The organism is Dickeya oryzae (assembly GCF_020406815.2).
GTDB lineage: Bacteria > Pseudomonadota > Gammaproteobacteria > Enterobacterales > Enterobacteriaceae > Dickeya > Dickeya oryzae.
Genome location: NZ_CP162670.1, coordinates 1 through 57,671 on the forward strand (window position 1 = coordinate 1; position 57,671 = coordinate 57,671).

Below are 57,671 nucleotides of genomic sequence, written 5' to 3' on the forward strand. Positions count from 1 at the left end.
GTGTCACTTTCGCTTTGGCAGCAGTGTCTTGCCCGTTTGCAGGATGAGTTACCTGCCACAGAATTCAGTATGTGGATACGCCCGTTGCAGGCGGAACTGAGTGACAACACTCTGGCGCTTTACGCCCCGAATCGCTTTGTGCTGGATTGGGTGCGCGATAAATACATCAATAATATCAATGGACTGTTGAATGATTTCTGCGGCATGGATGCGCCGTTGCTACGTTTTGAAGTCGGCAGTAAGCCTGCCGCGCCGGTTGTCGTCCCCGTCGGCAATCATAATGCTACCGTAGCCGCTCCTCAGGTGCGTACGGCGTCACCGGTGCGCCCGAGTTGGGAAACCCCGTCGGCACAGGCTGAACACACCTATCGTTCCAACGTGAACCCCAAGCATACCTTCGATAATTTCGTGGAAGGTAAATCCAACCAGTTGGCCCGCGCGGCGGCGCGCCAGGTGGCGGATAACCCTGGTGGCGCGTATAACCCACTGTTTCTGTATGGCGGTACTGGTCTGGGTAAAACCCATCTACTGCACGCGGTGGGTAATGGCATCATGGCGCGTAAGCCGAATGCCAAGGTGGTGTATATGCATTCCGAGCGTTTTGTGCAGGATATGGTGAAGGCACTGCAGAACAACGCGATTGAAGAGTTCAAACGCTACTACCGTTCTGTGGACGCGCTGCTGATCGATGACATTCAGTTTTTTGCCAATAAAGAGCGCTCGCAGGAAGAGTTTTTCCACACATTTAATGCGTTGCTGGAAGGCAATCAACAGATCATCCTGACGTCGGATCGTTACCCCAAAGAGATCAATGGGGTGGAAGATCGCCTCAAGTCCCGCTTTGGCTGGGGGTTGACCGTGGCTATCGAACCGCCTGAGTTGGAAACCCGTGTGGCGATCCTGATGAAGAAAGCGGACGAGAATGATATCCGTCTGCCCGGTGAAGTGGCGTTTTTTATCGCCAAACGCCTGCGTTCCAATGTACGTGAGCTGGAAGGCGCACTGAACCGTGTCATCGCCAACGCCAATTTTACCGGCCGCTCGATCACCATCGATTTTGTACGCGAGGCGCTGCGCGACCTGCTGGCGTTACAGGAAAAACTGGTCACCATCGACAATATTCAGAAGACGGTGGCGGAGTACTATAAGATTAAAGTGGCCGACCTGTTGTCTAAACGGCGTTCACGTTCGGTGGCCCGTCCGCGTCAGATGGCGATGGCGTTGGCCAAGGAACTGACCAACCATAGCCTGCCGGAGATCGGCGACGCGTTCGGTGGCCGTGACCATACCACTGTGCTGCATGCCTGCCGCAAAATAGAGCAGCTGCGCGAAGAAAGTCACGACATCAAAGAAGATTTTTCCAATTTAATCCGAACCTTATCGTCATAACATCATGAAATTTATCGTTGAGCGTGAGCATCTGTTAAAACCGTTGCAACAGGTCAGCAGCCCGCTGGGCGGGCGACCGACGTTGCCGATTCTGGGCAACCTGTTGTTGCAGGTCAGCGAAGGCCGGTTATCGTTGACCGGTACCGATCTGGAAATGGAGATGGTGGCGCATCTGGCGCTGACGCAGCCCCATGAACCGGGCGCTACCACCGTACCGGCGCGCAAGTTATTCGATATTTGCCGTGGCCTGCCGGATGGGGCGGAGATTTCCGTTACGCTGGAAGGCGATCGGATGCTGGTGCGTTCCGGGCGTAGCCGTTTCTCCCTGTCCACACTGCCAGCGGCGGATTTCCCCAACCTGGACGACTGGCAGAGCGAGGTGGAATTTACCTTGCCGCAGGCGACGCTAAAACGCCTGATTGAAGCCACCCAGTTCTCGATGGCGCATCAGGATGTCCGTTACTACCTCAACGGTATGTTGTTTGAAACCGGCGGCGAGGAGTTGCGTACTATCGCTACCGACGGTCACCGTCTGGCGGTTTGCGCCATGCCGGTTGGTCAGTCTCTGCCGTCACATTCGGTCATCGTGCCACGTAAAGGTGTGATGGAACTGGTGCGTCTGCTGGATGGCGGCGACACGCCGTTACAGCTGCAGATTGGCAGCAATAACATTCGCGCTCATGTCGGCGATTTTATCTTTACCTCCAAGCTGGTGGATGGCCGCTTCCCGGATTATCGCCGCGTGTTGCCGAAAAACCCGGACAAAACGCTGGAAGCCAGTTGCGATCTACTGCGTCAGGCGTTTTCCCGTGCGGCCATTCTGTCGAACGAGAAATTCCGTGGTGTACGCTTGTACCTCAATCAGAACCAGTTGCGTATTACCGCCAATAACCCGGAACAGGAAGAGGCGGAAGAAATTCTGGATGTGGAATACGGTGGTACGGAGATGGAAATCGGCTTTAACGTCAGCTACGTGCTGGATGTGCTCAATGCGCTGAAGTGCGAAGAGGTGCGCATGTTGCTGACGGATTCGGTATCCAGCGTCCAGCTTGAGGATGCTGCCAGTCAGGCGGCGGCTTACGTGGTCATGCCGATGCGTCTGTAAATCCTCTGTGCGCCTGCCTGCTGTTACACGCCGCGCCATTGGGTGCGGCGTGTTGTTATCGGCGGTGTGGTGGGTTTTGTTATCGGTAAGGGCGCGACACGGTCTGGTATGGGCAACAAATCTGGCAAAATGGTTGTGATATGGCGCTGACCCGTCTTCTTATCCGTGATTTCCGTAATATCGAATCGGCCGACCTGGCACTGATTCCCGGCTTTAATTTTCTGGTGGGGGCGAATGGCAGCGGCAAGACCAGTGTGCTGGAAGCCATTTACACGCTAGGGCATGGCCGGGCGTTTCGCAGCATTCAGGCCGCGAGGGTCATTCGTCATGAGCAGACAGAGTTCATTCTGCATGGCCGTATCGAAGGGCAGGAGCGTGAGCGCGCTGTCGGGTTGAGTAAAAACCGCGACGGCGATAGCACGGTGCGTATCGACGGCAGCGACGGCCACAAAGTGGCTGAGCTGGCGCAACTGCTGCCTATCCAACTTATCACCCCGGAAGGTTTCACTCTACTGAACGGCGGCCCTAAATACCGCCGTGCTTTTCTGGACTGGGGCTGTTTTCACAACGAACCCGGTTTTTTCAGCGCCTGGAGTAATCTGAAAAGGCTGTTGCGTCAGCGTAACGCGGCGTTGCGCCAGGTCAGTCACTACGGGCAACTGCGCGCCTGGGATCGCGAGCTGGTGCCGCTGGCCGAGGGCATCAGCCAATGGCGTGCTGAGTATAGCGCTGCTATCGCTGCGGATATCGCGTCCACTTGCGCTCAGTTTCTGCCTGAGTTTTCCTTAAGTTTCTCTTTCCAGCGTGGCTGGGATAAAGAGAGCGACTACGCTGAACTGCTGGAGCGCCATTTCGAGCGCGACAGGCAGTTAGGTTACACCGCGCTGGGGCCGCACAAGGCCGATTTTCGTATCCGCGCAGGCGGCGTGGCGGTGGAGGATATGCTATCGCGCGGTCAGCTCAAGCTGCTGATGTGCGCGCTTCGGCTGGCTCAGGGCGAGTTCCTGACCCGGCAAAACGGACTGAAGTGTCTGTACCTGATCGACGACTTCGCCTCCGAGCTGGACAGCACCCGCCGTCGCCTGTTGGCCGAACGGTTGAAGGCAACACAGGCGCAGGTGTTCGTCAGCGCCATCACCGCTGAGCAGATTAGCGACATGGTGGGCGAAAATGGCAAGATGTTCCGCGTGGAACAGGGTAAAATAACCGTTCAATCACAGGACTAAATGAGCGAGAAACGTTGATGTCGAATTCTTATGACTCCTCAAGTATCAAGGTATTAAAAGGGCTGGATGCGGTCCGTAAACGCCCGGGGATGTATATCGGTGATACGGATGACGGAACCGGTCTGCATCACATGGTATTCGAGGTGGTGGACAACGCTATCGACGAAGCGCTCGCAGGCTATTGTAAAGATATTGTCGTTACTATTCATGCGGATAACTCGGTATCGGTGCAGGATGACGGCCGTGGTATTCCGACGGGCATCCATGAAGAAGAGGGTGTGTCCGCCGCTGAAGTGATCATGACCGTGCTGCATGCGGGGGGTAAGTTCGACGATAACTCCTATAAAGTATCCGGCGGTTTGCACGGGGTAGGGGTATCAGTGGTGAACGCCCTGTCCGAGAAGCTGGAGCTGGTTATCCGCCGTGAAGGCAAAATTCATCGTCAGGAATACCGTCATGGCGAACCGCAGGCACCGCTGAGCGTAACCGGTGATGCAGACACCACCGGCACCACGGTGCGTTTCTGGCCGAGTCTGGAAACCTTCACCAATATGGTCGAGTTTGAATATGACATTCTGGCTAAGCGCCTGCGTGAATTGTCGTTCCTCAACTCTGGCGTGTCTATCCGCCTGCGCGATGAGCGCGAAGCGAACAAAGCCGACCATTTCCACTATGAAGGCGGCATCAAGGCGTTTGTGGAGTACCTGAACCGTAACAAGACGCCGATTCACCCGCAGGTGTTCTATTTCAGCGCTGAAAAAGACAGTATCGGCGTGGAAATCGCGATGCAGTGGAACGACGGTTTCCAGGAAAATATTTACTGCTTTACCAACAACATTCCGCAGCGTGACGGCGGTACCCATCTGGCGGGCTTCCGTGCTGCCATGACCCGTACGCTGAATAACTACATGGACAAGGAAGGCTACAGCAAGAAAGCCAAAGTCAGCGCCACTGGCGATGACGCGCGCGAAGGGCTGATTGCGGTGGTATCGGTGAAGGTGCCGGATCCGAAATTCTCTTCCCAGACCAAAGATAAGCTGGTGTCTTCAGAGGTGAAATCAGCGGTGGAATCGCTGATGAACGACCGTCTGGTGGACTACCTGATGGAAAACCCCAGCGACGCCAAAATCGTGGTTGGCAAAATCATCGACGCCGCCCGCGCTCGTGAAGCCGCACGTAAAGCCCGTGAGATGACCCGTCGTAAAGGTGCGCTGGATCTGGCTGGTCTGCCGGGCAAACTGGCGGACTGTCAGGAGCGTGACCCGGCGTTGTCTGAACTGTATCTGGTGGAGGGTGACTCCGCAGGCGGTTCCGCCAAGCAGGGTCGTAACCGTAAGAATCAGGCCATTCTGCCGTTGAAAGGTAAGATTCTGAACGTGGAAAAAGCGCGTTTCGATAAGATGCTGTCTTCTCAGGAAGTGGCAACGCTTATCACCGCACTGGGTTGCGGCATTGGTCGCGACGAGTACAACCCGGACAAACTGCGCTACCACAACATCATCATCATGACCGATGCGGACGTCGACGGTTCTCATATTCGTACGCTGCTGCTGACCTTCTTCTATCGTCAGATGCCGGAAATCATCGAGCGTGGCCATGTGTTTATCGCCCAGCCACCGCTGTACAAGGTGAAGAAAGGCAAGCAGGAACAGTACATCAAAGACGACGACGCGATGGACCAGTACCAGATTATGCTGGCGCTGGATGGTGCCGCGTTGCACACCAACGCCCATGCTCCGGCAATGGCGGGTGAGCCGCTGGAAAAACTGGTGGCGGAGCACTACAGCGTGCAGAAGCTGATCGGTCGTATGGAGCGTCGTTACCCCCGTGCGCTGCTTAATGCGTTGATTTATCAACCGTCGCTGACGGAAGCCATGTTGAGTTCGCAGGCCGATGCTCAGTCATGGATGGAAGCGTTGATCCAGTTCCTCAATGAAAAAGAGCAGCACGGCAGCACGTACAGCTTCATTCTGCGTCATGCCAACGAGCGCCATGAACCGGTGTTGCGTGTGCGTACCCACGGCGTTGATTCTGATTACGCGCTGGACCTGGCGTTTGTGCAGGGCAATGAGTATCGCAAAATCAATGGACTGGGTGAGAAACTGCGTGGTCTTATCGAAGAAGATGCGTTTGTTGAGCGTGGCGAGCGTAAACAGCCGGTTGCCAGCTTCGAGCAGGCGTTGGACTGGCTGGTGAAAGAATCGCGCCGTGGCCTGGCTATCCAGCGTTATAAAGGTCTGGGTGAGATGAACCCGGAACAGTTGTGGGAAACCACCATGGACCCGGAAAGCCGCCGTATGCTGCGTGTGACGGTAAAAGACGCCATCACCGCCGACGAGCTGTTCACCACCCTGATGGGTGACGCCGTTGAACCGCGCCGTGCCTTTATCGAAGAAAACGCCCTGAAAGCAGCGAATATTGATATTTGATGAATAAAGAAAAAAGGGGCTTTCAGATAAAGCCCCTTTTAACGTATTATCCTCTCTGTCTTCGTCTTGGCGTTTCAACTGGAGCTGCTGGTTCATAAGATTTTAAACCTTCATCTCCTGTCAGGATTTCTACCTGATACCCCATACTGGCATAATATTCTGCAACATCTTTGATAGTGGTATCGCCCAATGAAAGTTTTTGATTAGCCAACTCAGGCCACGCATCCGCTAACGTAATTAGTTTCTCAGGAGACCATAGAGTTGATTGTTCTGAAAATGCAGCCCAAGGGGTTTTTTGATTTGCGCTATCTTTCATAATCTCTGCCAGTAATAATGCTCTTTCTCGACGACTATGAGCAGCCTGCGCAATATGATTTCCCGTTTCTATAATGGTAGCCAAAGGTAATACAAATGTTGTGCTATTCTTTTTCTCTGATTCAATTTTTGCATCAATTCTATCTTTATTCCATTTATCACTATCTCTTCCGCAATCTAACATTCCAGGTATTTCCAGCCAGACACATAGAATTGAAGTGTCAATAATCAGCACTTTTCTCATTGTTTTTCTCCTTGCTTAAGCGCTGCTTCAATTCTTCCTTCAGAAGAGAGTCTACCTAATGAGCCAGAAGCCATTAACTTGGGTAATTGTTGTATATCATCAAGTTGTGTCAGTAGGCTCTCTCCGCTTATATCATCTCTGTGTGTGACGCTGATAAACGGGATCATTTTGGGGCCAGCAGCATCTAATAAAGCTGGGTTATGTGTAGTGACAATGACGTCTATGCCGCGTTGTTGTCCTAATGTTCTCAACATATTGATCAGGACATGCGCTCTGGATGGGTGTAGTCCATTATCCACTTCCTCAATAACTAACAGGCCACCAGATTGACGAGTCAGCATTGCTGTTACGATAGCCAGATAACGGAGAGTTCCATCTGACATACCACGTGCGTCAATAGTATCAGACGCTGTTCCAGGCCATCCCTCTTCGCAATAAAGCATCGCATCAGTCTGGAATTTACCTACCGGTTCTGTCCAGATTCGTTTTATATCTTTTTCTGGTAATCCTTGAAGATAGGTGGTAATAATCCCTTCAACTTCATCTTTACGTGTTTTATCTAAAGCAGCTAAGACCCCTGCAATATTTGAGCCATCTGCCTGTAATTTTTCTGAAAAAGGTGTGTATCCACGCATATGGCTGGGGATAGGATCAAAAACAAATATCTGCTGTAGTTTTAATAATATATTTTTTATTCCATCTTGTACTTCTTTTCTGAGGTTTAATGTATCTGCCTGGGTCAGTATAAGGTGAGAGCGATTGAGATCTATTTTTTTTCCTCGACCTTGCGTCCCAGTAGAGAAATAAGCTGAGATAACAGGGTTGCGTTCTTCTGGCAACTGAGTGTTGAACAATCTACTTATTTTTTGAGTTTCGCTACGCTTTCCATATTTCAGGATTGCCAATTCTTCACTGTAAATTTCCGCTTTGGCTCCATTTATTTGAATTTTTAATTCATAGCGGTAATCTTGATTTTTTTTATCTCCATCAAGGAGTAGTGTAATTCCAAAAAATTTTTCTGGCTTATGGCAAACCCATTCCATACCACCGCGAATAGACGGGAGATTTATATCACCATTGATTGCTTGAAATATCCCAACGCCAGATGAAACTCTTTGCAAGAATAAGAGTGCATCCAACATGTTTGACTTTCCACTGGCATTAGTACCAATAATAATAGTTAAAGGGTCAATGTAAAGAGTCGCCTCTTTAAAACTCTTCCAGTTATGAAGTGTTAGTTCTTTTAACATGTAAACCCCTTTAATTATCTGCACATCTAGTATGCAAGTATCACAGGAAATATTTCCCATGATAATAGCATCAACTGCGAGTTATGTACTGTGTCACAACGATTGCGCTGGTACTCGTCGTTTAGCGTTGCGCAGTTCCTGCGCCAGCGCCATCACGGCGGTAATCACCATAAAGATAACGGCTGACCAGAAAATGGCGGACGGATGGCCTTGATCCAAAAACCAGCCGAAGACCACCGGGCCACCGGCACCACCGATATTAAAGCCGGTGGTGACTACACCGAAGACCCGGCCTTCGGCACCAGCTGGTGATGCCGCGCGCACCAGCATATCCCGCGATGGGGCGATCATGCCGGAGAGAAAGCCTGCCACACCCAGAATCAGCGTGGTCACCAGCGACGGCAGGGTAGATGCCGCGACGATGGCGACCAGCACCGCCGTGACCACCAGTGAGCCGGTGGCGACCAGCCCGTGATGCCGGGTTTTATCCGCCAGTGAGCCGCCTGCCAATACGCCAAACGCGCTGGTAAACAAAAACGCCGTCAGCGCCAGGTTGGCTTCGGTCAGCGGCATGCCGTAACCGTTCACCAGTGCGGTCACCGAGAAGTTTTGAATCGAGTTGGTGCTCAGGTTGAGCAGCATAAACAGTACCAGCAGCGACAAGATGGGCAGGGTAAATACCGCGACCTTTGGCGCAGAGGTCTTTTTGTCGTGCGCGGTGGCGGCAGGCAATGCCTCTTGTTCGCCGAGCAACATCGGTACGGTCAGCAGCCCGAGCAGGCCGGATAAGATCAGCGCGAACTCGATACGGGTGAGGGCGGCAACGGTCAGCAAAATGGCTGGCGCGACGGCTGTGCCGAGAAAACCGGAAAAAGTATGCACCGAGAAGGCACGACCCATGCGGTTTTCGGCAATGCCGCGTGAGAGCAAGGCGTAATCCGAGGGGTGATATACCGCATTGGCCAGCCCAGCCAGCGCCATGGCGATGAGCATCCAGCTGTAGCTGGTAAAGACACCGAGCGACAAGAAACACAGGCTGCCGAGCGTCAGCCCGGCTATCAGTGTGCGACGCGGGCCGATACGGTCAACCGCAAAGCCAATCGGCGTTTGCACCAGTGCGGAAACAACGTTGAAGACGCCGAGTGCCACCCCGATTTCCACGTAACTGATGCCACGCTGTGCGGAAATCAGCGGCATCAGCGCCGGTAACACCATCATGTGGAAATGACTTACCCAGTGAGCGGCGGAGACTTGTGCCAGTAGTGGTAGCTTTTTTATTGTCATGATTATTTTTATCGATTGGTTACGCAGGTGCGCAAGGCAGATTCAGCAATAAGGTTAACATATCGCCACAACAGTTAGTCGTCTATCTTTATGCCGACAACGTGGCCGAGTGTACTGGGCGTGAGGAGAGGAAAAGCCAGACAAAAGTCACAGAAAGACAGCAAAAGGTCGCTGACTGCAGCTGTTCGTATCCGCAGTCAGTACGCAAGATTTACTGGGTGATGGGCAGGTAAAAATCGAACCGGTGGCTTTTAGTTTCCAGCGCTGACTGGGCCGGTACTGCTGCCAGCGGTGGCGCGTAATCCGGGCGTTTGACCACGACCCGCTTTTTTGCCAGGCGGCGGGCCGGTTCCAGCAAGGCGTCGGCGTCATTGTCAGCACCCACCAGCGACTGAAACACCCGCATCTCCTTTTTCACCAGCGCGCTTTTCTGGCGGTGGGGAAACATCGGGTCAAGATAGACCACGTCCGGGGGTGGGGTAATAGCAGACAACGCGTCAATGCTGGAGGCATGTAGCAGCGTCAGGCGCTGTTGCAGCCAGCCACCAATCTCCGGGTCCTGATAACCGCGTTGCAGGCCATCATCGAGCAACGCTGCCACCACCGGGTGGCGCTCCACCATGCGTACACGGCAACCGAGAGCCGCCAGCACAAAGGCATCACGCCCCAGGCCCGCGGTCGCGTCCACCACGTCGGGTAAATAGTCTTTTTTGATGCCGACGGCTTTGGCGACAGCCTCTCCACGCCCGCCGCCAAAGCGGCGGCGATGCGCCATCGCGCCAGAAACGAAATCCACACAGATGGCTCCGAGCTTCGGTTCATCGTATTTGCGCAGTTCCAGTCGCTCGGGGGTGAGCACCAACGCCAGCATGGCGTCGGTGTCATTTTCCAGACCCCAGCGTTGTGCCAGGGTAGCCAGTGCCTCGGGGTCGGCACCGGCTTCGGTCAGTAACGCAATCTTCATCCCTGAATGCCGTAGTGTTTCAGCATCGCATCCAGTTGCGGCTCACGGCCACGGAAGCGTTTGAACAGTTCCATCGGCGCTTCGGAGCCGCCGCGAGACAAGATGTTTTCCAGGAATGACAGGCCGGTGTCGCGGTTGAAGATGCCTTCTTCTTCAAAACGGGAGAACGCGTCTGCCGCCAGCACATCGGCCCACAGGTAGCTGTAGTACCCGGCGGCGTAGCCACCAGCGAAGATGTGGCTGAATGAGTGCGGGAAGCGATTCCATTCCGGGCTTTTCACCACGGAAACCTGCGCTTTCACCTCCGCCAGCGTTTCCAGCACACGTGCGCCAGTGGCTGGGTTGTAACCGGCGTGCAGACGGAAGTCGAACAGGCCGAACTCCAACTGACGCAGGATGAACAGCGCTGCCTGATAGTTTTTCGCTGCCAGCATTTTGTCCAGCATGTCCTGCGGCAGCGGTTCGCCGGTCTCGTAATGACCGGAGATAAACGCCAGCGCATCCGGCTCCCAGCACCAGTTTTCCATAAACTGACTTGGCAGTTCGACGGCATCCCACGGCACACCGTTGATGCCGGAGACGCCAGCGGTATCGATACGGGTCAACATATGGTGCAGCCCGTGGCCGAATTCATGGAACAGCGTGGTGACTTCGTCGTGGGTAAACAGCGCGGGTTTGCCGTCGATCGGACGGTTAAAGTTACAGGTCAGATACGCCACCGGCTTTTGTAGCTCGCCGTTGGCTCTGCGCAGACGGCCGACGCAATCGTCCATCCAGGCACCGCCGCGTTTGTGTTCGCGGGCATACAGATCGAGGTAGAAGCTCCCCAGCAATTCACCGTCTTCGGCAAACAGGTCGAAGAAGCGCACTTCCGGATGCCAGACGTCGACGTCCTGACGCTCTTTGGCGGTGATGCCATAAATACGTTTCACAACTTCGAACAACCCTTCCAGTACGCGCGGTTCAGGGAAGTACGGGCGTAGCTGTTCGTCGCTGATGGAATACAGGTGTTGTTTTTGCTGTTCGGCATAATAGCTGATGTCCCACGGGTTCAGCTCATCAACGCCAAACTGTGCTTTGGCGAACGCGCGCAGTTGTGCCAGCTCCTGTTCCCCTTGCGGGCGGGCGCGTTTAGCCAAATCGGTCAGGAAATCCAGCACCTGCTGTGGGTTTTCTGCCATTTTGGTGGCCAGTGATTTGTCGGCAAAGCTGGCAAAGCCCAGCAGTTGCGCCAGTTCGTGACGTAGCGCCAGCGTTTCGGCCATCACCTCGCTGTTATCCCACTTACCGGCGTTCGGGCCTTGTTCTGACGCACGGGTCACATAGGCGCGGTACATCTCTTCGCGCAGTGCCTGATTGGTGCAGTAGGTCATGACCGGCAGGTAGCTTGGGATATCCAGCGTCAGCAGCCAGCCCTGTTGTTCTTTCGCTTGTGCCAGCGCTTTGGCCGCGGCCAGCGCGCTTTCCGGCAGACCTTCCAGTTCACTGACATCGGTTATCAGCTTGGTCCAGCCCATGGTGGCGTCCAGCACGTTGTTGCTGAACTGCGACCCCAGTTCGGACAAGCGAGAGGCGATGTCGCCGTAGCGTTTTTGCTGTTCCGGCGGCAGGGCAATCCCAGACAATTCGAAGTCACGCAGGGCGTTATCCACCGCTTTTTTCTGCGCGATGCTCAGGCTGGCGTAATGTTCGCCGTCACGCAGCTCACGGTAGGCACGGTACAACCCGGCATGCTGGCCCACCCAGGTGCCGTATTCAGACAGCAGCGGCAGGCATTGTTCATAGGCGCTACGCAATTCCGGGCTGTTTTTCACTGAATTCAGGTGGCTGACCGGGGAGAAAATGCGCCCCAGTCTGTCATCACTTTCCGCCAGCGGCTGACACAGGTTATCCCAGGTGAACGGCCCCGGCTGCGCCACCACGCGCTCGACTGTCTGGCGACAATCGTTTAGTGCGGCTTGTACGGCGGGGAGGATGTGTTCAATCTGGATCTGGGAGAACGGCGGCAGGATAAAGGAGGAAAGTAATGGATTGGTCATGGCACAGTCCTGAAATCTATTGATGATGACTTAACATGAGGGGTAATGAGGGGAAAATCAATGGCAGGGCGCACAACAGGCCAAGGCCGACGGTAAAAAGCGACGGTTAGCGGTGATGCCGATGCTCAGGCGGGGTGATCGTAACCGGCGTAAAACCAGGCTATCAGCGACGGGTTGCTGACATCGGTAAAAAACTCCGCCACGATATCGCGTAGCAGCCCGTAACGGCGGCACAACTGCCCGGCTTCAAACGCGGCTTGTTGTCGGCCTCGCAGTGACGCACGCTGGTGTGCGTAACCGCAGACGTAGCCACGGCGATAATCATCGCAATGGTGGCGGATATCATTCATCGATTGCGGTGTACTGGCATGTAGCCCTGCCAGAATACCGTCGCCAAAGTGGTTTTTCATAAGCGTCGTATCCAGAATATACGATATATAAAATATTATATAACGAAAAAGGCGGGTTGAAAAAGGTGAGTTATTGAACTCCCCCGAGATGGATAGCGGTGATTGTGGGGTATTTTGTGGCGCTAACCGTTTATACTATGGCGATTAGCGGCAAACGCGCCCTCATTGACCGGAAATCCATACGTTATGCTGAGTTATCGCCACAGTTTTCATGCCGGCAATCATGCCGATGTGCTGAAGCACACTGTCCAGAGCCTGATCATTAATGCGCTGAAAGAGAAGGACAAACCGTTCCTGTATCTGGATACGCATTCCGGCGCGGGCCGTTATCAGTTACAGAGCGAACATGCCGAGCGCACTGGCGAATACCTCGACGGCATTGGTCGTATCTGGCAGCGGGATGATATTCCGGCGGAACTGGAGCCGTACATGCAGGTGGTCCGTTCCTACAATTCCGGCGACAAGCTGCGTTACTACCCCGGTTCGCCGCTGATTGCCCGTCAGTTGCTGCGCGAGTACGACAAAATTCATCTTACTGAGCTGCATCCAACCGACTTTCCATTGCTGCGACAGGAGTTTCTGCGTGATGACCGGGCGCGTGTGGTGCGTGAAGACGGCTACCAGCAACTGAAAGCCCAGTTACCGCCGCTGTCGCGTCGTGGGTTGATTCTGATCGACCCGCCTTACGAACTGAAAACCGATTATCAGGCGGTGGTGAAAGGGATTCAGGAAGGCTATCGCCGCTTTGCCACCGGCGTGTATGCGCTGTGGTATCCGGTGGTGTTGCGTCAACACATCAAACGTTTGCTCAAAGATCTGGAAGACACCGGTATTCGCCGTATCCTGCAAATCGAACTGGCCGTGTTGCCGGATAGCGATCGCCACGGTATGACCGCCTCCGGCATGATTGTCATTAATCCGCCGTGGAAACTGGAATCCCAGATGAAAAGCGTGCTGCCGTGGCTGCATCAGGCGTTGGTGCCTGCCGGTACCGGCCACACGCTCGTTGAGTGGGTGGTGCCGGAGTAAGCGCTCTATCTACCGGCTTACCCCTTGCCGCTGCTACTCCCTGCCGCGGCTACCTGTGTTGTACCGGGTTACACCTCAAATGTCGCCAGGTCAGTGGCGACTTCAGTGGCCGCAAACAGCGTCTGGCATTCCTGACGTAACCGTTCCAGATCTGCCTGACCATAGCGGGCGCTGAAATGGGTGATGATCAACCGCTTCGCGCCAGCGTCTCGCGCCGTGGCGGCGGTTTGCAGGGTGGTGGAGTGACCGCGTTCGTTAGCGCGCTCCGCCATTGATCCTTCCACTGTGGCTTCGTGCACCATGACATCGACCCCTGCAGCCAGCTTGAGTGCTTCCGGCGTTGGGCGGGTATCGCCGAAAATCGCCAGCGATTTACCCGGCAAACTGGGGCCGAGGTAATCCCAGCCGTTCAGTACCTGCCCGTCATCGAGAGTGACCGTTTCCCCGCGTTTTAACTGCTGGAAATAAGCACCGGGTTTGATGCCCTGTGCCGCCAGTTTTTCCACATCCAGCACGCCTGGTTTCGGGCGCTCCTCAATGCGGTATCCGAGGCAATACAGCGTGTGCGACAGTTCATGTGCCGTCACGCGTAACTGCGCGTCTTCGAATACCATACCGGGAACCACTTCCACCACCTCCAGCGGATACGTCAGCCAGGAACCGCTCAGCGTCAGCGCGGTTTCGATGAAGGTTTTCAACCCAGCCGGGCCGTAGAGCGTCAGTGGCGTGTCGATACCCGCCATGGAGCGAGAGCACAGCAAACCGGGCAACCCGAACAGGTGGTCGCCGTGCAGATGGGTGATAAAAATTTTCTCCAGCTTGCCGGGTTTGATTGGGGTGTGCAAAATCTGGTGCTGAGTACCTTCACCGCAGTCAAATAGCCAGAACGCCGGACGAATACCGTGCAAGTCGAGCGCGATACTGGTGACGTTGCGCTCTTTAGTCGGCACGCCTGCGTTGGTGCCGAGAAAAATCAGTTTCATGCGAATTCCTTTATATCGAGTCGGCGTTTTTCACATCATCCCAGCTCAGTCCAAAGCGGGCCAGGTACTTGCGTAGCCTGTCGGCATCATTGGGCTGTTTTTTCTGGCGGCGTGAAATCGCAAACAGTGTACGCCCGGCTTCTGACAGGCAGTGGGCTTGCTGACAGACCTCTAACACGCACTCAAGCTGGCATTGCTCGAAGATATCCAGCTCGCCGATGTGGGCTGGCAAGGTTGTCGTGGCAGCAGGGCCTCGCCATTGCTGTTTAAGACGTTGAATTTCTTCATCTACCAACGCGGTATTAATGCGTCCCTGTTCGGCGAGTGTGGCCATTCGGTGTACGCTGGCGCCAAGCTCGCGAAAGTTGCCCCGCCAGCTGGCGTGCTCCGAACAGGCAAAGGCCAGAAAACGCTGGCGTGCTTCTTTATCAAACCGTACCTGGACTTGTTGTTGTTGGGCGAAGCGGTGTAATTCAAAGTCCAGGTTAGGCTCGATATCTTCACACCGTTGCGCCAGGCCTGGCAGCGGAAAAGTCCACATATTGATGCGTGCGTACAGATCTTCACGAAAATGCCCTTCCTCCACCCAGTGCGGCATATCCCGGTGAGTGCCGGCAATCAACTGAAAATTACTGCTGACTTCTTTATCGGAACCAAACGGCAGGAAGCGTTTTTCTTCTATCGCTTTCAACAGCATCGCCTGTTCATCCTGGCCTAACTCGCCGATCTCATCGAGAAATAAAACGCCACCGTCGGCTTCCCGTAGCAGCCCCGCGCGTGATTGCTGTGCGCCGGTAAAAGCGCCACGAACATGACCAAACAACGTGGACATCGCGTTATCGCCGCGCAGTGTGGCGCAATTGACGGCGACAAATTTGCCGTTGACCTGATGGCGTGATGCCTTGAGCTGATAAATACGGTTGGCCAGAAAGGATTTGCCTGCGCCGGTGGGGCCGGTTAACAAAATCGGGGCTGAAGAGCGCAGGGCGACCCGCTCAATCTGATCGATGATGCGATTAAATGTCGCGTTACGGGTGGCGATACCCGCTTTCAGAAATGAAACCGATGCTTGTTGTTCCCGCAGGAAGCGGCTGGTAATAGCGGTGTAACGGCTGAGATCGAGGTCGATAACCGTGTACTGCCCGATAGGGGAAGGCGCTTCGTCGTTATGGTCAGACGGGCCGGTTTGCAGCAGCCGGGCTGGCAGGTAGCGTGCTTCCGTTAGCAGAAACCAGCAAATCTGCACCACATGCGTGCCGGTGGTGATGTGCACCAGATATTCTTCGTGTTCTGTATCAAAGGGATAATGGGCCGCAAAGTCGAGAAACGTGGTGTATACCTCTTCGAAGTCCCAGGGGTCGGCGAGTTCAACCTCATGCAGGTTCACGGTGGTGGTGGGGGATATCTGGCCGATATCTTCCCGAACCTGTTGCGCCAGCCCGAGACTACGTGGCTGATAGAGCAGTTCCAGTCGATCAATCGGTAAATCAGGTTGCTGGCAGGCGGCGATGGTCGGTCTCCATCTATTCCAGCGGTTTTGTCGTTTCCCTCGTTTATCCAGCGCCGTACCCAGCACGCCGATCATGACTCTTCGCTTCATGCTTTATCCTTTTTTATAAATCCTTATCTAAAAAAATATTACTTTATCGGTTTAATAATTAACAGAGTAAGTAATGTGTAAATAAATTCATTTAAAATCATTAAGTTGAATTTATTTTGGTGAATCAGGAAGGACTGGCACGGTTTTAGCAAAAACATAAGCACTACACACAGGAAGGGAAGCATACCCGCTTACGGTTGGGGGAGCCGGTGATGTTATTCCCGGGCGTTTTATTAAAGGGATTAGAAAATAAAAGTGTTTAAGAAAATAACAATAAAAAAAGGGCAACTGGGTTTGCTCAGCCAAAACGGCAACGTGCGGCAGGTATTGGAAACCGGTTCTCATCTCCTGTTTGGTCGGGCCCGAAGGTTGTCAGTGGTCATCGTCGAACGGGATGGCTCTGAGATTGACACGACGCTTGCCGAACATCTACGTCAGTTTCATCCAGAGTGGGTAGCGCGTTACTGCCTGTCAGCGGATATGGCGGATGATGAGATTGGCTTGCGTTATGACCGTGGGCAACTGCGGGAAATTTTGCCGCCAGGTACCCGGCGTTGGTACTGGCGGCGAGATGAACAGCAGGTGATTGAGCGCGTTTCTGCCCATCAGGCTCAGGTACCTGCGCGATTGCTGCCGATATTACTGCAACCAGAGTTACGTGAGCAGGCGGTCACCGGCAGTACCGGCGTGTTGGTCGCTGCTATTCCGACATGGCATGTCGGGATTTTGCATATTAACGGGCAACCCTCGTCACTGTTGCCACCCGGTAATCATGGTTACTGGCGCTTTAATCGAAGCGTGAGTGTGGAGATGGTGGACACACGGTTACAGGCGCTGGATGTTGAGGATATCGAAGTACTGACCGCCGATCGGATCAGCGTACGCCTGACGCTGCTGGCGAACTGGCGCTACAGCGATGTGCTGGCTGCATTTGCACGTCTGGCGAACCCTAAAGCACATCTGTGTCGGGCTTTACAGGTTGTGCTGCGCGATGTGGTGGGAATGCATCGGTTTGCTGAATTGCTGACCAGCAAACACACCGTTGGAGAACAGGTGAGTGAACAACTCGAGCAGCAATTGACGTGCTACGGGATAGACCTGGTCTCGCTGGCCGTGATGGACACCGAAGGCTATAGCGCCGCCTGGTAACCAGGGTGACGTCAACGGTGAGTAAAAGATAACGCATGGGATTAAATAATAAATCAAAGGATGTTTTACATGATGCATAACGATTATCAGGTACTGGATACGGCACAAGGCGTGCCGGTAAAAATGTGGACGCACGGTGTTCCGGTCGAGCCTGAAGCCCGCGAACAGTTACTGAATACGGCGAAGATGCCGTTTATTTTCAGCCATCTGGCAGTGATGCCGGATGTCCATCTCGGCAAAGGGTCTACGATCGGCAGTGTGATACCCACTCGCGGTGCCATTATTCCGGCCGCCGTCGGCGTAGATATCGGCTGCGGCATGATGGCGGTGCGAACCTCGCTGATTGCCGCTGATTTACCGGACACGCTGTTGGGTATTCGCAACGCCATTGAGCAGGCTGTTCCTCATGGGCGTAGCGTGAATCGTGGTGGCCGGGATAAAGGTGCATGGTATCAACCTCCACCGCGTGTGGATGCCCATTGGCAGCAACTGGAGGCCGGATTCAAACGTATTACCGAACACTATCCGTCGTTGCTGAAAACCAACAATTACCACCATCTGGGCACGCTCGGGACCGGTAACCATTTTATCGAATTGTGTCTCGATGAAATGGATCGGATGTGGGTGATGCTGCACAGCGGTTCCCGTGGTGTCGGCAATGCTATCGGCAATCTGTTCATCACGCTGGCGCAGCAAGACATGCGACAGCATATTGCGAATCTACCGGACCGTAATTTGGCGTATTTCGCCGAAGGTAGCCGTCATTTCGATGACTACATGCATGCGGTTGGCTGGGCACAGGGTTATGCGCGCCATAACCGCGAGGTGATGATGGAACAGGTGCTGCAGGCATTGGCACAGGCGATCCCCAGGCCGTTTACCCCCCGGCAGGAGGCGGTGGATTGCCACCACAACTATGTACAACAGGAAACGCATTTTGGCGAGCCGGTGCTGATAACGCGCAAGGGCGCGGTATCGGCCCACCGTGGGCAGATGGGGATTATTCCCGGTTCGATGGGTGCGAAGAGTTTCATTGTTCGTGGTTTGGGTAATCAGGAGAGCTTTTGTTCCTGTAGCCATGGTGCCGGGCGCACCATGAGTCGAACGGCGGCAAAAAAGCAGTTTACGGTTGACGACCACGTGCGGGCGACGGCCCACGTCGAATGCCGTAAAGACCATGACGTGATTGATGAGATTCCCATGGCGTACAAAGACATTGATGCGGTGATGGCGGCGCAAGCATCGCTGGTCGAGATTGTTCACACGCTGCGGCAGGTGGTGTGTGTAAAAGGATAATAAGCATAACGAGGGAAAATATGGAACATGAATCTGACGTGAGTACTGTCATGCGCGAGCGTGTCCGTGGTGTTCTGGCGATTGAGGGGTAAAACCGGTGAAAGTCGGTTTTACCTATTGCACCGATTTCCAAAACCGTTGCGAACCGTTGTGCATTTCTTCATACAATCCCGCTTTCTGTCTTTGCCGGATACCGATTGCTGGCGTTACACTTCCCGTTGGTGTTACCTCTTTCGCTGGCGTGACCTTGTTGGCGTCAGCATGACATTGTGAGTGGTATCGCGCCCTGGGTGCCAGAACCGATGTGGCGGCGGGATACGGTCTATTTACTTTTATCGAAAGCAAGCGTGTGGAGCCCTGATGACCAGACATTATGACTATCTCGCCATTGGTGGCGGCAGCGGCGGTATTGCCTCCATCAACCGTGCGGCCATGTACGGAAAGAAATGTGCGCTGATTGAAGCCAAACATCTGGGCGGTACCTGCGTCAACGTCGGGTGCGTGCCGAAGAAAATCATGTGGCATGCGGCGCAGATTGCCGAAGCCATTCACCACTACGGGCCGGACTATGGCTTTGATGTCACCGTCAATCAGTTCAACTGGGATACGTTGCTGAAAAATCGTAGCGCCTACATCGACCGTATCCACCAGTCCTACAACAATGTATTGGGGAAAAACCAGGTCGACGTGATTCAGGGGTTTGCCCGTTTTGTGGATGCGAAAACGGTGGAAGTGAACGGCGAGCGTATCACCGCTGATCATATCCTGATCGCCACCGGCGGTCGCCCGACGCGCCCGAACATTCCCGGGGCGGAATACGGCATTGATTCCGATGGTTTCTTTGAGTTAAACGCACTGCCGCAGCGGGTGGCGGTGGTGGGAGCCGGGTACATCGCGGTGGAAATCGCGGGCGTACTGAACGCACTTGGTTCTGACGTGCACTTGTTTGTGCGCAAACACGCGCCGCTGCGCCAGTTCGACCCGCTGATAGTGGAAACACTGGTCGAGGTGATGAACACCGAAGGCCCGGCGCTGCACACTGAATCCATCCCCAAAGCGGTGGTGAAAAACGCCGACGGTAGCCTGACACTGCAACTGGAAAGCGGGCACGAGCAAACCGTGGATTGCCTGATTTGGGCGATCGGCCGCGAACCGGCGAACGATAAGGTAAACCTGGAAGCGGCAGGTGTCGCGCTCAACAGCAAAGGCTACATTGTGGTGGATAAATTCCAGAACACCAACGTGCCGGGCATTTACGCGGTGGGTGACAATACTGGCGCTGTTGAGCTGACGCCAGTGGCAGTGGCGGCGGGGCGTCGTTTGTCTGAGCGCTTGTTTAACAACAAGCCGGACGAGCATCTGGATTACAGCAATATCCCAACCGTGGTATTCAGCCACCCACCTATCGGCACCGTCGGGCTGACCGAGCCGCAGGCGCGCGAGCAGTACGGCGATGAACAGGTGAAAGTCTACAAATCGGCTTTTACCGCCATGTACACTGCGGTGACGCAGCATAGCCAGCCATGCCGGATGAAACTGGTGTGCGTGGGGCCGGAAGAGAAAATCGTCGGCGTGCACGGCATCGGCTTCGGGATGGATGAAATCCTGCAAGGCTTCGCGGTGGCGGTGAAGATGGGCGCGACCAAACAAGACTTCGACAACACCGTGGCAATTCACCCAACGGCGGCGGAAGAGTTTGTGACTATGCGTTAGTGTAGAAACCCCACCTACACACGTTCGTATTGTAGAAAAACTGAGAGGCCAGAGCATCGTTCTCTGGCCTTTATTTATTGTCAGCTTTAAACCACCTCCTCGGGAGGTGGTGATTGTTCCTGTGAGGCTCTAGCCTGAAGAAAGCCCATGCGTAAATGTTTCACCTTACACTTGGATGATTCAGATAGACTGTGAGGTTTTTTTCCTCGTAATGCATTCGAGAAGAAGGCTAAAGAGTGGCGAATAAAGATGTTCTGCCCTCTTTCAGGAGGCTACATCAAAGCCGCCTTCTTTGAACTGACTCTGTTGACTAATCGATACACTGCCTTTTCTACAACGTTTGTGCCCAAAACATTTTAAACAACCGCACTTGAAATAAGTCGATATTAAGTTCATATTAAGTTCGAATTAATGTCGATATATTTTAAGGGGGATTATTATGGGGAAGATTTCTGTTGCAGAATTTGAGGCTAAAGTATTGGAAAAAGAAGAAGTAGTGGTTAAGGTTCGTGCCCCTCGTGGTACCCTGGTGGAAGATTATGCCTTCGAACGTAAAGCAGCGGGAAACAGTTCGATTACTGATTTCATTGAGAATCGCATCGCACCTTGTATTGATAATTTGGAAGTTGAGATCATCGACGGCGAATACAGCAAGCCGCACGGCCGTACTAAGATGAGCACATTACGCAGCGGGTACGACCGCTAAAAGAGGTCATAATGAAGCTCAAACAGAATTCGCAACCGACATCAAAAGAGGGGTTGGAACAATACGTCAAGGATTCGTTCATGATCCTGCTTGAGAACCGCCCTGTTGACAAAGCTCTTCCCTCAATATCGCCGAAGAAATTCACCTCAGCGATGCGTAAAGTCACAGGTTTGGATGTTAAATCTTCATCATTGCTGGAGCTAAAGCAAACTCTGGTGAAACTTATAGGCGGCCATGACAAGTTACCGAGCATCTTGAACCAACGTCAGGGCGGATTTATCGCAACAAAATACAAGTTGAGATCAGTGCTTGGCGTGCCTCTACGAGCAAGATCATGGGCGGAACTTCAGCAGCGGGTTTCTCTATTGGTTACATTGTGTAGTGTGTACGTTGATCTTGCAGAGAAGCGCTTCAATCAAGCCAAAATAAGCAGCTTTATAGGCTCGTCTTCTCTCGAAGGCATCGACCTTTCTGAAACACAAGAACGAAAAGAACAGCATCTTAAGATGCTGTTAAAATATGGAATAAAAAAGCATGGATAAATACCTAACCGAAAGTGGCGATCCCTACTGCTATCCAGAAACAGACGTATTGATCAACAAGTATAACATACGCGATCCTCTTGAACTCGAGATGCTAGAAGCTGCTGTTACTGAAGCCAATTCAAGAACACTGCGGTTAGTACACCCTCCATACTCGTTGGCAACTATGCAGGGAATCCATAAGCACTTGTTTGATGACCTTTATGATTGGGCAGGGCAAATACGGACAATTATGATTATGAAGGGAAAGACTCCTTTTTGTTATCCGAGCATGATCGATAGTAACGCTAGCTAGTTATTCGCAGATCTTGAGTCAGACAATTGGTTGAGGGGGTTGGATAAGGATTGTTTTTGCAATGGCATGGCTAAGCACTACGCAGAGTTCAATATGTTGCACCCGTTTCGGGAAGGCAATGGTCGAACTCAACGGGTACTATTCGATTATCTTGCTGCTATTAATGGATATTACATCGCGTGGGGCAATATATCCCCATCGGACTGGATAGAAGCAAATGTGTATGGCGTAATACAGGACTACACGTACCTATATAGAATCTTTTCTGCTATTACCTACGAGCACGCCTAAATTGTATGAGTCGCGACCAGAGCTGACACATGGCCTTGAAAGGTTGATAGTTACCGGTTTTGATATGGGGGCCTAATACTTATACAAAACAATCGGTAACTCGCATGCTTCATGCTAACAATCCTGTCATTAAACACAAAGTCAGTTTACTCAATCTGGCTAAAAAACTCAGTAACGTGTCGAAAGCTTGCAAAATCATGGGCGCTCCACGGGATACGTTTTATCGCTATCGTGAACTGGCTGATGAGGGCGGTGTGGATGCGCTGATAAATCGTAGTCGCCGCGCACCTAATCTTAAGAACCGTACCGATGCCTGCTACCAGGCAGGCTGTTGTTTATGCTGCGGTATTTTCGTTTAACGGTCAACACCAGACCAGTAACGAGTTACGTAAACAAGGCGTTTTTATCTTAGGAAGCGGCGTCCGTTCAATCTGGTTGCGTCATAACCTTGAGAATTGAATTTCAAAAAAACGCCTGAAAGTGCTGGAAGAAAAAGTAGCCTGCGCCGTTGAAAGCCATTTCGGTGATCTGCTCTTTGACACCGAGCTTGCGTGCTTCGTAGGTATAAGTGAGCAGAAACACGCTGTGGTAGTCACGGCAGCGATCTTTAGGTTCTGACCATGGCGATAAACCTGAGCAGACTGACAATGGGGCAATGAACATTAACGCTGACCATGAGAAAACCTTAAAAGCGAGCGTTATATAAACAATCAACTAATTGGTGCACTACTCTTTGCGCCTGCCGTGAAATACGCGGGGAGCAGGCTGGGGATGTTGTGTTTACCCACCCTGATAACGCCCTGGTTTATGCCAGTTCATCAGCATGGCGTTCATTGCCAGTGCGCTGAGCGCCGACCACAGCAGCAAAGAAACGGGCATGGTGAACAGGGAGATGGTGAATACCAGCATGTCCAGCAACATCTGGCTTTTACCGGCATTGATATTGAAGCGTTTATAGAGCCAGAGCGTGACCACGCCGGTACCACCGACCGAGGCGTTGTGGCGAGCCAGCGACAGAATCCCCATACCGAGGAAAGTACCACCCACCAGCGCGGAAAACAGCGGATGCACATAGTTGATGGTCAACAGACTGGGGACCGCCTGGGTGGCGAGACTCAGGGCAATGTTGACGATCAGGGTTTTCAGCGTAAACGCGCGCCCCATACTGAAGTAGCAGAAAATCATGAACGGGATATTGGTCAGGATAAACAGCACGCCGATCGACAGCGGGACAACGTAGGAGAGCAGCAGGGCGATACCGGCAATCCCTCCGGTGATCATGCCTGACAGTTTCAGCAGATTCAGCCCGATCGCAATAAACATCACCCCCAGAACCAGGCCGTACACATCGTCTTTCAGGGTATGGGCCAGCCCCGACACCTGTCCGGTATCCGCTGTCTTGGGTAGCGCAACAGAGTCTTTCAGCACGGTATCACCCTCATCAACATCTGGTCGTCCTGTTTAGCCATAAGAAATGCATATATCTGCGTATTTCATGACTGAAAATTCAGTATTGGCGCTCAAATTAGCATTGATCGTGGAGTGACTTTTAACTAAAAGAAAAGCCATTTATCGATTATATTAGGGATTATAACTCATAAGCACGACATAAATAGAGATTATCACTCATGAAGATCGACCGTATCGACGCGCAGATATTGAATGAGCTACAACAGGATGCTCGGCTAAAAACCACAGAGCTGGCCGAACGGGTGTGCCTGTCGGCCACACCTTGCACCCGGCGGCTTAAACAGTTGGAAGAGGCCGGGATGATTGACCGGTATGTCACGCTGTTGGATCAGGAAAAAGCTGGGTTTCCGGTGAATGCGTACATTTCATTGACGCTGGAGCCCAAAGCGGAAGCGACCTTTCGCAAGTTTGAGCAGCAGATCGCCACCTTTGATGAGGTGATGGAGTGCCATTTGATGTCCGGCAGTCATGATTTTATGCTGCGGGTAGTGGCCGCCAGCTTGTCAGATTTTGAGAAATTCCTGCAAAAGAAACTGATCAAAATCGAAGGACTGCGTGATGTGCAGTCCTCGTTTTCGTTGCGGCGGTTGATTCACAAAACCGCGTTGCCGGTTAAAGCAACGGTATGATATCAGGCAGCGAATTCGCCGCTGGCAACCAGAAAATCGATCAGCGCGGTCAGCGTTTTCAGGTCGTCAAAGGCGATGTTGTGGAATAACGCGATGCGTAACTGGTTGCGCCCCAGCGCCCGATAACCTTCGATACCGTGCGCCAGCCCTTGCTCGTCCAGATAACGGGTCAGCTTGTCTGCTGAAATCGTATCGGCCAGGTCGATGGTCGCAACAGTGGTGGAGCGGGCTGCCGGGTCGGCCACATAGGCGGACAGATAATCCCGTTCGGCGGCCCACTGATACAGCAGTTCGGCTTTCTCCGCCGCCTGACGCTCTACTTCGGCGAAACCCAGCGTATTCATGCGCTTCACCTGTTCAGCGAACAGGAATAAGGTCACCACCGCAGGCGTGTTGTAAGTCTGCTGCTGCTCGCTGTTGCTCAGCGCCAGCCGCCAGTCGGCGAATGCCGGGATATAACGGCTGGGATCAGCGGCTACCTCGGCGATCCGCTTTTTGGCTTTCGGCGACAGAATTGCCACGAATAGCCCGCCTTCACTGGCGAATACTTTTTGCGGCGAGAAGAAAAAGACATCCACACGGGAGAGATCACAGGCGATTTGCCCGGCACCACTGGTCGCGTCTATCGCCAGCAGACAGTCTTCCCCTACCTCGGGTAACAGGGTATTCATCACCCCGGTGGAGGTTTCATTCAGCGTACAGGCCACCACGTCAGCGCCTTGTGTCACGAAGGTGGAATTCGCCTGACCGTATGCCACCGCGACGTTGTCTGCCTCAATCCACGGGATGCGGCGCGAGGCTTTAAACCACTTCTCCGAGAACTCACCGCAGGTGTGGTGGACGATGCGCTTTCTGACCAGCCCGAGGCCCACCATATCGAATAGCGCGGTGGCCCCACCGTTACCCAGTACGATGCTGTAGTCGTCCGGTACCGACAGGTAATCCCGCAGGCCTTGCTGAATCTCGCGGCACAGTGCGCGCACCGGTTCTTTGCGATGGCTGGTGCCCAGCAAATGTGGCCCTTTATCTTTCAGGCGTGTCAGGTCATCAAGCTGGATCAGTGATGGGCCGCAGCCAAAACGGGGGTCCACCGGAATCAGGGTTTCAGGAAGGGTTATCGCCACGCGTTTCTCCTCAGGTGTTATCAGGTTCTCATGATGCTGTTTTCATCAGAATACGCGGGATGGGGAGAAAAGCGGTATGACTATTTTAGCCCGATAGCGCTCTTGTGCTGCCGCCACGCCAGCGGCGAAAACCGTGGCGATAGGGAAAAATGATATTAAAATGTTAATTAACGGTTTGCAAAAAACGCATTTTGTTATAAGAATAATAACAATAGGATTATTTCAGAGAAAGTGTCGCGATGATGGTGTTTATCACCCGTCATGGCATGGTTTTTTTTTTTAAAACCGCCCAAAAGAATAAATTATTTCAAAATGAATTAATTCCAGATGATGATTTTCGTAAGGTGGTGACGCCTCTGTGTGTGCATTTATCTCTGGAAAGGTGTTTTTTATTTATTACTGCCTGTAACGTCAGGTGTTTTCTTCGGTAACGAGTGCAACAGGGAACAGGGATATCAAGGTGATTTGTCATCTGTCTGATACCATTATTTCTTTTTAGAGAAGCGCTTTTTATCTTTTCACGTTAGTCGTTTGCTTATTGAGTGCTGACGTGATGCGGTTATTTATCGGTTGCTCTTCTTTGTGATGGAAATAATGGTTCGCAGCCTGATGTGGTGTTGTATCTCTATAAATACGGTGAAACACGGAGGCAATATGGATATATCGGTAACCGAACTGGCGTTATTCCCGGCAGAAGGGCGTTCCGGGTGGACAGACTGGCGTTGGCAGCAGAAAAATGCCATTCGTGATGAACCAGCATTACGGGCAGCCTGTGGCGGCTGGAGTGATGAAATCGCGCAGCGAATTACCCATAATCTTGCCAGTCGTAAGATGCAGATCACGCCGTATTATGCCAACCTGATAAAAGAAGCCGGGTATAAGAATATTGTCGACAACCCGTTGTGGCGCCAGGTGGTGCCGTTCTGGCTCGATGATGGCGCGACCGGTTACGACGGTGAATCAGAAAACTGGGAGCTGTCGCATGAAATGAAAACGCCGATTTGTCAGCATAAATATGACAATCGGGTCATTCTGCGGATGGTGAATACCTGTAATTCCTACTGCCAGTTCTGCTTTGAAGCACTGCGGACGTTAAAGGTCGATTCGGAAAAAGAAAATGCCGGAAGAAAAGCCTTTCAGGATTCACTGAATTATATCCGCGATACGCCAGGTGTAGAGGAGGTTATTCTCAGTGGCGGCGATCCGATGATGCTGACGGACGCGAAACTGGATGAATGTCTGGGGGCAATCCGTAATATCCGTGATTCCCTGTTAATCCGTATTCATTCCCGCTCATTGACCTTTAACCCTTATCGTATTACCGACACGTTACTGGATATTCTGCGTCGTCATCGCGTCAATGCCTTTGGGGTGCATGTGTGCCATCCGCTGGAATTAAGCGATGCCTTTCGTGATGCGGTAAAACGTATTCAGCAGGTCGTGCCGATTGTGTTTTCCAATATGCCGCTGCTGCGTGGTGTCAATGACAATGAAGACACGCTCAGGCAGTTGTTTATTGAATTATATCGTATGGGGGTGAAGCCCTATTATTTATATCATTTCATGCCTTTTTCTCCGGGTGCCTCGGAATATAAAGCATCGATCCGCGATGCGATTGCCATCATGAACCGGTTGAAACGTCGGGTATCCAATATTGCCTTGCCGGAATATGTGCTGCCCCATGCGAAAGGGAAGTTCACCGTCCCATTGCTGAGCAGTGCGCAAGACATGCCGCAGTTTGAAGACATCGATGGCGAGCGCTTTTACCGTTTCACCAACTGGCAGGGCGATGTTTGTCGCTGGCAGGACAGTTAAACGGCACACGTGGCGACACAAGGAGAAAAAGGTATGAAACCCGAAGCCATCTTATTTGTGGATGTGAATGATACCGCGGTGCCGGTCTATACCTACCGTGAGCCGCACTTTGCGGCAGCGCGCCGTCGGGGGCTGTTGTGCCTGACGGCGGCATGGACCGGTCACCGGCAGCGACAGCGGCTGGAAGCAGACAGCGATGACGTGTTCTGGCTGCCGACGCTGTCGGTGGCTTCGCTGGATGCGCTGCTGCAACAACTGGCGGAGCGTTATCAGGTGCGGGCAGTCTTGTGCCATGCCGGGCACGCCTCGCCGCTTGGGCAGATGGGGTGTCTGGTGGCGGAGCTGTGCCAGCGTCATGGCCTGGTTTACAGCACGGCACAAGCGGTGGAGCAGTGTAATAACAAGTTCCTGATGCGACAGGCGCTGGAGCGGGCCGGTGTGCGGTCGGTGGCGTACGCGCTGTGCCACGATGAAGCGCAATTACAGCGCGAAGCCGAGCGGGTAGGCTACCCGCTGATTGCGAAACCGCCCTACGGGGCGGCTTCCGCGTTTATTCGTAAATGCGTCGACTGGCCGCAGTTGCAGGCGTATTACCACCAGTTTATCGAACAGTATGATCGGGCTTCAGTAGCCAGTTTTTACGGTGAATCATGCCGTTTTACCGATCTTGACGGATATTCACACCACTATGTGCCAGGCCGTTCCGTACTGCTGGAATCCTATATTGACGGCATTGAAGGGAGTGTGGAGTGCGTGGCGACATCGCAGACGGTTTTCCCGGTTCTGATTAACGAAAAACTGTTGCTGACCACGCAGGGCACGACCGTGCTGGAAAATCTGCTGATTACACCGCCGGTGGCTTTCTCTGCGCGTCAGCAACAGCTTATTCAGGACTATGCCGTTGCCTGTTTGCAGGCGTTGGGGCTGACCTACGCAGTGGCACACGTCGAATTCCGGATGACGGCGTCAGGGCCGGTGGTTATCGAGGTCAATCCGCGTCTGGGTGGGTTGTATGTGAACGCGGCGTTTCAGGATATCGCCGGGCTGGACCCGTACGATCTGTACCTGTCTTTATTACTGGCGGATAACGGGGTCGAGACATCGCTACAGATGGCCTGTGAGCGGGTTTCCAGCAACACTCAGCACTATGCCATGTTTGCAATTTATCCTCCCACCAGTGGCTATTTCAACGGTTTTCACGGCCTGTCGTGGGTGGAGCGCCACCCGGCTGTGCTGGCGTTTGGCCATTATCCGGTGGGGCATTACGTGGATGCGGATATCGAAGAACACTACCTGTTCAAAGGATGGGCTCGGGTTGCATCCGCACAGGATGCGCAGGCGTTGTATGAGACGTTGCAACACCATCTTCGCCCGATGATAGGTCCAACACCGAGTGACATCGACAGCGGCGTGTCGCCCGCTACCGCCGTCGTGCGCTAAATCAGGAAACCCACCATGCATATCAACAGGCCGAATATAAACAGCATGAATGCAAACAACATGAATGCAAACAGGTTCAATGTCGGCAGTATGGCCGACGGCATTACCGAACAACTCAGGCAACAGGGGTATTGTCATCTTCATGCCAGCCAGGAATGGATTGCCGTAGAGCCTGAGGAAGAACAGAGCTTCAAAGCCTACTGGGATAATTTGGTCGAGGATGAAAATTTTAAAAATTATACCCGCCGCGAACGGCGGATCCTGCGGTTTTTCTGCCATCCTGACCGCTCGCTGCAACTGAACACGGATGCGGATTATTGCTCTACGGTTACCTACAACATTGATTACAAAGCGGGGCCAAACCGCCTGCAGTATGCCGAAGCGGGGTTTATCCACCATCCGTTACTACAACGCATCGTAGCAACCGATATGGCGATGATACGCCCGTGGATGGCCGCCGATCAGTCGTATGCTATCGACATCCATCAGTTCCGGGTCAGGGCGGAAAAAGGTAACAGCAGCCCGACCACGTCTGGCATCCATCAGGATGGGATGGCGTGGATCTGCATGCACTTTATCCAGAGTAAGGGGACGCAGCCGGTGGTGTCCGAAATTTTCACCACCGCCGAGGAACATGATCCGCCATTGCTGGCAACGGCAATGAACCGGTTTCTGGAGACCCTGATTGTGGATGATAAAGCGTTATATCACCGTGCCGGACCGGTTTGCCCGGTCGCAGAGGCGACGTCAGCTTACCGGGATTTATTGTTGGTGACGTTCCGGCCGATGCAGGAGCGCTAGCAGACGAGACAACAGACAAAACAGCAGGTAATACAGTCGGTAATACAGCAGACACTCACTACAACAGGGAACATCACAGGGAAAACAAAGGGTAATCCGTCATGGCTGAGCATCATGAGAGTGACATCGGGCAATCCCGGCGTAACGCCGGGTTGATTATCGCGGCGCGTTTTATTTCCGATTTTGGCGCCTTTCTGAACATGGTGGCCTTGTCCACCTACGTTTATCTGCTGAGCAACAGTGTGGTAAACGTCAGTATTTTTCTGGCTTGTCGGGTGGCGGGCGGGTTGCTGGCAAGTCTTGTGGGTACACCGTTTTTTCGACGTTTTCAGGGACGTTCGTCGTTGGTGGGGTTTGACCTGCTGCGGGCAGCGTTGCTTTCGCTATTACTGGTGTTGCCGCCTGCGTGGCAACTGCCGTTATTACCGGTGATTGCGCTCGGGGTCGGGGTGGGGAATGCCATGTTTGCGATTGGGCTTAACAGCCAGTTGCCTTACTGGGTGGAGAATAGCCTGCGGCTGACCACCAATGCCTGGCTGACCTCGGTGGCAGCCAGTGGCGCGGTATTAGGCAGTCTGGTGTCGGGCCTGTTGGTCGCCGGTTTCGGCTACCCGGTGGTCTTTATGCTAAATGTCGCCACTTATCTGGCCGCCGCGCTGTTGATTCTGCCGTTACGCATGGTTGAAACACCGCAGCCCCGGGCGAGCCAGCGCGATCGGTTCAGCGAATGGCGGCAACTGCGGGAAGGGTTGCGTGGCGCACCGATGCTGGCAGGCATGCTGATCGTCAGTATGGCGGATACGCTTGGCAGTGCGGCGCATAACGTGGGCTTTCCGGTCTTGTCCGCATTGATCTCGCCCGACAGCGCCAGTAAGACCATGGGCCTGATGCTGGCGTTATGGGCGGTGGGTAAATTCGCAGGGGCGCGGGGGAGCGGCGTTTTGCTCCGGCAAGGGCAGCAGCGGACAATGGAACGGGCCTTTTTTATCGGGGTGGCGTTGATGTCCACCGGTTTTATTCTGACCTTCCAGCAAACCGGGCTGGCGTGGCTGTTGGTGTTTGTGGTGTGGGCGGGTATTGGCGATGGTGTGGCGGAAGTGAGCCTGATTTCCCGTGCGCAAAGCGAGCCGGAATCCCTACGGTTACCTATTTTTAGCCTGCTGACGCTGATGCAGATGACCGGGTTCGGTATCGGCATGCTGCTGGTGGCACCATTCTATGTCTGGTGGACGCCTGCGGCGGTGATTGTGCTGTTCCACGGTTTGCCGCTGACCATGTTGCTGGTGGTGCAAGTCTGGGTCTACCGTTATGGTCAGCGTTGTGCAGCAAGGCGCTCTGGTGAGATGATGAATTCTCATCACGGCCAGAAGGAGTAAGCAGTGTCAGCACAATGGGAACAAGAGAACTATCAGGTTTCGACGGATCCGCGGCGGCTTGACCTGGACATCATTCATGGTTACCTCACCACCTCCAGTTGGGCCGCGGGTATCGACCGGGAAACGGTCGCGCTGTCTGTCGCCAACAGTTTGTGTTTTGGGTTGTACCATCAGGCTCGTCAGATTGGTTTTGCCCGTATGGTGACGGATTTCGCCACATTCGGTTATCTGTGTGATGTCTTTGTTTTACCTGCACATCAGGGGGCTGGGTTAGGGCGTTTTCTGGTGGAGTGCACCATCCGGCACCCGCGGCTGCAACGCCTGCGCCGTCAGTTGCTGCTGACCTCCACTGCGCCGTGGCTGTACCAGAAAATCGGATACGAGCCTATCAATCGTCAGGACTATGCCTGGACGTTTGTTCGCAAGGATATCTACCAGCCGGGTGCGCAAAGTACGGATACCCTGCATACCGGGGCGTGACGGGGCGTCAGTCAGGTATTAGTCCAAAGTCAGGTAACTAGTCCGGCGCGACCAGATTTGCCTTCATTTTCTGCAATACCCGTGCGAACTGGCGGCGTTCTTCCGCTGTTACGTCGACAAAGGCACGCTGCAGTAGATCAGTGCGCGCCTGCGCAAAAAGACGGTGGGTGTCTTCACCTTTTGTCGTGAGTGATACCACCTGTGCCCGGCGGTCAATGGGTGAAGGCGCACGGGTGATCAATCCCAGCGTTTCCAGCTCTTTCAGCAGGCGGGCAATCTGCGCCTTATCCCGACCCATGTACTGCGCCAGAAAATGCTGGCTTTGACCTGGGTGACGGGCAATCAATCCTAATGTACGCGCCTGAAACGGGGCGAGTCCCGTTTGCGTGAGTGCGTCGCTCTCCTGTAGCCGCTGTTTAACTCCGTGGATCACTTCGCCCAGCAACTCAAACGTCTGGGTATCAAGAGTGTCATGCATTAATTTGTTGACCTTATCAACTATTCGGTTATATGGTTGATATTATCAACCATGTGGCGGAGATCACCGCCCATCTCATCACATCATGTAGCCGCAAGGATAAAACCATGCCTTATCACTATCGTATCACGCTGGAAAATCTCACCGATAATCGCGACGATAAGCCACAAAATCGTTCACTGACGTTTGACGCCACCAACCATGACGATATTCTGGAAATTATTGAGAAAGTTCGGTCAAAAGGGATCTTACCGGACTCGGACGTCGCCGCGTTTTGCACAGGTCTAAAGCTATTTAGCGAAGTGATGATGGTCCACCGCAAAGAGGCGCTGTTTCGTGACCTGATCCCCGCTTTTCGGGATTTTATGCTGCGGCTGAAACGGGGGGAAACGGCCTGATTTATCGCGTTACGTTTCCCCCGATGACATGGATGACCAGTGAAGATGAGCGAGATTCGGTGTGCTGGCTATTCGCGTAGCCTTGCTATTCGCGTAGCGGCGCACAGCTTTCTCTGTGTGCCCAGGCACGCATGGTGACATTTCAATGGGAGAACGTAATTTATGCATCAGTATGCGCTGGTAGGTGATGTCGGCGGCACCAACGCCCGTCTCGCCTTGTGTGAACTGGCGAATGGGCATCTGTCGCACAGCAAACAATACGCGGTTCAGGAACACGACAGTCTGGAAGAGGCGATTCGTTTGTTTTTGACAGAACACGCGGATCTCACCATCAAAGCGGCCTGTATCGCTATCGCCTGCCCGGTGACCGGCGACTGGGTGTCGATGACCAATCACCATTGGGCGTTTTCCATTTCGGCGATGCAGCAGAATCTGGGATTTGATCGTCTGGCCGTGATCAACGATTTCACCGCCGTCAGCATGGCGGTGCCGGTATTGACGCCAGAAGACGTGATTCAACTCGGGGGCGAAGCGCCCGTGGCAGGCAAGCCGGTAGCGGTATACGGTGCCGGGACCGGGCTGGGTGTGGCGCATCTGTTACCGGTTGACGGGAAATGGCTGAGCCTGCCGGGTGAAGGCGGCCACGTCGATTTCGCGCCAAATAGCGAAGAAGAGGACATCCTTTTGCAGGTGTTGCGTCAGGAATTAGGGCATGTTTCCGCTGAGCGTGTGCTGTCCGGGCCGGGTCTGATGAATATTTACCGCGCGATCGTTAAAGCAGATGATCGGGTGCCGGAAGCGCTGACACCGCAGATAGTGTCTGAACGCGCACTGGCGCACAGCGATGTCGACTGTTTGCGGGCGTTGTCGTTATTTTGCGTGCTGATGGGGCGTTTTGGCGGCAATCTGGCGCTGAATCTTGGCACGTTTGGCGGCGTCTATATCGCAGGCGGGATTGTGCCGCGTTTTCTTGAGTTCTTCCGTAACTCCGGTTTTCGCAGCGCTTTTGAAGACAAAGGCCGTTTTCGCGATTATCTGGCCGATATTCCGGTGTTTATGATAACACACCCGCAGCCGGGGCTACTGGGTGCCGGGGCGTACCTGCGTCAGGCACTGGGGCAGACGTTGTAACCCGCGTTATCCAGCCGCCACCTTCCGTCTGGTGGTCACGCCGTCAGGTAACCCACAGGTTGCCTGACGGCAGGTATTCCCCAGAATGGGATTAGCGTTATTGCAGCGGTGAGGCGGGTAAAGCAACGAGTTGCGTTTCCTCTACATTTTCGATCATCGCCATCTCAAATCCCGCCATATCGGCATGAAATGCATCACTGGACATGTAAGCGAGCGTCGTTGCCTGAATGTCCACGCCGTCAGCATAACTCACCAGCGCCACCACCTGGCGGTCATTCTCCTGCGGGCGAAAAACACCGTGCGTTGCGATGTGGAACAGTTTCAGGCTCTCAATGTGACGATACCAGATTTCAGCGTACTGGCTGGCCGCTGCCGCCGTTTTCAATGTGTAGGTTCTTAACTGAAAGACAGACATCATGACATCTCCTGAGTGTGTGGTGAGTACGGAGTATTGATGATCTGATGTGCGGGGAATGACGCCATTTGTGCGGGCGAGATGAGCCGAAAGTGAAAAACGCACGCAATGCACCTTGTTTGCTCCTTCATTGATATGTTTTGAGGTGAAAAGCGATAGCTATACCCGTCATACTTCACGTTGCAAGTGTATTGGATGCGTTAGTCGACCTATCCTTGCGTCTCTCCCTTTCAGGGCCGCAGCAAGCTGTGTTCCCGCAACCCGAATTATGCAGGATATATTGGTAATCAATATGATTAGGTAGGCATATACTGTGAATTTAATCATTCTAATTTACATTAAATCAGTATATTTCCGACTATGTGTTGATTGCTTTTATATTTATTTAAAATGATTACATGATGTTATTTCTTTATTTTTATTTAATTTGATTTTTGTTTTTTTTAATTAAATTTTAATGTGATCTACGTCACAAATAAATTTTGTTTTTGTTGAGTGAATGTTGGTTTTTTTTTAGTTTTTGTTTGCTGTTTCATTAAAGGAGATAAAGGTCAATATGAAAAACATCATCGAAGTTGTGAAGTCCATGAAGAAATCTATTAAGCCAAAGCAAAATGTTAATGGTAAGTCACTTTATATTGGTGGTTCCACTACTGGAAATAGTGGTCATTGCCAAGGTGGCGGCGGCTGGTAATAAAAAATGGCTATTGCCTTCCTTTTGATTGTTAGTAATAAACCACCTCCTCTGGAGGTGGTGACTATTTAAGGTTTTTTATGCTTGATGATATATTAAAAACACTACCACATAGTATGTGTTCTCCTAATGTTACTAATGAGCCGACACTAGAAAGTGCTGTTCAATACATTGATGAAATGGATTTTAGTAATATCAGGATGAAACTAACTAACTATGACCCCTTAGTATGTCGAGTCTGGAGTGATGATGAGTTTTCTATGGTTGAACAATATTATAAGAACTTTATTTATCTTAATAAAAAATATGGAAAGGAAATAAAGATAATTGTTCCTACTGTTGAGGTTGATGAGTTTTGGCATCATCATATTCTTGATACCAGAAGCTATATTAAAGATAGTATGAATATATTTGGCTATTATTTCCATCACTATCCTTATTTCGGTATGAGAGGTGATGATGACTATCTGAATCTCCAGAGGGCATTTGAAGTCACCCAATTTATCTATGAGGAGGAATTTGGTGAAAAAATGCTTAATATTTGGCAACAATAATGATTATATTTTAAATTTCTATAAAAAGATATTTCCATTTTGTGTAAGTCGGTTTGCACCCTATATTGGATTTATGATAATAACCATTGTTATGGCTAGATATAACAGGGAAGAGTTGGCTATTTTTAGTTATTTTACCGCTATGTTTGCACTTCCTATTACAATCCTCTCAATGCCTTTAGCTATGATTGGTAATCTGGTTACAAGTGGGCAGAGAGATGGAAAATCGGGTGGCGCTATATTCCTGTCTGGTATGCCACTGGCGATTATACTTTCAATATCTGGTTTTTTTATATCGTGGGGAATTGGTAAATTTTTTCTGGATTTGTATGATAAAGAGTCTTATCTGGTATATATCTGTTGTGTTCCATTTTTGATATTTAATAATTATCTTTTTTTCTTTATTGAGAGTTTTATAAGTAGTGGATTTATTGCTAAAGTAAAGTTATTTCTTTCTTTACTTTCCTCCTTATTAATCTCATTAATCTCTTTTTATTTGAATGATATGAAGGCAGTTTATGTTTTCTGGTCTTTTTTATTTATAGAAGTCTCATTTTTCTTTTTTTATGGTGGGGTTCTTCTTTATAAGAAAATAGGTTTTAAATTGAAAGATCTTAATTATAAGAGAACAACTAGTCAACTGATTAATTTTGGCTCACCCATAGCTATTGGTCTGGCTGGACAGAAGTTAGTCTATTTTCTTTTAACTCAAAGACTAATGGGGATTAATCCTTTATATGTTTCTGACCTTTCAGTGATAATGAGTGTTATAGGGTTGATTAGTATTCCTGTTGGAGCCTTTTCTCAGATACATAGCTTATTTGTTAGTGAGAGGAAGCTTCCGGAGCAATATGGTTTTTTCAAGATTGGATTATTTTTAATACTTTTAATTTGCTTGTTTATTATGTTGCTTCTCTCATTTTTTATGAAAGAAGTTATGATGTTATATGGAAATGGTGCATTACTTAACAATACATCTGTATATATATCTATATTCTTGCTTTTTATTACATCATCTTATATGCAGCTTGGTATGTCACATTTGAGGGCAATAAATGATACGCTTATTCCCCAGGGAGTTGCTAACATTGTTCTGATTATTCTTTTCTTACCTATTATATGGATGCCATCTTTTAGCAGTATGAATGTGCCCAGTTTCATTATTGTTCAGGCTGCTTGTCTTTTTATTATATGTCTATTTTTATTCCTTAGGGTAAAGAGTAAGACATTATCTCAGGGTGGCTGTCACAATGGGTCTTTTGGGGGGCGAAGTATAGGTGGGGAGAGTTAAAAGATAAGTGAAGGTCGGATTAGTCCTACAGTATATGTAGGTTACGATAATTGTCATCAGTTTTTCATTATTGGGATAAAAATTAAGGGGGATAAATGAAGGAGATAGAACTTAATGGAAAAGAATTAGATAGATATTTATTAAGGAAAGAAACTAAAAATATGACAAAGCCATGTGTTTTCAGAAACATGAATATTTGTCAAGATTTGGAGAGCATTTCTGTAGTTAATATCCTTGAATTAAATAATAAAAAATTTGAATCCTCTTTTCATTCAGGTGCTTATTGGTCAGAAAAGCCGCTCATTTCTGAAGTTAAAGGGCGTGCCGTTCTTCTTGACCTGGAGAAAATGTTTGAAAAAGATCAAGGTGGATATTATGTTACTTATTTTCAAAGAGATGAAAAAGAAAGGTATGGATGGCAGACCTATAGAACTTGTGGAAACAATGAGTTTGATGACTTTTTAGCCGAAAGAACCATTTTCAAAGACTACATGATAGGTAGTTATCTGCATAATCACTGGGTTTCAAATGGAGGTACAGAGAGTTTATTACATGCTGATCCAGTTGATACCTTTTTTGTTCAAGTTAAAGGGTGGAAGCATTTCACCATTATCCCTGAGTCCCTTAATGTTTTTAAATTGTTAGATTTCAGTCAACCTCATAAATTGAAGAGGAAATTAAATGAAATTAATGAATTTAATGTTGAGAAGTATGAATTCGATTTAGGGCCGGGTGATGCTATCTTTATGCCGGCTTGGTGTTTTCATGAAATAAAAAGCAGGGAAAAAGAATTAAATATTTCATTGACTTCACATTATAAAAGAGAACGATGCTTTTATAATATCTCATTAATACATATTGTGAATAGGTTTAGACGATTCATCTATCCTAAATTGGTCGGGAAGCGTCGTATCCAGTTTCAATTAGAAAATCTTGATGAGTCTTCTGAACCTTTTTTTCCATGGTTTTCATCCTTTGTAAGGAATGAGATCTATCGTATAGATACATCTTATCAATATGAATACTTACTAATAAATAGAAATAACGGTAGGATATTTCCAGTTAAAAATAAAACTTTGGTTGATATATTCCCATTTTTTGATGGTTTTAATTCAATAGCATCTATTGCCAGAAAAACCAATTTTGACGTTGAAGCCATTATTAGTATATGTGCTCAATTGATAGAGGACGAATTTATTCAAATTATTTTTGAGGGGGATGATAGATACAATTATTTTTATCAAACAATCGAAGCAAGGCGGTGAGCTAAGTTTTAGAAATAAATAACACCAATATCTTTAGTCGATATATTTCTCTCATCTTGGTTATCCAGGCGTGTTCTTTTCCTTGTTGTTTGGATTACAGACAGTGAACAAAATTCTCACATACTGAAGTATGCTTCGGTTTATTCACTGTCTTTTTCTATTGTATCGAGTAATAGATTTTTCCGTTCAACGTATATGGCATACAGCCTGTATGCTGTTTGTGTCTGAATGGGCTGTAACAATGACGTTTATTGGGATCAGTTCTAAATCTGATTTACCGCCCCGGCCAGAACGGCTCGCCCAGCGTCAGCATCAACCGGTTGGCCCAGGCAAAAAACGCGGTGGACTGAATCAGGTCGAGAATCTCCAGCGTGTCCAGCCCTTGTTTATGCAGGCGCGCCAGATCCTGTGCGTTGGCCTGCGATGGCGTGGTGGAGAGCCGGGCGGCGAAGGTGATGATCGCCTGCCAGCGTGGGTGCTGTCCGGCGGCAAGATCTTCCCCCGGTGGTACGTCAAGCAGGCGTTGTACGGCGTCATGCTGCTTCGACAGTTGGCTGGCTTTGCGGGCGTGTACCGAGGCGCAATAAATACAGCCGTTTACCTTGCTGACGACGGCGGCAGCCAGTTCCCGGTCCTGACGCGGTAGTCCACCGGACGTATAGAAGATGCCCTTGTCGGTGAGGGTGCGTTGCTCCAGCACCGGCAGATTGCGGCCCAGCAAGCGGAAGTAGTCGGAATCGGTATGACCGAAACGCGCCAGAATGGCTTGCTCATCCGGGGTAAATTCCGCCAGCGGTTTGGCCGGGAGCCACGGTTCCCAGCCGAGTTCACCCTGTGTAAACGCATTCGGAGCGGTTTTGCCGCTGTTGGTCAGCGCCTGGGTATGCCAGAGACCAGCGACAGCGGCGGGTGCAACGGGTGCCCGTTCTTCGGCGTGACCAGCCAGTAGTCGATAACCGTACAGCAAGCGGCTTTGAAAACTGACAAACGCGACCAGTTGCGACAGGGTGACGATGTCGTCTACTGCCCAACCCGCTTGTTGCAGTGCCTGTAACGACTCCGGTTGTGCGGTGATGGGCTGTAATGCCAGACGTTCGGCATGTTCCAGCGTCAGGTCCAGCGCTACGCCGGGCGTCGGGGCCGGAAAATCCGCCAGCCGTTGGGCATAAAAGTGCTGTAACCGGGCGTTCTGATGCCAGCCGCTGACCTTTTCGGCGATGAAAAAGCGCAATGCCAGCGGTAACGTGTCGCTTGTCGTCTGGCTGAACAGCGCGTCGTAGCTGCCTTGCGTATGCCGGGTGGCGGCATCACGCGTCGCTCTGGCCTGCGCCAGCGGCGAATCCGGTGCAATTTCCGAAAGCGTATCCACTATATCGAATGTTGACTGTATATCGAATGTTGACTGTGTCATGCGACCTCCTGCCCGACCGGGCGGGTGTGTTTGTCTGTTACCGGCGACCAGCCCAGTGCGGGGGCAACTCGGGTGGCAATCAACTCCAGCGAGCGCAGAATATGGGCGTGTGGCGGGTCGATAGAATGCACCTGAAACGCCAGATCAGTGGTCCGCGCCAGCGAGCTGTCCGCCTGTAGTGAGGCAATGACGTCTTCCGGTGTGCCAACGTGGCTGTCGAATGAGGCGATCAGCTCCTCTACCGAGCCGTTACGTGCCGGACGGCCCAACTGGGCCAGCCGGGCGGCGGAACGTTGCAGCCCGGTTTGCGCCAGTTGCAGCGCCAGCGCCCGGTCATCGGCGACGAACACACTGCGCGAACCCATGATGCGCGGTGTGACGCCGGACGGCAGCGCCTCCAGATAGGCGTCGATCATCGGATTTTGCAAGTCGGCCAGCGTGGCATCCGGGAAAGCCTCCGGGCGCGGCTGGGTACGGGACAGCATCAGCCCATCGCCGACCCGACCGGCACGGATAGCGCCTTCCACGGAAAACGTGGCCTGCCATACACGGCGATTGAGATGCGCAGCGGCTGGATAAAGTTGGTTGCCATCAGCGCTCAGCGGTTCGCCCGCCCAGGCGGCGCGTACCTGTGCCAGATAGCGGCCCAGAATCTCGCCACGCTGTTCGCTGTTATGGCCGAACGCCGCGAACGATGACGGCGTGCCGCCGGAGCCGATGCCGACTTCCAACCGGCCGTGACTGAGCAGGTCAAGTACGGCGGTATCTTCCGCCACCCGCAACGGGTGTTCCATCGGCAGGGTAATCACCCCGGTACCAAGCCGAATACGTTGGGTTTGCGCGGCGACTTGCGCCAGAAACACCAACGGTGACGGCAGGCCGCCTTCGTCGGCGTGAAAGTGATGCTGTGCCACCCAGGCACTATCGAAGCCCAGTTGTTCAGCTTTGATGATTTGTTCAGCGGCTAAGCGGTAACGTTGCCCGGCGGGTACGTCATCCAGCAAGCGGGTGAAAAACCCCAGACGTTTTTGAGTCATGATTAAATCCTTGGTGTAGTGTGTCCCTTAAGAGGCGTGGTGCTGACCGGGAATCGCCTCGATCAGTTCCTGGGTATAACGTTCAGCCGGTTGGGCAAAAATGCGATCTACTGGCCCGGACTCCACCTGTTTGCCGTGGTACAGCACGGAAACGGTATCGGCTATCTGCCGTACCACGGCGAGGTCGTGGGAAATAAACAGGTAGGTCAGCCCCAGCGAGGCTTGTAACTCGTCCAACAGGCGCAGGATTTGCGCTTGTACGGTGACATCCAGCGCGGAGACCGCTTCGTCCAGCACCAGCACTTTCGGCTCCAGCACCAGCGCGCGAGCGATGGCGACCCGCTGACGCTGGCCACCGGACAGTTCTGCCGGACGACGTTGCAGTAGCGAGGCAGGCAGCGCCACCCGCTCGAACATCTCATGAACCCGGCTCGCCCGTTCTGTGCGAGAGTGGCGGTTAAAGTTGCGCAGCGGTTCCTCCACGATATCGAATAACCGCTGCGACGGGTCGAGTGAGCTAAACGGATTTTGATAAACCAACTGAATGGTCTGACGGAATTGACGTAGCGCTTCGCCGCGCAGTTGCGTCATGTCGGTGCCGTCGATCAGAATGCGGCCGGCCGTTGGGCGCTGGAAGCCAAGAATCAGGCGCGCGGTAGTGGTCTTGCCGGAGCCGGACTCGCCGACAATGGCGTGCGTGGTGCCAGGGGTTACGCTAAACGACACCGTATCCACCGCCCTAAATCGCTGCTTATGGTCGCCCGCCAGTGGGAATTCCTGTACTAACTGTTCCACCTGTACCATCGGCTGACCGGCGGCAGGCCGGTTCACCGACACACGTGATGGACGGTGAGTCAGCGAGGGGATGTTGGCCAGCAGGGTGCGGGCGTACTGGCTTTGCGGCGCACTCAGCACCTGTCGGGCTGGCCCCTGCTCCTGAATATAACCTTTCTGGAACACCAGCAGGCGGTCGGCACGCTCGGCCGCCACCCGGAGGTCGTGGGTGACGAATAAAATGGCGGTGTTGTTCTCCCGGCGCAGTTCGTCCAGCAGGTCGAGAATGCGTTTTTGCACCGTGACATCCAGCGCGCTGGTGGGTTCGTCGGCGATGATCAATGCCGGTTTCAAGGCGATGGCGATAGCGATCAGCACCCGCTGTTTCATGCCACCGGATAGCTCGTGCGGGTACTGGCTGGCGCGCAGCTCCGGCCTGGTCAGCCCGACGCGTGTTAACAGCGTCAGCGTTTGCTGACGCAGGCTATGGCGATCGCTTTTTTGGTGTAGCCGCAACATCTCATCGACCTGATCGCCGATGGTTTTCACCGGGTTGAGCGAACTGCCGGGGTCTTGCGGCACCAGGCTGACCACCCGGCCACGAATGCTGTCCAGTCGTGACGACGACCACCGGCTAATCTCGGTGCCGTTAAGGCGAATGGCTCCACGAGTCAGGCGACCGTTGTGTGCCAGCAGGCCGATCACCGCTTGCGCGGTGGTGGTTTTGCCGGAACCGGACTCTCCTACCAGCGCCACCACTTCGCCGGGCTGAATGACGAAGGACACCCCTTCTACGACCGTGCGTTCACCGTCGTCATCGCGGTAGGCGATAGCGACGTCTTCCAGCTCCAGCACCGGTGTGGCCGGGCTGTGTTGTAAACTCAGCGGCAGGCTCATCGCGTTGGCCTCCGAATAGACTGGCTGATGCGATTGGTCGCCAGCACCACCGCGACCACCAGCAGGCCGGGGAAGGTGGTCAGCCACCAGGCGGTGGCCAGATAATTACGGCCTTCGGCGATGAGCAATCCCCATTCCGGCGTTGGCGGTGGTGCGCCGTAGCCGAGAAAACTCAGCGTGGCGAGTGCCAGAATCGCGCTGCCGAATTGCAATGCGGCGAATGCCAGTACGCTGGTGAGCGAGTTAGGCAGAATGTGGCGCCACAGCACGCCAAAGAAGGTGCCGCCGCTGCCAAACGCCGCTTCAACATAATCGCTGCGGCGCACGCGCAGCACTTCCGTACGTACCAGCCGGGTAAAATTCGCCACCGACGTCACGCCCACCGCGATAGCCGCATTCAGATTGCCGAACCCCAGCAGGATGATGACGCTCAGCGCCAGCAGCAAACCGGGAATAGCCAGTAGCACATCGACGCTGCGCATCACCACGGTATCCAGCTTTCCACCTACCGCGCCTGCCAGCAGCCCCAGCAGGCTGCCGAGTACCAAACCCAGCGATACGGCTACTACCGCGCCGGAGAGTGAGTGCGCCGCCCCATAGACGATGCGGGTGTAGAGGTCTCGCCCCAGTTGGTCGGTACCTAGCAGGTACGCCCCACCCGGTGCCAGCCGTTGTGCACCCGGCACACCCTCAATCGGTGATGCATGGGTAAACAGGCCGGGGAACAGTGCCCACAGTGCCACGGCCAGTAGCACCAGCCAGGCGAGTACCAGACCGGGCTGCGTGGCATAACGGCGCAGACGCGGTGTTTTGCGCAGCAGCGGAAAGGTGATTTTTTCCAGTTGAATGCTCGCCATATCACACCTCCAATGCGGTTTTCAGCCGCGGATCAAGCAACGGGTAGAGCAGGTCGACCAGCAGGTTGACGACCACAAAGGCGGTGGCGGAAATCAGCACGATGGCCTGCAACACACTGGCGTCCTGCGTGTTGACCGCTTCCTGCGTTAACTGCCCCAGCCCGCTGCGGCCAAATACGGTTTCAGTGATGAGTGCACCAGCGATTAATTCGCCCAGTAGCAGACCTGCCAGCGTCAGCGCAGGCAGCACGGCGTTGCGCGCCACATGACGCCATAACACACTCTGGCGGCTCAGGCCTTTGGCGCGCGCCACCGCCACGAACGGTTGTGCCAGTACCTGATCGATGCTGCGCATCAATACTTGAGCAATCGGAGCGGCAATCGGTACGGAGAGTGTCAGGACTGGCAAAACCAGTCCTTCCCATTCGCCGGGGTTGATCACCGAAATCCAGCCCAGCCGGAAGGAAAACACCTGAATCAATACGATGCCGAGCCAAAACGTGGGGATAGATATCAACAGCGACGGTACGGACTGAAAGAGCTGGCGCAGCCAGGCGAATGGGGCCAGCGCCGAGAGAAACGCCAGCGTGATCGCCAGCAGCAACGCCACGCCGAACCCCAGCACCGCCAGCAGCAAGGTGGGGGGCAGGTTGGTTGCCAGTAAGTCGCTGACGGGCAACCCAGCCTGCAGTGACAGCCCAAAGTCGCCATGCAGCAGGCGTGACAGTGACGCTGCATACTGGGTCAGCAACGGCACATCGGCACCGTAGGCCAGCCGCAATTGCGCGATTTGGCTGGCGCTGAGCCCCAGCTCCGGGTTCATGAATTTGATCAGCACCGCATCACCCGGCAGTGCCTGTAGCAGCATGAACGACAAGGTAAATGCTGCCCACAGCACCAGCAGTGCATGTCCGAGGCGTGTTGCCAGATACGCTATGCGCATATTTTGCCCTCCGTCGCCGATGCCCGGTTACTTATCCAGCCAGGTGTTGTAGAAACTGGGGCGGCCCACCGCCTCAAAGCCTATGCCTTTCGTGCTGGCGCGACCGGCGAACACCTGCGGCTCTTCAAAAATCGGAATCACGTATGCCTTATCGATCAGGTAGTTCTGTACTTCGCCGACCAGCTCCAGCCGTTTGTTGCGGTCGGTCGCGGAGGCGATGCCATCCAACAGGGTATTAAGGTGGGTGTCTTCAAAGGTTTGTACCTTGTCGCTGGCTCCGCCCTTTTGCAGCAGCACATTGCGCAAGGTAGGGTAATACTGGCTTTTCAGCACATCCGGGTCCGCCCGGCCCACCATGCCCGGCGATACACCGGTTTTCAGTGGGTCGAGGCTGTCGACGGTTTTAGTGCCCGCATCGCCTGCCAGTACGTTCAATTTCACGCCCACTTTGGCCCACTGCTGCGCTACCAGTTGCAACATCTCTTTGTTCTGCGGCTGTGGCGGCGATTCGTAGGCGGTCAACACCAGCGATTGGCCGTCTTTCTGTCGAACGCCCTGCGCACCGATTTTCCAGCCCGCGTCGTCCAGCAGACGGGCGGCGGCGGCTGGGTCGAACGTCAGCTTCTCGGACAGGTTGATGTAACCGGCGGCGGTTTTCGCCAGTACCGACGTGGCTTGTGGGTAGTTATTGGAATACAGCGTCTGGATGATTTCTTTCGGGTTGGTGGCGTCACTCAGTGCCTGACGCACGCGGATATCCGCCACCAGCGGGTTATCCGGGCGGAAGTTGATACTGTTATTCACCCCGCGGGTCGGGGCGGCATAGATCCGAATACCCTCACTCTGCACCCGTTGTTCGTCATAGGCCTGAATTTGACGGATAAAATCCGCCTGACCGGAGACCAGTGCACCAATGCGCACACTGTCTTCCGGCGTCACCAGGTAGGTGATGCCATCCAGATAAGGGCGGCCCTGATGTGCAAAATTCACTGGTGCCCAGTGGTAATCCTTACGGGCCACCAGTTTCAGTTCGCGCCCCGGTTTTTCGCTGCTGACCACAAACGGGCCGGAGCCGATGATGTGGGTCGCATCGCCTAACTGGTTGAAATTGCGGGCCAGCGTACTCAGCGACACCAGACCGGAGCCGATAGCGGAGGTGCCTTGCAGGAAACCGGGCGACGGTTTTTTGAAGTAGAACTTCACCGTCAGCGGGTCGATCACTTCGCTGCGCTGGTAGTTGTTGATGACTTCGGAAATCGGCTGGTTGAGTTCTTTGTTGCCCAGCCCGTAGGTGTCGAAATTTTTAGCGACGGCGTTGGCATCCAGCGGTGTGCCGTCAGAGAAGGTGACGCCGGGGCGTAACCGGAATGTGTATTCGGTGCTGTAGGCGTTAATGGTCCAGGATTCTGCAATCCAGGGTTCGATGTCCAACGTTTCCGGGTTCTGATACGTCAGCTTATCGGTAATTTGGTTGAGGATACCGCCATTAGGATAAAAACCACCTGCGGGCGGATACAAATTGGTGTGCGGTTGTTGTTCCAGATAGATCAAGGTGCCGCCGGTTTTTGGTGCAACGTCGGCGGCCACCGCCTGTGCGCCATTTCCCAGTAGTGCGAATGAAACAAGCAGACCCATTCCCCGCTTCTGTTGAGCGTTCAAGAAACCAGACATGGTTTTTTCCTTTTAGTTATCAGAGTGATACCAGCCGCTATGCAGGTGACGTCAGGGCTGGAAAAAGGCTGTCATATGAAAGGGATACTTCCACAGGCATGGCAAAACCACAAAGTACAAAACCGGCAATGAATATCTGCTTTTGGGGTAAGTCAAGGCGGGCAGGCGAAGAGCGAATGCGATGCTTTTTTATTTCATAAAATTTGAATGATATCTACAAATAAACCCGTTTTTAACGAGCTGATAACAGGTCTATTATCACTTTCATCGAAGGCGATAACGCCTCCAGTAAAGAACACTAACCGAATACACTGTGAAGGATATCAACCATGAACGCTATCAAAAATATTGCTGTAGTTATCGCACTGGCTACCGTTTCTTTCGGCTCGTTCGCCGCGACTGAAGTGCAGCAGTCTGCCAGCCAGTCTGTCGGTTCTGTCAGCGCTACGGCGAATACGCTGGATGGCCTGCAGGCTAAGCTGTCTGAAAAAGCGGATGCTGCCGGTGCCAAATCGTTCCGTATCATCTCTGCGACCAGCAGCGATAACCAGTTGCAAGGCGTCGCTGAGCTGTACAACTGATAACGAGGGATATCACATCGATATCACGCGTAACGAGAACCGCCTTTGTGAACTGCACCCCAAAAGTTGGATACCCAACTCAGTAAGGTGCGGTTTTTTTGCGTGCGTGATACCGCTTCGCGTGCAGTCATACGCCAGGTAGAGGGTATGGCTGCACGCATAGCACGTCTGTTTTTCGGGGATCAGATTTTTGGCGTGTCAGACGCAGCCTTCTTGCCGCGCCCGCTCCACCTCTTCGGCCAGAATAGCGACACCTTGCTCGATTTTTTCCGGCTCCGGCACGTAGTTCATGCGCAGGCACTGGTGAGCGTGCGGCCATTCCTGTTCCAGACCGGGGAAGAAGTAATGACCCGGTACCATCAGTACGCCGCGTTGCTTCAACCGCTGGTACAGCACCTCGGTGGTGATGGGCAAGTCTTTGAACCACAGCCACAGGAAAATCGCGCCTTCCGGTTTGTGAATCAGACACACTTCTGGCGGCAGATAACGACGAATAATGGCGATAGTCTGCTCCACCCGTTGGCGGTAGAACGGCCTGACCACATCGTTGGACAGCCGCAGCAGATCACCACGCTGGATCATCTCATGTGCCAGCGCCGGGCCAATAGAACCGGGTGCCAGGCTGACGATACCGTTCATGTTGCCGAGCGCTTCGATCACCTGCTCAGAACCGATCACGATACCGCAGCGGGAACCGGGCAAGCCCAGCTTGGACAGGCTCATACACAGAATAATGTTCGGATTCCACAGCGGTGTGGCATCGCTGAAGATGATACCGGGGAACGGCACGCCGTAAGCGTTGTCGATCACCAGCGGAATCTGGTGTTCACGGGCCAGCGCATCCAGATGCTGCACTTCGTCGTCGGTGAGTACATTGCCGGTCGGGTTGGTCGGCCGGGAAACGCAAATCATGCCGATATCATCGGTGATGTGTAGTTGCTCGAAGTCAACGTGGTATTTGAATTGCCCTTCCGCTAACAGCTCAATCTGCGGGCGAACAGAGACAAACATGTCCTCATCCAGCCCGGAATCAGCATAACCGATGTACTCCGGTGCCAGCGGAAACAGCACCCGGCGATGTTGCCCCTCATCAGTACGACCAGCAAACAGATTGAACAGGTAGAAAAATGCGCTCTGGCTGCCATTAGTCAGCGCAATATTCTGTGGTCCAATCTCCCAGCCAAACTGTTCACGCAGCAGACTGGAGAGCGAATGCAGCAACACATCTTTGCCCTGTGGGCCATCGTAGTTGCACAGCGCATCGGTCAATTTTCCTTGATCCAACAGATCACGACACAATTGCTGAAAATAGTCGTCCATTGCTGGAATATGGGCCGGGTTGCCGCCACCGAGCATGATGGCACCTGGGGTGCGTAACCCGTCGTTCAGGTCATCCATCAGTTGGGTAATACCAGCATGACGGGTAAATTTGTTGCCAAAACGGGAAAAGTTCATAATTTGTCAATAAAGGGTGAAGCACAGGTAAACCGACACCTTAGCGCGTGCCTCGGGGTGGTGCAATCATGGTGGAAATATCATCACCCTGTTTTTATCCATATATTTTTGTTATGGCAGAGTATTCATCTGCTGAACGCGTTTTCTGCTTCAGCATGTTCACGCCTGTTAGACACTAAATGCTGAACGTGCGTCAGCTTTTAGCTGATCATGATCGCGTTTTTCATGCAATATCATTAGATATTCTTAATTAAAGTGTGATTTATTTTGCAAATATGTTGTGAAAAACGGGCAGTTAGTCATCTGGTGATAGCAATCACATTCTCCTGTCAGCTGGATTTGTAGTCTTTTAGCTCCACGGGCTTAATCAATTCAGCTAAAAGGATGTATGGAATGAAAAATGTACTGGCAATGAGTATCGCTTTGGCGCTGGTTTCCTGGCAGGCATCGGCTCAAACCTTTGTGCTGACAGACGTTGAAAGCAGCACCGAAAAGGGAAACTGGCAGATCAGCAGCGATGCGCTGAAGATTAAGGATCAGCACTTCAGCATCGAGCAAAAGGTACTGCACGGCGGACGTCAGGAAGGCAGCAAGATTCTGACTATCACCAGTCCCAACGGGCTGCAAATTACCCTGAGTCCGACCCGCGGCATGGATTTACTGCATGTCACGGGTAAAAACATCCGGCTGGGCTGGGATTCTCCGGTGGATGAGGTGGTCAACCCGAATACGATTACCCTGGAAAGCCGCAATGGACTGGGCTGGCTGGAAGGTTTCAATGAGATGATGGTGCGCTGCGGCTATGAGTGGACCGGACATCCGGTCACCAGCGACGGCATGATCTATACCCTGCACGGCCGTGCCGGTAATACACCTGCGTCGAAAGTGCTGGTAGATGTCAGCGACAAAGCGCCTTACACCATCACGGTGCGTGGCTTGCTCAAGGAAAACAGCTTTAAGAAATCCAACCTCGAAACCTGGACTGAACTGCGCTACGTGCCGGGGAGCGAGTCGTTTACCATTCATGACGTGCTGACCAATAAGTCAGATTACGCGCGTGATTACCAGATTATCTATCACAGCAATTTCGGTACCCCGATTCTGGAAGAAGGGGCACGTTTCCTGGCACCCGTGAAAGAGATTTCACCGTTTAATGACTACGCCAGGGCCGGTCTGAAAAGCTGGCAGACGTATAAAGGCCCGACTAAAGGCTTCGATGAAATGGTGTTCAACATGACGCCTTACGCGGATAAAGAGGGCAAAACACTGGCCGCACTGGTCAATCGTGCAGGTGATAAAGGGGTGTCCATCGCGTTTGATACCCATCAGTTGCCGTTGCTGACGATGTGGAAAAACACCGACACCCTGAAACAAGGCTATGTCACCGGTATTGAGCCCGGCACCAGCTATGCATATCCGGTCACTATTGAACGCCAGCAAGGGCGGGTGAAGAAACTGCAACCCGGCCAAAGCACCACGTTCGAGCTGACTTACAGCTTGTTGAGCAGCCCGGCGGCAGTACAACAAACCGAACAGAAAGTGAAAGCGATTCAGGGTGATCGCACCACCACGCTGACCGAAAAACCGATCGCGGTGGAATAATCGCTCTTCGCGTGAGAATCCTCCTTCCTGACGTCGGGAAGGAGGGATCCTCAATTAGCGTGCTGAACTACTTCAGCACGTCCGGATTGACGCAGTTTTCTTTAACGTCGCCACTGAGCGCGGCTATCAGGTTATCTACCGCGCAGGCCGCCATGTTGTAGCGGGTTTCATGGGTGGCGGAGCCGATGTGCGGCAGTGCAACCACATTGGGCAGCTTCAGCAGTGGTGAATCTACCGATAGCGGTTCTTTCTCGAACACATCCAGACCAGCGGCGTGCAGGGTGCCGTCGGTCAATGCCTCAATCAGCGCCTGCTCATCCACCACCGGGCCGCGGCCAATGTTGATCAGAATGGCGCTGGATTTCATTTTCGCCAGCTGTGCCTTGCCAATCAGATGGTGGGTTTCCGGCGTCAGCGGCAGGGTAATACACAGAAAATCGGATTCCGCCAGCAGGGTGTCGAGGTCGCAGTGACGGGCGTTGAAGCGGGTTTCTGCCGCGTCATGACGGCGACGGGCGTTGTAGAGCACCGGCATGCTAAAACCGAAGTGCGCCCGTTGAGCCACCGCCAGACCGATACGCCCCATGCCCAGAATACCAATGGTTTTGTGGTGAACATCAATACCGTACCAATCTTCACCGATGTTGCGCGTCCATTCACCGGCTTTCACGCGCTCGGCGGATTTCAACGCCTGGCGAGCCGTCATCAGCATCAAGGTCATGACGGTATCCGCCACCGTTTCTGTCAGGACAGTCGGCGTATGCATCAGCAACGCTTTTTTGTCATTTAACGCAGCAACGTCAATGTTGTCGTAACCCACCGACACGGTAGACACCGCCCGTAGTTTTGGCAGGTGGGACAGGTATTCCCGGCTGACGGTGTGTCCGGCCCCAATCAACCCTTCAGCACGCGCCAGTAACGGGTGGTCGATGGGAGGCAGGCCATCAAAAACCGAAACACTAGCGTGTTGCTCCAGTTTTTGGCGTAAATCGTCAGGGATCTTTTTGTAGAGGATGACTTCAGGTTTCATCAGTTCACTCCGGCTGATTGAGGCGATTGTCTGACTAAAACGACAGTTACTTTTGAACGCAGGTCAGCCTGTTAGCTTCGCATATCAAGGGCAGGCCTTTGCCGTAATAATGCCTAAAAACGTTTGGGCGATTTAATGAAATATCATGATAAACAATCGGATGGTACTTGTTATTTCTTCCCGGAGGTACACGACCTGCTGCAGGCATGATGGAGGACAGGGTGGGAGACTGCAAGTCAGGCGGCGCGCCCTCTGATAAGCCAGAAGGCGCGCTCCCGCTAAAACCCTGGTATTGGCTGAAATCAGCAGCATAGCAATTCAATTGCATTGCAAACAAAGATGAAAGGATTGGCAGTCACCCATGCTTGCGGCATGAATGATACGTTATAAAGTATCATTTTGTGGGGGTAATGCAACTGTACAATAATGCAGCGACAACGAATGCCGCTATAGCGGGTGTGTTTCTGTAGGGGCGGTTTCCCGGCGGCCTGAAACGTGGTCAGGGTGTAACGGCGGCGAGCAACGCCTGATCCTGCCAGTGCATAACCAGCAAGTGTGACTGGGTTTCATGCTGATAACTTTCCTGCACGGTCGTAAACCCTTGTTTGCGATAAAAGGCGCAGGCGCGGTGGTTCTGCTGATACACCTCCAGACTGAGCACCGGGAAGCGATGCTGAATATGCTGCATCAGCGCCGCGCCCACGCCCTGACCATACAGGCTGTGGTGAACAAACAGCGCGCCGACAAAGCGCTGATCCATCACGCTGATAAAACCACCGATGCCCTGAGCATGCTCATAAATCCAGGTTTGTGAGTGGGGGATATAATGCCCGCGAACCAGTTCTTCACTTTCCTGCCAATAGTGCGCCGAGATAAAGGGGTGCGCCAGCGTGGTACTTTCCCGCCATAGTGCGACCAGCGCGTCCAGGTCTTGTGGCCGATAAGGTCGAATCACAACGCCCCCGGATGACAGCAACAGTCGGTGGTATGGTCGTTTACCAGCCCGGCAGCCTGCATAAAGGCGTAGCAGATGGTGGAGCCGATGAATGTGAAGCCGCGTTTTTTCAACGCTTTCGACATGGCATCCGACACGGCGGTTTTTGCCGGTACATCAGCCAGCGATGTCGGGTTATTGATGACCGGCTGATGGTTAACGAAGGACCAGATAAACGTGGCAAAGTCGTCCCCTTGCTGCTGCATTGCCAGCCAGGCGCGGGCATTGCGGATAATGGCTTCAATTTTTCCGCGATGGCGGATGATGCCCGGGTCCAGTACCAGCCGGTTCACATCGTCATCAGTCATGGCCGCTACCCGGTGCGGATCGAATCCATGGAAACAACGGCGGTAGTGCTCGCGTTTTTTGAGCACGGTTATCCACGACAACCCGGCTTGCTGGCCTTCCAGACACAGCAGTTCAAACAGCGCGCGACTATCGGTGCAGGGGGTTCCCCATTCGTTATCGTGATAATCCTGATACAGCGTATCCTGCGTGACCCAGCCACAGCGTGCCATCCTCTTCTCCTTACTCCCAGTGGTTATTTGCCGATGAGTGTTATTTAGCAACATTGTTAGCGGCATTGTTATTCACCCGCGTTGTTGGTATTGATGATGGTCGATTTTGGCGCACCAACCGCGTGGTGTGGCGATCATCAGCCTAAGAGTGATGTGATGCAACCCTGACCTGACAGGGCAATGTGTGACGTGGCGCTGGAATCACACCAAAAAACGACAAGCGCAAAACGATAATCAATAAGCGACAAGGGGCGATAATGGGGATTGAGTGGATACTGGCCTATCTGGCGCTGGGAGCCGTGGTGGGATTTATGGCTGGATTACTGGGAATAGGCGGTGGCGGCATCATGGTGCCGGTGCTGACCGCGTTGTTCGCCGCACAAGGTGTGGAGAAAACGCATTTGGTGCATCTGGCATTGGGGACCTCGATGGCGGCGATTGTGATCACCGCTATTTCCAGCCTGCGCACCCACCATCAACATCAGGCGGTGATGTGGCCAGTGGTATGGCGCATCACACCAGCGATTTTACTGGGAACCTTCGCCGCTACCTGGCTGGCGGCGTTATTGCCAACCCGTGCGCTGGCAATCTTCTTTTCCTGTTTTATGGCGTATGTCTCGCTGCAAATGGTGTTGAACATCAAGCCAAAGCCTCACCGCCAGTTACCGGGCGTGACAGGCATGTCGCTGGCCGGGCTGACTATCGGTGGTATTTCCGCACTGGTCGCCATTGGCGGTGGGTCGCTCACGGTGCCGTTTCTGACCTGGTGTAATGTACGCATCCAGCAGGCCATCGGCACCTCGGCCGCGGTAGGGTTGCCGATCGCGCTCTCCGGCGCGCTGGGCTACATGATTAACGGCTGGTCTGCGACCGGCTTGCCCACGTTCAGCGTCGGTTATGTTTCGTTACCAGCGGTAGCGCTCATCTCGGCGGTCAGTTTCTTCACCGCGCCGGTGGGGGCGCGTTTAGCACATCGCTTGCCGGTCGCGACGCTAAAGAAAGCGTTTGCCGGGCTGTTGCTGTTGTTGAGCCTGAAAATGCTACATACCGTATTTGCCGGTTGATCGTTACCCGAAACGGGAAGAAAAAGGCGGCGATAATGCTATGTCACTGAAAATGTCGCTGTCACTGAAGTTGTTGCCGCATTCTGGCTGTATATCTTGCACTCAGAGGGTATACTGGCGGCTTCATTGTAAAAACCACTTGTATCGCGTGCGAATCCAACATGCAAAAGTTTGATACCAAGACCTTTCAGGGCCTGATCCTGACATTACAGGATTACTGGTCGCGTCAGGGCTGCACCATTGTCCAACCGTTGGACATGGAAGTCGGTGCCGGCACTTCTCACCCTATGACCTGCCTGCGTGCGCTTGGCCCGGAGCCTATCGCCGCCGCTTATGTGCAGCCGTCCCGCCGACCGACCGACGGTCGCTACGGTGAGAACCCCAACCGTCTGCAACACTACTACCAGTTTCAGGTGATCATTAAGCCGTCGCCGGACAACATTCAGGAACTGTACCTCGGCTCATTAAAAGAACTGGGCATGGACCCGACCATCCACGACATCCGTTTCGTGGAAGATAACTGGGAAAACCCGACGCTGGGTGCCTGGGGTCTGGGCTGGGAAGTGTGGCTGAACGGGATGGAAGTCACCCAGTTCACCTATTTCCAGCAGGTGGGTGGTCTGGAATGCAAACCGGTAACTGGCGAGATAACCTACGGTCTGGAACGTCTGGCGATGTACATTCAGGGCGTGGACAGCGTCTACGACCTGGTATGGAGCGATGGCCCGCTGGGTAAAACCACCTACGGCGACGTGTTCCATCAAAACGAAGTGGAGCAATCGACTTATAACTTCGAATACGCCGATGTGGATTTCCTGTTTACCTGCTTCGAGCAGTATGAAAAAGAAGCCCAGCAGTTGCTGGCGTTGGAAAAACCGCTGCCGCTGCCTGCTTACGAGCGCATTTTGAAAGCCGCCCACAGCTTCAACCTGCTGGACGCGCGCAAAGCCATTTCCGTGACCGAGCGTCAGCGTTACATCCTGCGGATCCGTACCCTGACCAAAGCGGTGGCGGAAGCCTATTATGCCTCTCGTGAGGCACTGGGCTTCCCGATGTGCAATCGTAAACAGAGCTGAGAGGCAGCGATGACAGATAAGACATTTTTGGTGGAAATCGGCACCGAAGAGCTGCCACCGAAGGCTTTGCGTACTCTGGCGGAATCTTTTGCCGCCAATTTTACCGCTGAACTGGATGCCGCCGGACTGGGTTATCAGTCGGTCAATTGGTTCGCGGCCCCGCGCCGTCTGGCACTGAAAGTGGCCGGTTTAAGCGCGTCCCAGCAGGACAGGGAAGTAGAAAAACGCGGACCGGCTATCGCGCAGGCGTTTGATGCTGCTGGCAACCCGACCAAAGCCGCAGAAGGCTGGGCACGCGGTTGCGGCATCACCGTCTCCCAGGCCGAGCGCCTGACCACCGACAAAGGCGAGTGGCTGCTATTCCGTGCACACGTGAAGGGCGAAGCGGCACAAACGCTGCTGCCGGGCATGGTCAGCACCGCGCTGGCGAAGTTGCCGATCCCGAAACTGATGCGCTGGGGCGATAACGACACCCAGTTTGTGCGTCCGGTGCATACCGCGACCCTGTTGCTGGGTGATGAACTGATCCCCGGTACCGTGCTGGGTATTGATTCCGGGCGTACCCTTCGCGGTCACCGCTTTATGGGTGAGCCGGAATTCACGATTGATAACGCCGACCAGTACCCGCAGATTTTGCAGGAACGTGGCAAGGTCATCGCCGATTACGACGTGCGTAAAGCCAAAATCAAGGCCGATGCCGAAGAGGCAGCGCGCAAGATTGGCGGCAATGCTGATCTGAGCGACAGCCTGCTGGAAGAAGTCACTTCGCTGGTGGAATGGCCAGTGGTCCTGACAGCGAAGTTTGAAGAGAAATTCCTGGCGGTACCGGCGGAAGCGCTGGTGTACACCATGAAAGGCGACCAGAAATACTTCCCGGTTTACGACAACAGCGGCAAGCTGCTGCCGAATTTCATTTTCGTCGCCAACATTGAATCGAAAGACCCGCAGCAGATCATCGCCGGTAACGAGAAGGTGGTACGCCCGCGTCTGGCTGACGCCGAGTTCTTCTTCAATACCGACCGTAAAAAACGTCTGGAAGATCATCTGCCGCGTCTGGAAACCGTGTTGTTCCAGCAACAGTTGGGGACGTTGCGTGATAAGACCGACCGTATCGCCGCACTAACCGGCTGGGTGGCTGAGCAGATCGGCGCTGATGTCAATCACGCCAAACGTGCGGGCCTGCTGTCCAAGTGCGACCTGATGACCAACATGGTGTTTGAATTCACCGATACTCAGGGTGTGATGGGGATGCACTATGCCCGTCACGATGGTGAGGCTGAAGATGTGGCCGTCGCGCTAAACGAGCAGTACCAGCCGCGTTTTGCTGGCGATGAACTGCCGTCCTCACTGGTCGCTTGCGCGCTGGCGATTGCCGATAAAATGGATACCCTGGCGGGTATTTTCGGCATCGGTCAGCACCCGAAAGGCGATAAAGACCCGTTCGCACTGCGCCGTGCGGCGTTGGGTGTGTTGCGCATCATCGTGGAAAAACGCCTGCCGCTGGACTTGCAAACCCTGACGGAAGAAGCGGTACGCCTGTACGGTGACAAGCTGACTAACGCCAATGTGGTCGACGATGTGATTGAATTTATGCTGGGTCGCTTCCGTGCCTGGTATCAGGAAGAAGGTCACAGTGTCGACACCATTCAGGCGGTGCTGGCGCGTCGTCCGACTCGCCCGGCAGATTTCGATGCTCGCGTGAAAGCGGTGAGTCATTTCCGCACACTGGAGCAGGCCGAAGCACTGGCCGCTGCCAACAAGCGTGTCTCCAACATTTTGGCGAAGTCTACCGAAACGCTGAACGACAGCGTGCAGGCCGCGTTGCTCAAAGAGAAGGAAGAAATTCAGCTGGCGACGTATGTTACCGCGCTGACCAGCAAACTGGCACCGTGGTTTGCCGAAGGGCGTTATCAGGAAGCGCTGGCGGAACTGGCACAGTTGCGTGAGTCAGTCGATAACTTCTTCGATAAGGTGATGGTCAACGCTGATGACGCGCAGGTGCGTATCAACCGCCTGACGCTGCTCAACGAACTGCGTAATCTGTTCCTGAAAGTAGCGGATATTTCAGTGTTGCAGTAATCCTCGGGTTAGCCGGGCGGTATTGAGCCGCCCGGTGCTGATGACTTGTGATGTTAAGCATCACCACTGACGGGGCTACGGCCCCGTTTTTCATGCAAGCTGGCGCAACCACAGCACTACTGCCGCATACACCCCGATAGCGACAATACTCAGGCACGTGCCGCAGGCAATCAGGCTGGTGGAGCGGCCACTTTTTAAGTAATGCGTTTCCAGCACGATAATATTCGCCGCCGGTGGCAATAAGCACAGCAAATAGAGCGTCGGTTTATTCTCCGTCACAAGGCTGATGCCAAGAGGCTCGCAGAGCGCAATCAAGGCGCTAACCAGAATGAAAAATACACCCGCTCGGCAGGCGAAAGGCCACAGTGCCTGACGAAAATCGGTGGCACGAATTGTGGTGGTGGATAGCCAGATGCCCAAAATCGCCATACCGAGAAAGCTCATCAAAAACTTCAGCACGTCATAGGCTGACTTGCCGTACACCTCAAGCTGGGGGGCCAGCGGCATCGTCGCTAACCCGACGGCCAGCGCCCACACAGGTGGAGCCTGAAGTGTCTGGCGCAGGCGGGTTTGCCAGCACTGGCCTTGCGCCATCAACCCCACGCCAATGGAGTTACCAAACAACGAGCTACCGACATACGCGGCAATAATAACCATCGCCGCGCCGTCGCCAAACAGTGACCCGGCTACCGGCAAGCCCAGCCAGCCAATATTCAGGTAACAGAAGCATAAGTTTTGCACCGGGTCGCGCGTCTGGAGACGGCTGACCAGCAACATCACTCCCATCATGACTATCATGCCCAGCATAATCACAAACACCCCGGCGCGATGGGTGGCTATATTAAAAATGATCACCAACGGAATGACGAATTTTGTCAGCAATGCAGATGCACGTCCTTTAATTTCAAGTGGTGTATGTCCTGCAATAAAACCCATCAGTAGGTAAAGCAACGGAGATAAAATGGATATCGACATGGGGAGGCTCCATGGGGCGTACCGCCGCCCGTGACTGGTGGTGTAATCCTAGTGGTGTGATGTTGTTGGTATAATAACAGCGTGGCGTCAGGTTGCCGCCTTCAGCCAGCCTGTCAGCACGCTCTTTTCTTTTAAAAACAGGCTCAAATCCAGGTGGTTGCGCATGTGTTCATGGTGCGGTTGTTGGGCATGGCATTCAATGCAGAGGGCTTGCAGGTTGCTGTGCTGATTCTCGTTTTTTTGCCCATTACGGTGGTGGACATGCAAAAAACGCCGCCGCCGTTCTGCACTGAGATCGGTATTACAGGCTTCACAGCGCCAGTTTTTGGCGGAGCGGTAATTAATTGATATTTCATCGAAATTTTCAGGGTAATCATTGGTTGTTATTTCATTATCTGTTTTCTCTGGTCTGTATGTAGTTGCTGAAGTTGGATATTTCTCAAAGAAAGCCTCTAGATCAAATTCATCTACTGACATATTTTTTTCTGTATATGTTTTTGATTTATAGTCATCCCAGTTTATTAATTCTAGACAAAGCTTACATACTTTAAGCCTGACAATATTTCTTTCTATTTCTCCTGTGTCACTATTCTTGTTGTTTATAACGAATAAACCGTCAGAACGGGATGTTCTGATGTAATTTTTACTTCTATTTGCTGTCCACATTTCTTTTAGTGTGGAGCAATTAGCTATATGATATTTAGGGAGTGTGTACTGACCATGATGATATGATGGCTCTCTTTTGTAGATAATAACTCTTTCACCATTTTCTCCAACGAAGAATTTTCCTTCTACTTTGGGTTTTGATTTGTGCCCGGGGGGATCTTGGATGGGGTTTAATATTTCCTCTATTTTATTTGTTGGCAAAGGCGGCACCAGCTCTGCCTGCATGGCAGAACGCAATTGATTAAAATTATCCACCAGCAAAAAATCGGTCAGGCTGGAAATCAGAAACTGGCTCATCGTTATTTTCCACCTTTTTCCACGATATTAGCAACCTGACGCTCAACATTGGTTCTGACCCGAAATTCCACCCGCTGGGAACGGGCCTGATCTTCCGTTTGGTCGGGTGAGATAATAACTTTAC

The 57,671-nt window shown here is 52.9% G+C and carries 53 protein-coding genes and 2 pseudogenes (1 of these 55 running past the window's edge); 29 read left to right on the forward strand and 26 right to left on the reverse strand.

Annotated features, from left to right (window positions below; translation table 11 throughout):
* From dnaA to gyrB, 4 genes are all read left to right on the forward strand, one after another.
* Complete coding sequence (dnaA, locus tag LF929_RS00005) at positions 1-1,389, forward strand: chromosomal replication initiator protein DnaA (protein ID WP_193744487.1); 1,389 nt, start codon at positions 1-3, stop codon at positions 1,387-1,389.
* A gap of 4 nt (positions 1,390-1,393) precedes the next feature.
* Positions 1,394-2,494, forward strand: coding sequence for a DNA polymerase III subunit beta (gene dnaN, locus LF929_RS00010; RefSeq protein ID WP_038902868.1), 1,101 nt, complete (start codon positions 1,394-1,396; stop codon positions 2,492-2,494).
* A gap of 140 nt (positions 2,495-2,634) precedes the next feature.
* Positions 2,635-3,720 (forward strand): DNA replication/repair protein RecF, encoded by a 1,086-nt coding sequence (gene recF / locus LF929_RS00015; RefSeq protein ID WP_226092781.1) that lies wholly within the window; start codon positions 2,635-2,637, stop codon positions 3,718-3,720.
* A gap of 17 nt (positions 3,721-3,737) precedes the next feature.
* Positions 3,738-6,149, forward strand: coding sequence for a DNA topoisomerase (ATP-hydrolyzing) subunit B (gyrB, locus tag LF929_RS00020; RefSeq protein WP_038902870.1), 2,412 nt, complete (start codon positions 3,738-3,740; stop codon positions 6,147-6,149).
* A gap of 46 nt (positions 6,150-6,195) precedes the next feature.
* Here gyrB and LF929_RS00025 read toward each other — a convergent pair whose 3' ends face one another.
* The 6 genes from LF929_RS00025 to LF929_RS00050 all read right to left on the reverse strand — a co-directional run bounded on the left by LF929_RS00025 (position 6,196) and on the right by LF929_RS00050 (position 12,655).
* Entirely contained in the window at positions 6,196-6,708 is a 513-nt protein-coding gene (locus tag LF929_RS00025; RefSeq protein ID WP_038906586.1) for a hypothetical protein, read from the reverse strand.
* Complete coding sequence (locus LF929_RS00030; protein WP_210174789.1) at positions 6,705-7,958, reverse strand: AAA family ATPase; 1,254 nt, start codon at positions 7,956-7,958, stop codon at positions 6,705-6,707. The genes LF929_RS00025 and LF929_RS00030 overlap by 4 nt, the downstream gene beginning before the upstream one ends.
* Before the next feature lie 93 nt (positions 7,959-8,051).
* Positions 8,052-9,242, reverse strand: coding sequence for an MFS transporter (locus tag LF929_RS00035; protein ID WP_038906588.1), 1,191 nt, complete (start codon positions 9,240-9,242; stop codon positions 8,052-8,054).
* Positions 9,243-9,453: 211 nt separating this feature from the next.
* Positions 9,454-10,206, reverse strand: coding sequence for a 16S rRNA (guanine(1516)-N(2))-methyltransferase RsmJ (rsmJ, locus tag LF929_RS00040; RefSeq protein WP_038906590.1), 753 nt, complete (start codon positions 10,204-10,206; stop codon positions 9,454-9,456).
* A complete protein-coding gene (gene prlC / locus LF929_RS00045; RefSeq protein WP_038906591.1) occupies positions 10,203-12,245 on the reverse strand; it encodes an oligopeptidase A in 2,043 nt (680 codons plus the stop codon). Before prlC ends, rsmJ begins: the two co-directional genes overlap by 4 nt.
* A gap of 125 nt (positions 12,246-12,370) precedes the next feature.
* A complete protein-coding gene (locus tag LF929_RS00050) occupies positions 12,371-12,655 on the reverse strand; it encodes a DUF2623 family protein (protein ID WP_038906592.1) in 285 nt (94 codons plus the stop codon).
* Positions 12,656-12,841: 186 nt separating this feature from the next.
* Between LF929_RS00050 and LF929_RS00055 the strand changes: the two genes are divergently transcribed.
* Positions 12,842-13,684, forward strand: coding sequence for a 23S rRNA (adenine(2030)-N(6))-methyltransferase RlmJ (locus tag LF929_RS00055; protein WP_016941615.1), 843 nt, complete (start codon positions 12,842-12,844; stop codon positions 13,682-13,684).
* A gap of 68 nt (positions 13,685-13,752) precedes the next feature.
* Here LF929_RS00055 and rnz read toward each other — a convergent pair whose 3' ends face one another.
* Positions 13,753-14,667: a ribonuclease Z gene (gene rnz, locus LF929_RS00060; protein WP_038906594.1), complete on the reverse strand. Its 915-nt coding sequence runs from the start codon at positions 14,665-14,667 to the stop codon at positions 13,753-13,755.
* Positions 14,668-14,677: 10 nt separating this feature from the next.
* Entirely contained in the window at positions 14,678-16,267 is a 1,590-nt protein-coding gene (gene rtcR / locus LF929_RS00065; protein ID WP_226092782.1) for an RNA repair transcriptional activator RtcR, read from the reverse strand.
* Between the two features lie 255 nt (positions 16,268-16,522).
* Between rtcR and LF929_RS00070 the strand changes: the two genes are divergently transcribed.
* From LF929_RS00070 to LF929_RS00100, 7 genes and pseudogenes are all read left to right on the forward strand, one after another.
* On the forward strand, positions 16,523-17,416 hold the full coding sequence (locus tag LF929_RS00070) for an SPFH domain-containing protein (protein WP_210174793.1): 894 nt from the start codon (positions 16,523-16,525) through the stop codon (positions 17,414-17,416).
* 72 nt (positions 17,417-17,488) lie between these two features.
* Entirely contained in the window at positions 17,489-18,712 is a 1,224-nt protein-coding gene (locus LF929_RS00075; protein WP_226092799.1) for an RtcB family protein, read from the forward strand.
* 360 nt (positions 18,713-19,072) lie between these two features.
* The gene (gene gorA, locus LF929_RS00080; protein ID WP_226092783.1) at positions 19,073-20,425 is read left to right on the forward strand and encodes a glutathione-disulfide reductase; all 1,353 of its coding nucleotides are present in this window, start codon (positions 19,073-19,075) and stop codon (positions 20,423-20,425) included.
* A 439-nt stretch (positions 20,426-20,864) separates the two neighbouring features.
* Positions 20,865-21,131, forward strand: a complete 267-nt coding sequence (locus LF929_RS00085; protein WP_226092784.1) for a hypothetical protein — start codon at positions 20,865-20,867, stop codon at positions 21,129-21,131.
* A gap of 11 nt (positions 21,132-21,142) precedes the next feature.
* Complete coding sequence (locus LF929_RS00090) at positions 21,143-21,673, forward strand: hypothetical protein (RefSeq protein WP_226092785.1); 531 nt, start codon at positions 21,143-21,145, stop codon at positions 21,671-21,673.
* Between the two features lie 361 nt (positions 21,674-22,034).
* Complete coding sequence (locus LF929_RS00095) at positions 22,035-22,259, forward strand: Fic family protein (protein WP_368678956.1); 225 nt, start codon at positions 22,035-22,037, stop codon at positions 22,257-22,259.
* A 104-nt stretch (positions 22,260-22,363) separates the two neighbouring features.
* Positions 22,364-22,715 (forward strand): annotated as a pseudogene (locus LF929_RS00100) (helix-turn-helix domain-containing protein); the annotation flags it as partial.
* Between the two features lie 42 nt (positions 22,716-22,757).
* Here the strand turns inward: LF929_RS00100 and LF929_RS00105 are convergent.
* Positions 22,758-22,935, reverse strand: a pseudogene (locus tag LF929_RS00105) (IS1 family transposase); the annotation flags it as partial.
* A gap of 104 nt (positions 22,936-23,039) precedes the next feature.
* Positions 23,040-23,687: a YitT family protein gene (locus tag LF929_RS00110; protein WP_038906607.1), complete on the reverse strand. Its 648-nt coding sequence runs from the start codon at positions 23,685-23,687 to the stop codon at positions 23,040-23,042.
* Between the two features lie 200 nt (positions 23,688-23,887).
* Here LF929_RS00110 and LF929_RS00115 point away from each other — a divergent pair, with 200 nt between their 5' ends.
* Complete coding sequence (locus LF929_RS00115; RefSeq protein ID WP_038906608.1) at positions 23,888-24,358, forward strand: Lrp/AsnC family transcriptional regulator; 471 nt, start codon at positions 23,888-23,890, stop codon at positions 24,356-24,358.
* Positions 24,359-24,360: 2 nt separating this feature from the next.
* On the opposite strand, the gene LF929_RS00120 is transcribed toward LF929_RS00115, so the two are convergent.
* The gene (locus LF929_RS00120; protein ID WP_210174797.1) at positions 24,361-25,482 is read right to left on the reverse strand and encodes an aminotransferase class V-fold PLP-dependent enzyme; all 1,122 of its coding nucleotides are present in this window, start codon (positions 25,480-25,482) and stop codon (positions 24,361-24,363) included.
* A gap of 654 nt (positions 25,483-26,136) precedes the next feature.
* Here LF929_RS00120 and LF929_RS00125 point away from each other — a divergent pair.
* The 5 genes from LF929_RS00125 (at position 26,137) to LF929_RS00145 (ending at position 31,394) form a co-directional block, all read left to right on the forward strand.
* Positions 26,137-27,297 carry a KamA family radical SAM protein gene (locus LF929_RS00125; RefSeq protein WP_210174798.1) on the forward strand — a complete coding sequence of 387 codons (1,161 nt, stop codon included), beginning with the start codon at positions 26,137-26,139 and terminating at the stop codon, positions 27,295-27,297.
* Positions 27,298-27,330: 33 nt separating this feature from the next.
* On the forward strand, positions 27,331-28,737 hold the full coding sequence (locus LF929_RS00130) for an acetyl-CoA carboxylase biotin carboxylase subunit family protein (protein WP_210176852.1): 1,407 nt from the start codon (positions 27,331-27,333) through the stop codon (positions 28,735-28,737).
* A 60-nt stretch (positions 28,738-28,797) separates the two neighbouring features.
* Positions 28,798-29,538: a 2OG-Fe dioxygenase family protein gene (locus LF929_RS00135; RefSeq protein WP_210176851.1), complete on the forward strand. Its 741-nt coding sequence runs from the start codon at positions 28,798-28,800 to the stop codon at positions 29,536-29,538.
* Between the two features lie 101 nt (positions 29,539-29,639).
* The gene (locus tag LF929_RS00140; protein ID WP_210176850.1) at positions 29,640-30,914 is read left to right on the forward strand and encodes an MFS transporter; all 1,275 of its coding nucleotides are present in this window, start codon (positions 29,640-29,642) and stop codon (positions 30,912-30,914) included.
* Positions 30,915-30,917: 3 nt separating this feature from the next.
* Complete coding sequence (locus LF929_RS00145) at positions 30,918-31,394, forward strand: GNAT family N-acetyltransferase (protein WP_210174802.1); 477 nt, start codon at positions 30,918-30,920, stop codon at positions 31,392-31,394.
* 37 nt (positions 31,395-31,431) lie between these two features.
* Here LF929_RS00145 and LF929_RS00150 read toward each other — a convergent pair whose 3' ends face one another.
* Complete coding sequence (locus LF929_RS00150; RefSeq protein WP_210174803.1) at positions 31,432-31,872, reverse strand: MarR family winged helix-turn-helix transcriptional regulator; 441 nt, start codon at positions 31,870-31,872, stop codon at positions 31,432-31,434.
* 107 nt (positions 31,873-31,979) lie between these two features.
* On the opposite strand from LF929_RS00150, the gene LF929_RS00155 reads away from it, so the two are divergent.
* Both LF929_RS00155 and glk read left to right on the forward strand, forming a co-directional pair.
* On the forward strand, positions 31,980-32,270 hold the full coding sequence (locus LF929_RS00155) for a DUF3861 domain-containing protein (RefSeq protein WP_210174804.1): 291 nt from the start codon (positions 31,980-31,982) through the stop codon (positions 32,268-32,270).
* Positions 32,271-32,432: 162 nt separating this feature from the next.
* Complete coding sequence (gene glk / locus LF929_RS00160) at positions 32,433-33,401, forward strand: glucokinase (protein ID WP_016941602.1); 969 nt, start codon at positions 32,433-32,435, stop codon at positions 33,399-33,401.
* 97 nt (positions 33,402-33,498) lie between these two features.
* Here glk and LF929_RS00165 read toward each other — a convergent pair whose 3' ends face one another.
* A complete protein-coding gene (locus LF929_RS00165; protein WP_016941601.1) occupies positions 33,499-33,819 on the reverse strand; it encodes an NIPSNAP family protein in 321 nt (106 codons plus the stop codon).
* 553 nt (positions 33,820-34,372) lie between these two features.
* On the opposite strand from LF929_RS00165, the gene LF929_RS00170 reads away from it, so the two are divergent.
* From LF929_RS00170 to LF929_RS00185, 4 genes are all read left to right on the forward strand, one after another.
* Positions 34,373-34,510: a hypothetical protein gene (locus LF929_RS00170; RefSeq protein ID WP_172640051.1), complete on the forward strand. Its 138-nt coding sequence runs from the start codon at positions 34,373-34,375 to the stop codon at positions 34,508-34,510.
* Between the two features lie 80 nt (positions 34,511-34,590).
* Complete coding sequence (locus LF929_RS00175) at positions 34,591-35,064, forward strand: glycine-rich domain-containing protein-like (protein WP_019844209.1); 474 nt, start codon at positions 34,591-34,593, stop codon at positions 35,062-35,064.
* Positions 35,033-36,355, forward strand: a complete 1,323-nt coding sequence (locus LF929_RS00180; RefSeq protein ID WP_226092787.1) for a hypothetical protein — start codon at positions 35,033-35,035, stop codon at positions 36,353-36,355. Before LF929_RS00175 ends, LF929_RS00180 begins: the two co-directional genes overlap by 32 nt.
* A gap of 95 nt (positions 36,356-36,450) precedes the next feature.
* Positions 36,451-37,620: a cupin-like domain-containing protein gene (locus LF929_RS00185; RefSeq protein ID WP_226092788.1), complete on the forward strand. Its 1,170-nt coding sequence runs from the start codon at positions 36,451-36,453 to the stop codon at positions 37,618-37,620.
* A gap of 274 nt (positions 37,621-37,894) precedes the next feature.
* On the opposite strand, the gene LF929_RS00190 is transcribed toward LF929_RS00185, so the two are convergent.
* Genes LF929_RS00190 through LF929_RS00215 form a run of 6 tightly spaced genes read right to left on the reverse strand, consistent with a single transcriptional unit; the run spans position 37,895 to position 45,210 of the window.
* Positions 37,895-39,031: an alkylhydroperoxidase domain protein gene (locus tag LF929_RS00190; RefSeq protein WP_226092789.1), complete on the reverse strand. Its 1,137-nt coding sequence runs from the start codon at positions 39,029-39,031 to the stop codon at positions 37,895-37,897.
* Positions 39,028-40,068: a putative FMN-dependent luciferase-like monooxygenase gene (locus LF929_RS00195; RefSeq protein ID WP_210174807.1), complete on the reverse strand. Its 1,041-nt coding sequence runs from the start codon at positions 40,066-40,068 to the stop codon at positions 39,028-39,030. The genes LF929_RS00190 and LF929_RS00195 overlap by 4 nt, the downstream gene beginning before the upstream one ends.
* A 27-nt stretch (positions 40,069-40,095) precedes the next feature.
* Entirely contained in the window at positions 40,096-41,739 is a 1,644-nt protein-coding gene (locus LF929_RS00200; protein ID WP_226092800.1) for an ABC transporter ATP-binding protein, read from the reverse strand.
* Positions 41,736-42,596 (reverse strand): ABC transporter permease, encoded by an 861-nt coding sequence (locus LF929_RS00205; RefSeq protein ID WP_226092790.1) that lies wholly within the window; start codon positions 42,594-42,596, stop codon positions 41,736-41,738. The genes LF929_RS00200 and LF929_RS00205 overlap by 4 nt, the downstream gene beginning before the upstream one ends.
* A 1-nt stretch (position 42,597) precedes the next feature.
* On the reverse strand, positions 42,598-43,539 hold the full coding sequence (locus tag LF929_RS00210) for an ABC transporter permease (protein WP_210176846.1): 942 nt from the start codon (positions 43,537-43,539) through the stop codon (positions 42,598-42,600).
* A 27-nt stretch (positions 43,540-43,566) separates the two neighbouring features.
* A complete protein-coding gene (locus LF929_RS00215; RefSeq protein ID WP_226092791.1) occupies positions 43,567-45,210 on the reverse strand; it encodes a TIGR04028 family ABC transporter substrate-binding protein in 1,644 nt (547 codons plus the stop codon).
* Positions 45,211-45,539: 329 nt separating this feature from the next.
* On the opposite strand from LF929_RS00215, the gene LF929_RS00220 reads away from it, so the two are divergent.
* On the forward strand, positions 45,540-45,791 hold the full coding sequence (locus LF929_RS00220; RefSeq protein ID WP_012882788.1) for a DUF1471 domain-containing protein: 252 nt from the start codon (positions 45,540-45,542) through the stop codon (positions 45,789-45,791).
* A gap of 198 nt (positions 45,792-45,989) precedes the next feature.
* On the opposite strand, the gene LF929_RS00225 is transcribed toward LF929_RS00220, so the two are convergent.
* Entirely contained in the window at positions 45,990-47,246 is a 1,257-nt protein-coding gene (locus LF929_RS00225; protein WP_226092792.1) for a valine--pyruvate transaminase, read from the reverse strand.
* A gap of 393 nt (positions 47,247-47,639) precedes the next feature.
* On the opposite strand from LF929_RS00225, the gene LF929_RS00230 reads away from it, so the two are divergent.
* Positions 47,640-48,848 carry an aldose 1-epimerase family protein gene (locus LF929_RS00230; protein ID WP_168364585.1) on the forward strand — a complete coding sequence of 403 codons (1,209 nt, stop codon included), beginning with the start codon at positions 47,640-47,642 and terminating at the stop codon, positions 48,846-48,848.
* A gap of 67 nt (positions 48,849-48,915) precedes the next feature.
* On the opposite strand, the gene ghrB is transcribed toward LF929_RS00230, so the two are convergent.
* The 3 genes from ghrB to LF929_RS00245 form a co-directional block, all read right to left on the reverse strand.
* The gene (gene ghrB / locus LF929_RS00235) at positions 48,916-49,878 is read right to left on the reverse strand and encodes a glyoxylate/hydroxypyruvate reductase GhrB (RefSeq protein ID WP_016941592.1); all 963 of its coding nucleotides are present in this window, start codon (positions 49,876-49,878) and stop codon (positions 48,916-48,918) included.
* A 499-nt stretch (positions 49,879-50,377) separates the two neighbouring features.
* A complete protein-coding gene (locus tag LF929_RS00240; protein WP_012882792.1) occupies positions 50,378-50,833 on the reverse strand; it encodes an N-acetyltransferase in 456 nt (151 codons plus the stop codon).
* The gene (locus tag LF929_RS00245; RefSeq protein WP_038902901.1) at positions 50,830-51,390 is read right to left on the reverse strand and encodes a DNA-3-methyladenine glycosylase I; all 561 of its coding nucleotides are present in this window, start codon (positions 51,388-51,390) and stop codon (positions 50,830-50,832) included. Before LF929_RS00245 ends, LF929_RS00240 begins: the two co-directional genes overlap by 4 nt.
* 257 nt (positions 51,391-51,647) lie before the next feature.
* Here LF929_RS00245 and LF929_RS00250 point away from each other — a divergent pair, with 257 nt between their 5' ends.
* From LF929_RS00250 to glyS, 3 genes are all read left to right on the forward strand, one after another.
* Complete coding sequence (locus LF929_RS00250) at positions 51,648-52,454, forward strand: sulfite exporter TauE/SafE family protein (RefSeq protein ID WP_038902902.1); 807 nt, start codon at positions 51,648-51,650, stop codon at positions 52,452-52,454.
* Between the two features lie 161 nt (positions 52,455-52,615).
* Positions 52,616-53,530 (forward strand): glycine--tRNA ligase subunit alpha, encoded by a 915-nt coding sequence (gene glyQ, locus LF929_RS00255; protein ID WP_012882795.1) that lies wholly within the window; start codon positions 52,616-52,618, stop codon positions 53,528-53,530.
* Positions 53,531-53,539: 9 nt separating this feature from the next.
* Entirely contained in the window at positions 53,540-55,609 is a 2,070-nt protein-coding gene (glyS, locus tag LF929_RS00260) for a glycine--tRNA ligase subunit beta (protein WP_226092793.1), read from the forward strand.
* Positions 55,610-55,699: 90 nt separating this feature from the next.
* Here the strand turns inward: glyS and LF929_RS00265 are convergent, their stop codons facing one another.
* From LF929_RS00265 to LF929_RS00275, 3 genes are all read right to left on the reverse strand, one after another.
* Positions 55,700-56,584 carry an AEC family transporter gene (locus tag LF929_RS00265; RefSeq protein ID WP_038906629.1) on the reverse strand — a complete coding sequence of 295 codons (885 nt, stop codon included), beginning with the start codon at positions 56,582-56,584 and terminating at the stop codon, positions 55,700-55,702.
* An 87-nt stretch (positions 56,585-56,671) separates the two neighbouring features.
* Positions 56,672-57,547: an HNH endonuclease gene (locus LF929_RS00270; protein WP_226092794.1), complete on the reverse strand. Its 876-nt coding sequence runs from the start codon at positions 57,545-57,547 to the stop codon at positions 56,672-56,674.
* Between the two features lie 2 nt (positions 57,548-57,549).
* Positions 57,550-57,671, reverse strand: the 3' portion of a protein-coding gene (locus LF929_RS00275) for an OmpA family protein (protein ID WP_226092795.1). 478 nt of this gene lie beyond the right edge of the window; the window shows 122 of its 600 coding nt (coding positions 479-600); its start codon lies off the right edge, out of view; its stop codon occupies positions 57,550-57,552.

Coding starts and splice junctions, on each gene's coding strand:
- dnaN (WP_038902868.1), top strand. CDS start 1,394: ATGAAATTTATCGTTGAGCGTGAGCATCTGTTAAAACCGTTGCAACAG.
- recF (WP_226092781.1), top strand. CDS start 2,635: ATGGCGCTGACCCGTCTTCTTATCCGTGATTTCCGTAATATCGAATCG.
- gyrB (WP_038902870.1), top strand. CDS start 3,738: ATGTCGAATTCTTATGACTCCTCAAGTATCAAGGTATTAAAAGGGCTG.
- LF929_RS00025 (WP_038906586.1), bottom strand. CDS start 6,708: ATGAGAAAAGTGCTGATTATTGACACTTCAATTCTATGTGTCTGGCTG.
- LF929_RS00030 (WP_210174789.1), bottom strand. CDS start 7,958: ATGTTAAAAGAACTAACACTTCATAACTGGAAGAGTTTTAAAGAGGCG.
- LF929_RS00035 (WP_038906588.1), bottom strand. CDS start 9,242: ATGACAATAAAAAAGCTACCACTACTGGCACAAGTCTCCGCCGCTCAC.
- rsmJ (WP_038906590.1), bottom strand. CDS start 10,206: ATGAAGATTGCGTTACTGACCGAAGCCGGTGCCGACCCCGAGGCACTG.
- prlC (WP_038906591.1), bottom strand. CDS start 12,245: ATGACCAATCCATTACTTTCCTCCTTTATCCTGCCGCCGTTCTCCCAG.
- LF929_RS00050 (WP_038906592.1), bottom strand. CDS start 12,655: ATGAAAAACCACTTTGGCGACGGTATTCTGGCAGGGCTACATGCCAGT.
- LF929_RS00055 (WP_016941615.1), top strand. CDS start 12,842: ATGCTGAGTTATCGCCACAGTTTTCATGCCGGCAATCATGCCGATGTG.
- rnz (WP_038906594.1), bottom strand. CDS start 14,667: ATGAAACTGATTTTTCTCGGCACCAACGCAGGCGTGCCGACTAAAGAG.
- rtcR (WP_226092782.1), bottom strand. CDS start 16,267: ATGAAGCGAAGAGTCATGATCGGCGTGCTGGGTACGGCGCTGGATAAA.
- LF929_RS00075 (WP_226092799.1), top strand. CDS start 17,489: ATGCATAACGATTATCAGGTACTGGATACGGCACAAGGCGTGCCGGTA.
- gorA (WP_226092783.1), top strand. CDS start 19,073: ATGACCAGACATTATGACTATCTCGCCATTGGTGGCGGCAGCGGCGGT.
- LF929_RS00085 (WP_226092784.1), top strand. CDS start 20,865: ATGGGGAAGATTTCTGTTGCAGAATTTGAGGCTAAAGTATTGGAAAAA.
- LF929_RS00090 (WP_226092785.1), top strand. CDS start 21,143: ATGAAGCTCAAACAGAATTCGCAACCGACATCAAAAGAGGGGTTGGAA.
- LF929_RS00095 (WP_368678956.1), top strand. CDS start 22,035: ATGGCTAAGCACTACGCAGAGTTCAATATGTTGCACCCGTTTCGGGAA.
- LF929_RS00115 (WP_038906608.1), top strand. CDS start 23,888: ATGAAGATCGACCGTATCGACGCGCAGATATTGAATGAGCTACAACAG.
- LF929_RS00125 (WP_210174798.1), top strand. CDS start 26,137: ATGGATATATCGGTAACCGAACTGGCGTTATTCCCGGCAGAAGGGCGT.
- LF929_RS00130 (WP_210176852.1), top strand. CDS start 27,331: ATGAAACCCGAAGCCATCTTATTTGTGGATGTGAATGATACCGCGGTG.
- LF929_RS00135 (WP_210176851.1), top strand. CDS start 28,798: ATGAATGCAAACAGGTTCAATGTCGGCAGTATGGCCGACGGCATTACC.
- LF929_RS00140 (WP_210176850.1), top strand. CDS start 29,640: ATGGCTGAGCATCATGAGAGTGACATCGGGCAATCCCGGCGTAACGCC.
- LF929_RS00150 (WP_210174803.1), bottom strand. CDS start 31,872: ATGCATGACACTCTTGATACCCAGACGTTTGAGTTGCTGGGCGAAGTG.
- LF929_RS00155 (WP_210174804.1), top strand. CDS start 31,980: ATGCCTTATCACTATCGTATCACGCTGGAAAATCTCACCGATAATCGC.
- glk (WP_016941602.1), top strand. CDS start 32,433: ATGCATCAGTATGCGCTGGTAGGTGATGTCGGCGGCACCAACGCCCGT.
- LF929_RS00165 (WP_016941601.1), bottom strand. CDS start 33,819: ATGATGTCTGTCTTTCAGTTAAGAACCTACACATTGAAAACGGCGGCA.
- LF929_RS00170 (WP_172640051.1), top strand. CDS start 34,373: ATGAAAAACATCATCGAAGTTGTGAAGTCCATGAAGAAATCTATTAAG.
- LF929_RS00175 (WP_019844209.1), top strand. CDS start 34,591: ATGCTTGATGATATATTAAAAACACTACCACATAGTATGTGTTCTCCT.
- LF929_RS00185 (WP_226092788.1), top strand. CDS start 36,451: ATGAAGGAGATAGAACTTAATGGAAAAGAATTAGATAGATATTTATTA.
- LF929_RS00190 (WP_226092789.1), bottom strand. CDS start 39,031: ATGACACAGTCAACATTCGATATACAGTCAACATTCGATATAGTGGAT.
- LF929_RS00195 (WP_210174807.1), bottom strand. CDS start 40,068: ATGACTCAAAAACGTCTGGGGTTTTTCACCCGCTTGCTGGATGACGTA.
- LF929_RS00200 (WP_226092800.1), bottom strand. CDS start 41,739: ATGAGCCTGCCGCTGAGTTTACAACACAGCCCGGCCACACCGGTGCTG.
- LF929_RS00205 (WP_226092790.1), bottom strand. CDS start 42,596: ATGGCGAGCATTCAACTGGAAAAAATCACCTTTCCGCTGCTGCGCAAA.
- LF929_RS00210 (WP_210176846.1), bottom strand. CDS start 43,539: ATGCGCATAGCGTATCTGGCAACACGCCTCGGACATGCACTGCTGGTG.
- LF929_RS00215 (WP_226092791.1), bottom strand. CDS start 45,210: ATGTCTGGTTTCTTGAACGCTCAACAGAAGCGGGGAATGGGTCTGCTT.
- LF929_RS00220 (WP_012882788.1), top strand. CDS start 45,540: ATGAACGCTATCAAAAATATTGCTGTAGTTATCGCACTGGCTACCGTT.
- LF929_RS00225 (WP_226092792.1), bottom strand. CDS start 47,246: ATGAACTTTTCCCGTTTTGGCAACAAATTTACCCGTCATGCTGGTATT.
- LF929_RS00230 (WP_168364585.1), top strand. CDS start 47,640: ATGAAAAATGTACTGGCAATGAGTATCGCTTTGGCGCTGGTTTCCTGG.
- ghrB (WP_016941592.1), bottom strand. CDS start 49,878: ATGAAACCTGAAGTCATCCTCTACAAAAAGATCCCTGACGATTTACGC.
- LF929_RS00245 (WP_038902901.1), bottom strand. CDS start 51,390: ATGGCACGCTGTGGCTGGGTCACGCAGGATACGCTGTATCAGGATTAT.
- LF929_RS00250 (WP_038902902.1), top strand. CDS start 51,648: ATGGGGATTGAGTGGATACTGGCCTATCTGGCGCTGGGAGCCGTGGTG.
- glyQ (WP_012882795.1), top strand. CDS start 52,616: ATGCAAAAGTTTGATACCAAGACCTTTCAGGGCCTGATCCTGACATTA.
- glyS (WP_226092793.1), top strand. CDS start 53,540: ATGACAGATAAGACATTTTTGGTGGAAATCGGCACCGAAGAGCTGCCA.
- LF929_RS00265 (WP_038906629.1), bottom strand. CDS start 56,584: ATGTCGATATCCATTTTATCTCCGTTGCTTTACCTACTGATGGGTTTT.
- LF929_RS00270 (WP_226092794.1), bottom strand. CDS start 57,547: ATGAGCCAGTTTCTGATTTCCAGCCTGACCGATTTTTTGCTGGTGGAT.